A 56,722-nucleotide genomic window follows, 5' to 3' on the forward strand; every position below is an offset into this window, starting at 1 on the left:
CCGACACGCTGGGCCGCATCTATTACAAGGTCACGGGACTGCAGGGCGAAACCGTCGCCGGCTACGACGACCTGCCGCCGGTGCCGAAGCAGGTGCCGCGCTCGGACCTGTACCCGGCCCTGGTGCGCTTCTACCACGCCGACTACAACGGCGAGCCGGTGCGCTTCGCCGCCCTGCTGCAGCCGGTGTTCGGCGATGCGATACGCGGCATCGCCCTGATCCAGGTCGGCGAGACGCTCGACGCGCGCCATGCGCTGTCGCGCCGTATCCTGCTCAGCACCCTGCTGCGCCAGGCCCTGCTGGTGCTGGCGGTGGCGACCCTGGTGTGGTTCGCCGTGCGCTTGGTGCTGCGCCCGCTGATGCGCCTGAAGAACGAGGTCGAGACGCGCGCCCTGTCCGACCTGTCCGACGTCGACCAGGCGCTGGTGCACAAGGAAGTGCGGCCGCTGGTGGCGGCGATGAACTCCACCATGGCACGCATGCAGGGCCTGATCGCCAGCCAGCGGCGCTTCATCGCCGACGCCTCGCACCAGCTGCGCACCCCGCTCACGGTGCTCAAGACCCAGGCCGAGCTGGCCCTGCGCGAAGACGACCCGGCCGCCATGCGGGCGATCGTGCGCTCGATCGCCGGCACCACCGACTCCGCCATCCACCTGGCCAACCGCCTGCTGACGCTGGCGCGCATCGAGCATGGCGGCGGCAACGCCGCGGCCTTGAAAGCGCCGGTAGCGCTGGCGGCGGTGGCGCGACAGGTCGGGCTGGAGCTGGCCCTGCCGGCGGTGCAGAAAGGGATCGACCTGGCGCTGGAGGCCGATGACGGCGATACCACCGTCGACGGGCAGGAACTGCTGCTGCACGAACTGGTGGCGAACCTGGCCGACAACGCGATCCGCTATACCCCGGCGGGCGGCAGCGTGCAGCTGCGCGTCGGGCGGCAAGGGGACGGCGTGCTGCTGGAAGTGTCCGACAGCGGCCCCGGCCTCGCGCAGGAGGAATACGACAAGGTCTTCATGCCCTTCTACCGCGCCCAGGCGACGCTCGACGCCAATCCCGGCGGGACCGGGCTCGGGCTGGCCATCGTGCGCGACATCGCGGCCATCCACGGCGCCAGCCTGGCGCTGGGCCAGGCCGACGGCGGCCGCGGTTTGAAGGTCAGCGTGCTGTTTCCGCCGCCTGCCCTCCAACTTCCCGTCCTTGACAGCGCGCTGAAAGCAAACTGAAAGCCGGGGCCGCATATCCTTGTCGCAAACAAGAGCATAAAACGACGACAACGATTGGAGACCCTCATGAACCAGCCTCGCCCCTCGCCTGCCGTCCCGGCAGCGCCTTCCCCGCACCGCCCCGACATCGCTAGCCCGCTGGCCTGAGCTGCAGCGCCAGCCCATGCCTGCGTAAATCGCGGCCGCCCAGGCCTGCGTTTGCCACACCAATCGCCGTAACGCCGTCCTGCACCTACCGGCAGGCCGGCACCCGCAAGGAGAATGACAATGTTAACCACCCTGGCCTATTCGATGATCGTCGTGTTCATGTTCCTGATCATGACCAAGCGCCTGTCCGCCCTGGTCGCCCTGATCGTCGTACCCATCGCCTTCGGCCTGATCGGCGGCTTCGGCGCGGAACTCGGGCCGATGATGCTCACCGGCGTCAAGAACCTGGCGCCCACCGGCGTCATGCTGATGTTCGCCATCCTCTACTTCGGCATCATGATCGACGCCGGCCTGTTCGACCCCGTGATCCGCAGGATCGTCAAGCTGGTCGACGGCGACCCTGTAAAAATCGTGGTCGGCACGGCGGCGCTGGCGATGCTGGTCTCGCTCGACGGCGACGGCGCCACCACCTACATGATCTGCGTCGCGGCCATGCTGCCGCTCTACCAGCGCCTCGGCATGAACCGCCTGATCCTGGCCTGCGTCATCATGCTGGCGGGCGGCGTCTTCAACGTCCTGCCCTGGGGCGGCCCGACTGCGCGCGCCGCCAGCGCCCTGGGCGTGGACGTCAGCGAGATCTTCGTGCCGATGATCGTGCCCATGATCGCCGCAGCCGCCTGGGTGCTGTTCGTCGCCTATATGCTCGGCAAGAAGGAGCGTGCCCGTCTGGGCATGGTGCGCATGCCCGCTGCGGCGAGCACCCGCAAGCCGATGAACACTGGCGTCCTGCAGCCCGCCTATGCCGGCGTCCCGGCCGCCCTGGAAAAGGACGACGCCACCGGCGGACCGTGGATCGCCCAGGTGACCGCAGGCCAGCACGGCCATGCCGCCGCGGCCGTACAAGGCATGCCGTCCGGCCAGGCCGCCAGGTCCACCATCGGCCCCGAACCGGACGTGACCGCGTCCGATCCCGCCACCGCACGTCCGAAGCGGATCTGGATCAACTTCCTGCTGACCGTGGTCCTGATGGGATTGCTGGTGAAGGGCGCGCTGCCCCTGCCGGTGCTGTTCATGATCTTCTTCGCCATCGCCCTGATGATTAATTATCCGAGCCTGGAAGAGCAAAAGGAACGCATCGCCAGCCATGCGCCGAACGTGCTGCCGGTGGTGTCCCTGATCTTCGCCGCCGGTATCTTCGTCGGCATCCTGCAGGGCACGAAGATGGTCGACGCGATCGCCGCCAGCGTCATCGCGGCCGTTCCGGAATGGATGGGTCCCTACATGGCGGTCGTCACGGGCCTGCTCAGCATCCCGTTCACCTTCTTCATCTCGAACGACGCCTTCTACTTCGGCATCGTGCCGATCCTCGCCAAGGCGGCGGCCGTGTACGGCATCAGCGCCGCGGAAATCGGCCGCGCCTCGATCATCGGCCAGCCGGTTCACCTGCTCAGCCCACTGGTGGCGTCCACCTACCTGCTGGTCGGGATGTCGAAGGTCGAATTCGGCGACCACCAGCGCTACACATTGATCTGGTCGATCACGGCCTCGCTGGTGATGCTGGTGGGCGCGGTGCTGTTCGGCGTGATTCCGCTGGTGGGGCGCGGCTGACGGAGGCGCATGGCGTAGCAAAAAACGCAGGATAAAAAAAAGACCAGGCCGAGGCCTGGTCTTTTTACGACTGAACGACTACGTCGCGCGTTCGATTACCAGAACGTGTAGCTGGCAGCCGCGCCGATGCGGCGGAACTGCGAGCTGAAGCCGTCGCGCCACTGGATCGGTGCGTCCTGTTCGAAGATGTTATCGATGAACAGGTTCAGCTTGACGTTCCTGATGCCGGTGTAGGCCAGGCTGTAGTTGGTGACGATATTGTGGTCGACACGCTCGCAGTCGGCCATGTTTTCGGCAGCAACCTTCTGGGTCACGCAGTAGGTCGGCGACGACAGGCTGTTGTTGGTGTAGCCGCTGGCGTAGCTCACGCGCACGCCGTGGTCGAAGTCGCCCTTCTTGACGAAGGCGCCGACGACGGCCTGCATGCGCGAACCGAAGTCATAGGTGCCGACGACGTTCGGCTCGTAGGCATTGTCGGCCACGCTGAAGCTCTGGTACTTCAGCACGTAGGTGCCGTCGAGTTTCAGGCGGACGTCGGTGCCCAGCACCTTGAAGCGGCCCGACGCATCGAAGTCGAGGCCCGAGACGCGGGTCTTGCCGCTGTTGACGTACGGGTTGTACACCAGGCCCAGCTTGCCCACGCCACCGTAGTTCAGGGTGGTGCCCGGGGCGTACTTGCGTACCAGTGCCAGGAACTCGTTGTCGTTGGCGGTGTTGTCGACACGGACCAGCTGGCCGGCCGGCAGGCTGGCTTCGCCGCGCAGGATGTCGGTCACGGCACGCGAACCGATTTCGTTGTCGCGCTCGATGAAGTAGTAATCGAGTGCCATCGACCAGTTCTTGACCGGCTGGAACACGACACCGCTCGTGAACGAACGCGAGGTTTCCGGCTCCAGGTCCGGGTTCGAGGACACGAAGCTCGGCAGGTTGGCCAGGCATTCGGCGCTGCGGAAGCTGTTGGCCTGCGCCTTGTCGGCGGTGGTGGCGCCGGCTGCGCCCTGCACCAGCGCGTTGAGCGCGTTGGCGGTCGGGCAGCGGCGTGGATCGACGACGCTGGTCGCGACCGAGCTGCGGCCCAGGCCGTTACCCGACTCGACGATGTTCGGTGCGCGGAAGCCGCCCGATGCCGTGGCGCGCAGCAGCAGGCTGTCGGTCACGGTGTAGCGCAGGCCCAGCTTCGGCGACAGGTGGGCGTCGGCGCCGTCGGTCTTGTCGGCACGGACTGCGGCCGACAGCTCGATACGCTTGGTCACGGGCACGGTCGCCTCGGTGAACACGGCGTACTGGTTGACGCGGTCGTCGACCTGCAGGCCGAACACGCCGACCAGCTCGCCGCGCAGCACGTTGTCCGAGCTCTTCATCCAGTAGCCGTTGCTGCGGATGTCGGTGCCGACGGCGACGTTCAGCGGACCGGCAGGCAGTTGCATGACGGTGCCCGAGAGGGTCGCGTCGAAGAACTTCACGTCCGCTTCGCCTTCGGTGGTACGGACCGGGAACATCGCTTCGAGCAGCGCCGGATCGTTCTGCTGGCCGAACTTGTAGGTACGGTTGACGATCGCGTCGGTATAGCCCTTGGCGCTGACCGAGCGGGTGGCCTTGGTGGCCGACGACTTCATCCAGCCGGCGGCCGATTTCCAGTCGTAGCCGCCGATGGTGCCGTTCAGGGCCAGCATGACGCGCGACTGGTCCGATTCGGTGCGGTTGAAGTTGAAGCCGTTACCGGTGTCCATCATGCGCGCGCGGTACTCGACCGGCACGGTGTACGGGTTGTTCGGGTGGCCCACCGGCAGTTTCGGATACGAGAACGGGCCGACCATCTTGCTGCCCAGGACGTTGTACCAGATGCTCGACGAGCTGGTCGCGCTGCCGTTGCTGACGTTGAACGGAGCGACGATGTAGTCGGAGGTCGCGCCGGCCGTGGTGATTTCGAACGTGGCGTCGATGTCCTTGCCGATGCGGAAGTGGGTGTTGCTGGCGATGGCGTGACGCTTGTTGTCGGTGGTCAGGCCGGTGTACGGCAGCACGTCCCATTTGCACAGCTTGTCGGCAGGATCGATATCGCCGGCCGGGCAGCCTGGCGCGGCGACGATGTTCGTGCTGCTCAGGAAGTAGTTACCGGTTGGCGAGAACGAGCTCTTCGCGTCCCAGGTCGAGCGGCCCGGGGTCTTGCGGTGCCATTCCGGATAGTGGCGGCGCAGGTCGCCGGTGCTGTAGCCGTCGCGCTTGTAGGCTTCGGCGGTCAGGTAGGTGTTGAAGCCCTGCTGGTCGATGTCGCCGAAACCGACGATCGCCGACACGTTGCGGTTGCGGTTTTCCTTGAAGTGCTGCGCTTCCTGGTAGTGGGTGCGGATCTTCGCGCCCTGGAAATCCTTGCGCAGGATGATGTTGACCACACCGGCGACGGCGTCGGAACCGTAGATTGCCGAAGCGCCGTCCTTCAGCACTTCGATGCGCTCGATCGCGTCGCTGGCGATGGCGTCGAGGTTGGTGAAGTTTTCCTGGGCGCCGTCGGCCAGGCCGTAAGGGGCGATGCGGCGGCCGTTGACCAGCACCAGGGTCGAGACCTTGCCCAGGCCGCGCATGCTGACGCCCGAGGCGCCGGTGGCGAAGCTGCCCGAGCTGCTGGTCGCCGAGCTCAGGTTGGTGTCGATCGAAGCGGTCGAAGTCAGGATGCCGAGGGCGGTGGTCTGGCCGGTGCGCTCGATGTCGTCGCGCGTCAGCACCTGGACCGAGCCTGCTGCTTCCGCTTCGGTGCGCTTGATGCTGCTGCCGGTAACCTCCACGCGGGCCATCGGCGTGACCGGCTCGCTGGCCTGCTGTGCTGCCGCCAGGCTTGGGAAGGCCAGTGCCAGCGCGAGGGCGATGGCGTTCTTTTCAAAAGTACTTTTGTGCTTCAAAACGACTCCGGATAGTAAGTGTATTTTTTATTAACACGCTTCGCCGCCTGCAGTTCTACCCATGCAAAGGAGACAAATACGTATAAATACTCTTACACAACATTGCCGTGTATCAAAGTCAACAGCACAAATTTAGTGGTTTTTTGTTAGTTTCTGTTACATTCGTCGTCAATACGATACATAACGTTACAAGATTTCACCATCCATGGTTGAAGCTCAGTCGCATACATTCCTATGAACGTAGTTTGTTTTCTGCCGATACAGGCTGTTTTTTGATGTGGAATTCTGTGAGTTTTTGCGAGCGCCTTGTTCATACGAAGGCCAGACAGAGTGCTGCAAAAATATTCTTGCTACCGTCTGCCGTTTGAATAGGAAATTTGAATAGGCGACCGCCGCGTGTTCCGCGTTATAACGGACGATGGCAAGGGAGCGCCGAGCCGGGAAGCTGGGCGTCAAGCCGCCATGCGCGCAGCTGCAAGGCCGCGCACGGCGCACAAGGTCGGCAAAGAAGCCCGGGCGGATGCCGGGCTGAACCGTTCAGGCCGGCGTAGCGTCCTGGGCCAGCGCCCGGTCCACCAGCTCGATCCAGTGCGTCACCGGCGTGTCGGTGCCCGACTGCAAATGGGTCACGCAGCCGATGTTCGCGGAGACGATCTCGGCCGCCCCGGTGGCTTCCAGGCTGGCCAGCTTGCGGTCGCGCAGTTCGTGGGCGATCTCCGGGTGCAGCACCGAATAGGTGCCGGCCGAGCCGCAGCACAGGTGGCTGTCGGCGCACAGCGCCACGTCCACGCCGGCGGCGCGCAGCACGCCTTCGACCTTGCCGCGGATCTGCTGGCCGTGCTGCAGCGTGCACGGCGGGTGAAAGGCGACCCGCTTCATGATCTTGCCGCGCAGGCGGGCGGCGAGCGGCTCCTCGAATTCGGGCATGATCTCCGACAGGTCGCGCGTCAGCATCGCAATGCGCCCGGCCTTGGCCGCATACGCGGGGTCGTGCGCCAGGTGGTGGCCGTATTCCTTCACCGTCACGCCGCAGCCGGAGGCGTTCATCACGATGGCCTCGACCTCTTCCCGCTCCACGTAAGGCCACCAGGCGTCGATGTTGCGGCGCATGTCGGCCAGGCCGCCGTCCTGGTCGTTCAGGTGATAGCGCACGGCGCCGCAGCAGCCGGCTTTCGGCGCGCAGATCAGTTGCACGCCGAAGGCGTCAAGTACGCGGGCGGTGGCGGCATTGATGTTGGGCGCCATCGCCGGCTGCACGCAGCCTTCGAGCACCAGCATCTTGCGCGCATGGGTGCGCGTAGGCCAGCGGCCGGGGTCGCGCGCCGGCTGCAGCTTGTCCTGCAATCCCTTCGACAGCAGCGGACGCAGCGCGGTCCCGGCCCGGAACGCCGGCTTGAACAGCGCCCCGCGCGGCAGGAATTCCTTCAGGGTCGTGCGCTTGATGCGGTCGGCCGCCGGGCGCGGCACCCGCTCTTCGACGACGCGGCGCCCGATGTCGACCAGGCGGCCGTACTTCACGCCCGAGGGGCAGGTCGATTCGCAGTTGCGGCAGGTGAGGCAGCGGTCCAGGTGCAGCTGGGTCTTGCGGGTCGGCTCGACGCCTTCGAGCACCTGCTTGATCAGGTAGATGCGCCCGCGCGGGCCGTCGAGCTCGTCGCCGAGCAATTGGTAGGTTGGGCAGGTGGCGGTGCAGAAGCCGCAGTGCACGCAGGCGCGCAGGATCGCTTCGGCCTCATCGCCGTCCGGCGTGCCCCTGATGAAATCGGCCAGATTGGTTTGCATGGTTCAGGCCATCCTTCCGCGATTGAAAATGCCGGACGGGTCGAAAGCCGTCCGCAGGCGTTCATTGATGCGCGCCACCGCAGGCGCCAGCGGCTGGAACACCCCGGCCGCCTTGTCGCCGCCGCGGAACAGCGTGGCATGCCCGCCGGCGGCAGCTACCGTGCGGCGGATGCCGTCGGCCGCCGCACTGTCCGCGCGCAGCCAGCGCTGGGCTCCGCCCCACTCGATCAGCTGCCCGCCGCCGAGCACGATGGCGCCGGTGGTCGAGGGAACCGACAGGCGCCACAAGGGTGCATCGCCTTCGAAAAAGGCGTGATGCTGCTCGCGCAGGGTGGCCCAGAAGGCGTCGGCGTCCTCGACCACCTGCCCGCCCAGCGAGTTCACGGCGGCGTCCACCGCCGCCTGCGCGCCCGACAGGCGCAGCGCCAGCACGCCCTCGCACCAGCAGCTGCCCGAGACCGGCAGCGGCTGGCCGCCCCACTCGTTCAGCTTGCGGATCGCCTCGATCTCGCTCATCTCGAAACGCAGGGTGGTCTCGGCGAAGGCCCGCGGCAGCACCTTGACCGAGATCTCCAGCATCAGCCCGAGGGTGCCGAGCGAGCCGGCCAGCAGGCGGGAGACATCGTAGCCGGCCACGTTCTTCATGACCTGGCCGCCGAAGGAGAGCACCTCGCCCTTCCCGTCCATCAGCTTGGCGCCCAGCACGAAGTCGCGCACGGCGCCGCTGTTGGCGCGGCGCGGGCCGGAGAGTCCTGCGGCAACCGCTCCGCCGAACGTGGCGCCATCGCCAAAATGCGGCGGCTCGAAGGCCAGCATCTGGCGGCGCTCGGCCAGCACGGCCTCGATTTCGGCAAGCGGCGTGCCGCAGCGCGCGGTGATCACGAGTTCGGTCGGCTCGTAGTCGACGATGCCGGCATGGCCGCGCGTGTCGAGGATCTCGCCCTCGAGCGGCCCGCCGTACCAGTCCTTGGTGCCGCCGCCGCGGATGCGCAGCGCGCTCTTGCTGGCGGCGGCCGCGCGTACGGTCTCCCTGAATTGTTCGATCATGTTGTCAGAATCTCGGAATGTCCGGGAACGGCACCGCTCCCTGGTGTACGTGCAGCTTGCCGAATTCGGCGCAGCGGTGCGGGGTCGGGATCGCCTTGTCGGGATTGAGCAGCATCGGCGCGTCGAATGCACGCTTGACCGCGAAGAAGGCATCGAGCTCGGGCCGGCCGAACTGCACGCACATGGAATTGATCTTCTCCATGCCGACGCCGTGCTCGCCGGTGATGGTGCCGCCCACTTCCACGCACAGCGCCAGGATGGCGGCACCAAAAGCTTCGGCGCGCTCGAATTCGCCCGGCTGGTTGGCGTCGAACAGGATCAGCGGATGCAGGTTGCCGTCGCCCGCATGGAAGACGTTGGCGCAGCGCAGCCCGTAGGTCGTTTCCATCTGCTCGATCCCGGTCAACACCTTGGCCAGGTGCTTGCGCGGGATGGTGCCGTCCATGCAGTAGTAATCGGGCGAGATGCGGCCCGCCGCCGGGAAGGCGTTCTTGCGGCCCGACCAGAAGCGCATGCGCTCGGCCTCGCTTTGCGAGACGGCGATCGCGCTCGCCCCGGCCGCCTGCAGCACCGCCGTCATGCGCTCGATTTCCTCTGCCACCTCGAGCGGCGTGCCGTCGGCCTCGCACAGTAGGATGGCCGCCGCGTCGGTGTCGTAGCCGGCGCGCACGAACGGTTCGACCATGCGCGAGGAGGTGCGGTCCATCATTTCCAGGCCGGCCGGGATGATGCCGGCGGCGATCACGCTGGCCACTGCGTTGCCGCCGGTGATCACGTCGCCGAAGCTGGCCATGATGACCTGGGCGGCCGCCGGTTTCGGCACCAGTTTCACGGTGACCTCGGTGACGATGCCGAGCATGCCCTCGGAGCCGATGAAGACGGCGAGCAGGTCCAGGCCCGGGGCGTCCAGCGCCTCGCTGCCCAGTTCGATGATCTCGCCCTCGATGGTGGCCACGCGCACGCGCAGCACGTTGTGCACGGTGAGCCCGTACTTGAGGCAGTGCACGCCGCCCGAATTCTCGGCCACGTTGCCGCCGATGGTGCAGGCGATCTGGGACGAGGGATCGGGCGCGTAGTACAGGCCGTACTGGGCCGCCGCTTCCGAGATGGCGAGGTTGCGCACGCCGGGCTGGACGACGGCGGTACGCGAATAGGCATCCATGCGCACAATGCGGTTCAGGCGCGCCGTGGACAGCACGACCCCGTCGTGGATCGGCAGCGCCCCGCCCGACAGGCCGGTGCCGGCGCCGCGCGGCACGATCGGCACCTGCAACTCGCGGCAGACGTCGAGGACGGCCAATACCTGCTCCTCGTTGGTCGGCAGGGCGACGATCATCGGCAGCTGGCGGTAGGCGGCCAGGCCGTCGCATTCGTAGGGCCGGGTGTCTTCGGGATCGTGCAGGACGGCGCCATGCGGCAGCCGGGCGCTCAGGGCGGCTGCGACCTGTTGCCTGCGCGCTATTGGCGCACTGAGAGGAGCACTGAGGGAGGCTTGGAGGGGGGCGGACATGGATTCGATTGTAGCCACAATCACATCGTTTTGTCGTATCCTCGGGCTATCTTTTTTAGGGGCTGGACATAATCATGGGTAATCGACTTTCCAAAATCGCCACACGCACCGGAGACGACGGCAGCACCGGCCTGGGCGACGGCAGCCGCACCGGGAAGGACAGCGCACGCATCCATGCCCTGGGCGAAGTCGACGAGCTGAATTCCTTCGTCGGCCTGCTGCTCTGCGAAGACATGCCGGCGGAGCTGCGCGAGGAACTGGTCACGATCCAGCACGACCTGTTCGACCTCGGCGGCGAGCTGTGCATTCCGGGCTACCAGATGATCAAGGACGAGCACGTTGCGCGCCTGGACGGCCTGCTGGAAAAATACAATGCCGACCTGCCGATCCTGAAGGAGTTCATCCTGCCGGCCGGCTCGCGCGCGGCCTCGACCGCCCACGTCTGCCGCACCGTCTGCCGCCGCGCCGAGCGCGCCATCGTCGCGCTCTCGAAAACGGACACGATCAACCCGCAGCCGCGCCAGTACGTGAACCGCCTGTCGGACCTGATGTTCGTGCTCGCGCGCGTGCTCAACCGCCATGCGGGCGGCAGCGACGTGCTGTGGAACCACGCCCGCCAGCGCGGCTGAGGCGGTTGAATGCCGGGTAGCACTCTGTTCGACGTCCGTTTCTATACCGCCGGCCGCAACTGGCCCTCGAACCCCTACCGCTTCCGCGGCAAAGGCACGCTCGCATTCGAGCCGGACTTCGTGTTCGTGCGCGGCTGCGAGCAGCGCTCGTTCCGCCTGCCCAAACGCGAGGAACACCGCATCCGCATGGCCGACATCGTCAACGCCTGGTCGAACGGGCAGGACGTCTGGTTCGACGTGCTGGGCGTGAAAGGCGACGTGACGGTGGGTTTCAGCGTTGCCGACGCCGACACGGCCAAACGCATCGTCGCCCTGCTGCCGGCGCGCCAAACCGAAGCCTTCGTGAGGGAGCACGAGGAGAACGAGGTCTTCCACGACCGCATCGACTACTGGAGCCCCTCGACCCCGGTGATCTGGGGCCTGCTGGCGGCCAACATCGGCATCTTCGCCCTGATGTGGTACGCGCGCCAGCACTACCAGGCCTCGCTGGCCGGGCCGCTGCGCGAATTCTTCGCGCTGCATCCGAACGTCTCGGCCATGCTGCACGCACAGCAGCTGGTGGACTGGGGATCGAACCTCGGCCGGCGCACGCTGGGCGGCGAATGGTGGCGCCTGGTCAGCTCGATGTTCCTGCACGGGAGCATCTGGCACCTGGGCTTCAACATGCTGGCCCTGTGGCAGGTCGGCCGCCTGACCGAGCGCATCTTCGGCAGCGCGCGTTTCATCGGCCTCTACCTGCTCGCCGGCGTCTCCGGCAGCATCGCCAGCGTGCTGTGGAACCCGAACGTGAACAGCGTCGGCGCCTCGGGCGCCATCTTCGGCATCATCGGCGGCCTGCTCGCCTTCCTCGGCCGCCCCAACAGCGGCGTGCCGCCGACGGTCGTGTCCGAGCTGCGTGCTTCGCTCGTCCCCTTCCTGCTGTTCAGCCTGTGGATGGGGTTCATTTATCCGCACACCGACAACGCGGCCCATATCGGCGGACTGCTAGGCGGCTGGCTGGCGGGGCATTTGCTGGCGCGCTCGATTCATGTGCCAGGGCAGAAGCCGGCGTGAAGCAGCCTCCCCTGCTGCGGCAAGCCACCCGCGACGACATCCCCGCCATGTCGCGCATCCGTCTGTCCGTCCTCGAGAACGTCCTGTCCGATCCTGCCCGCGTCACGCTGCAAATGTACGAGGATTTCCTCGACAAGTCGGGCCGTGGCTGGGTTGCCGAAGAACAGGGCGAGATCCTCGCCTTCTGCTACGCGGACAAGGAGAACGGGTCGATCTGGGCGCTGTTCGTGCGCCCGGGACAGGAAGGACGCGGCCTCGGCGCGGCGCTGCTGCGCATCGCCGTCGACTGGCTGTTCGGGCTCGGCCACGCGCGGATCCACCTGAGCACCGGCGCCGGCACGCGGGCCGACCGCTTCTATGCGGCGCAGGGCTGGGTGCGCGAGCCGGCCGGCGCCAACGAGGTCGCTTACTCGCTGTGCAAATCCTGAGCTGCAAGGCAGCCGCGCAGTATGGCTGTGCTGGCGTTCCCGCAAGGGGTGCGGCAGGTTACACTGAGGGGCGAACCCAACCCAACCGCGTATAAGGACCGACCTTGAGCGACTTCATCGGAATCTATGACGGCGCCCTCACGCCGCAACAATGCGACGCCATCGTCGCCCGCTTCAATGCCAGCGACAAGGTCGTGCGCGGACGCACCGGCGGCGGCGTCGACACCAACAAGAAGGACAGCTGGGACCTCTCCATCGGCGCCCATCCAGAATGGCACGACGTCGGCAACCTGATGCTGGGCGCGGTCGCGCAGCACCTCGCCGGCTACATCGACCAGTACCGCGCGCTGGTGCTGGGCGCGCTGGCGCCGACGGTCGCGCACCCGAAGACCGGCCAGCCGACCGCGCTGTCGCTCGATAATTTCGACGAATGCGGCAGGCCGCACCTGAAGGCGCTGATGCAGTCGATGTACCGCTGCGGGTCGATCAACCTGCAGAAGTACCTGCAGGGTTCCGGCGGCTATCACCACTGGCATTCCGAGGTCTATCCGCAAAACGCCAGCTGCGAGACCCTGCACCGCGTGCTGCTGTTCCAGTTTTACCTGAACGACGTGGCGGACGGCGGCGAGACCGAGTTCCTGTACCAGGGCCGCAAGATCGAGGCGCGCAAGGGCCGCCTGATCATTGCGCCGTCGGGCTTCACGCACACCCATAAAGGGCATGTGCCGGCCAGCGGGGACAAATATATAGCGACCTCGTGGGTACTGTTCAGGCGGGCGGAGGAGTTGTTCGGGAAGGCAGGCGGGTAAGCGTCGCCCCGCTCAATCCGGCCGCGTCGACAGGGCCACGACCGCCACACCGGCAGCGACGATCAGTGCATCCTCGATCAGTCCGCTGCGGGTCTGGCCGATGCGCGCCATGGCCCGCTTGCGGCCGGCCAGCGTTAGGTAGGCGAGCGGGACGGCGGTGGCAACCGCGACCGCCGCTCCGGCCTGTTCCCGACCGCGCGGCGCCAGCGCGGCGCCGGCGATGCCGGCACTCATCACGCGCGCCAGCAGGCCCAGGAATACCGTGCGGTCGGGCGCGCTCTTCATCTTGTCGCCGGCCAGTTCCCCAGCCCCCATCGCCAGCGCACCGAACTTGAACAGAGGACGATCGAGGAGCATGAGCTCCCCCGGCGTACGGCGGCCTGCAAGGCGCGCGGTCGCGATCGTGGCCATGGGTGTCATCGAACGCGCGCTGGCAACGGCGCCGATCAGGGCTGAGGGCAACAGGCTGGGAGTTCTCATCGTGGTGCATCCTTGTGTCGTGAAGTGTCAGCAGGCGCCCGTGCAAGCCGCACGGGTCGCCGGCCTGTCTGCGAACGGTCCGGAACGGACTCCGGTTTCGCCGACGTCCGCTCGACTATAGCCGCCCTGCCGGCAGGGTGTCGCCACCCTGCCCGGCCCGCCTCCTGCTTGCGCCTGCAAGGGCATCCCGCATGCGGACCGTCCGGCCAGGCCTGCCTGGATGCCCTCTCGACACCCCAGTGGACGAGAACTAATAGTGCCGATCGCCCAACAATCTTTCCTCTCAGATTTAACATTCTGTCGAAATTCTTTACATCATTGTTAAATACTGATGAGCTGGCATTTCGCAAGTACCTGAAAACAAAAGAGAAATTTTTGCTGGCACGTTAATCGCTTAGAGAGTGTTACTTTTCCCGCTGTTTCTGATTAAAGGTTACTCAAATGAAATTCCTGAACAAACTTGCCTGTGCTGCCGCTGTCGCAATGTCCTTCGCTGGTGCGGCCAACGCCGCCACCATCCTGACCGACTGGCGTTTCAACCCGAACGGCGGCGGTTTCGATAACGCCCAGGTCATCGGCGAATACCTGGACATCAACGGCAACTCGTTCATCCAGCTGACCCCGACCGGCGAGCGCAGCTTCAGCTTCGTCGAGCACGCAGTGTTCAACATCCTGCAGGCCGACAGCAACGGCCAGTCCTTCAACGACCGTTTCGAAGGCGGCAACATCAGCGCGGTCTTCGAAGGCTTCGGTAACGGCACCCGCGGCACCGGCTCGACGGCCGGCTCGTTCACCTTCGAAGGCGGCACCATCCGCATCTTCCAGAACCCGACCGACGGCCAGTACGGCGGCACCGAAGGCATCTACGGCGCCAACCTGGGCACCGAAATCGCCACCTTCGACGTCCTCGCCGGCGGCGGCGGCCAGGTCGATGCCAGCGGCAGCCCGATCGCCAACGGCCAGGTGAGCGTGTTCGCCCGCGCTACCGACATGGAGCCAGGCTACTTCTTCCGCAGCAACGGCCAGGACCTGTCGATGGAATCGATCCTCGCGTTCGCGTTCACCAACGCTAACCCGATCGTCAACCCGAACAGCGCTGCAACGCCTAACCTGGTGTCGGAAGTGGCCTGCCAGTACGCCGGCTTCACCGGCGCCGGCTGCAACGGCGGCACCTACGCCAACGCACCAGGCCAGTACTTCTTCATCTCGAACAATGGCCAGTTCAAGCTGGCTGAAGTTCCAGAGCCAGGCTCGCTGGCCCTGTTCGGCATCGCCCTGCTGGGCGCCGGCTTCGCCAGCCGCAAGCGCATTGCCAAGAAAGCCTAAGCATTGTTGGATACCGGCTGCCGGAAACGGCGGCCTGGAGGAATGCCAGTCAGTTGATCTGACTGGCATTTTTTATTGGCCCTTCCCATGCGCCTGCCCTTTCATCGGGCCGGCTGCCGGCCGGTCGTCCTGTGGTGCGGCCTGTCGCACGCTTCGCCGGGCATGCCCGAGCGCGGCTACAATGCCAGCCTGCCCACTCGCTCCAGAGGTCCGCATGCGTTTTCTTCCATCCTGGCTCGCTCCCGCCGCCTTCGCCACTACTCTATCGCTGCTGTCGGGTTGCGCCGCCGTCGACCACATCGCCTCCACTCGCCTGATCGAGCGCCATGTCGCGCAGGACTACAGCGGCGTCGTCGCAGTGCGCGCGGATGCCCGTTCGAGCCTGGTGACCCGCGGCTACGGCCTGGCCCTGCGCGAGCAGCCGCAGGCGAATACGCAGGACACCCGCTTCATGATCGGCTCGGTCACGAAATGGATCAGCGCCGTCACCGTGCTGCGCCTGTCCGACATGGGCAAGCTCGACCTGGATGCGCCGATCGCGCGCCACCTGCCGGAACTGCCGCCGGAAAACGGTGCGGTGACCCTGCGCCAGCTGCTGTCGAACCGCAGCGGCATCCCGAACGGCGTGTCGCAAGCGCTGCGCAAGGATCCGTCCATCGGCAACCTGGAGATCGGGCCGGTCGCGGCAGCGCTGCGCTTCGGCGCCGGCGCACTCACTGCCCCACCGGGCGAGAAATGGGATTACTCGGCCACCAACTGGCTGCTGGTGGCCGCCGTCGTGGAACGGGCCAACAAGCAGGCGTTCACTGAAACGGTGGAGGAACTTGTGTTCGCCCCGGCAGGCGTGCGCGACACGAGTTTCGCGGAGACCGGTTACGAGGACGCGGTCGGGATGGCGGTGGCCTACGCCAGCTCGGGCGCACGCAAGACACCGCCCGCCCCGCCGATGGCGGCTGCCAGCGGCACCCTGTACAGCACGGCGCGCGACCTGGTCGCCATCGCCGACGCCGTGTATTTCACTCAGTTATTGTCGGACAGGGCACGCAAGGAGCTCATGGCGATCCAGGTCGCCTCCGAGGACTATGCGCTCGGTGGCCGGGTCAGGACGATCGCGACGAAACAGGGCCCCCGCACCCTCGCCTGGGAGTCCGGCGTCAGTGGCGGGTACAAGACCTTGCTGGCCTACGACCCGCGCGACGGCCGGGCCGTCGTCCTGCTGAACAATACCGACATGCAGCAGTCGGATCAGGCGAAGATGGCGATTGCCTTGTTCGACGCGATGTAGGCGCCTGTCAGCGGGCAGGAATGTGGCGGCGCTGCACGCGGATTCGGTGCCCGTCCATGGTCGCAGTCAATCGGCAAGTACCCGCCATCACACTGCTGGCAGCGACCGCAATAACGCGATATTCGAAGAGTAAACGAGCCAGCCGAGTACGCCGCAGTTGACGGCGACCGTCAGCCAGAACGCGATACGAAAGGATTCCTTCTTCGACTTGTGCCGAAGCAGGTGTTGCGCCACCAGGGCGCCGGGCCAGCCCCCGAGCAGGGCAAGGACGTGCAGGGTACTTTCTTTTGTCCTCCATTGACCATTTCGCGCTGCCGACTTGTCGATCTTGTAGGCAATGAAGGTCAACACGCTCAAGAACATGTACGCGCCAAACACGGAAGGCGGTACTTTGTCAGCCGACACAGCGATGGCCAGGAGTATCAGGAAGCCGATTGCCATGCTTGGCCGGCTCTTGCGCGGTTGGGCGGCCGCCTGGCGCGTTCCTCCGGCGCGAACGAAAGCAACCTTCTCGGCGCGTGCCTGTCCTTTTTCGTTGATGGTCAGTTCGTACGTCACCATGTCGTCTGCCAGCGGACGGCTGCCACGATCGGAAAACGATTTAATGTGAACGAAAACCGCCGGCCCGCCGCCGTTAGGCTTGATAAACCCGAACCCTTGCTCATCCTTCCAGGACGTGATTTTTCCTTGGTACCGCGGGGTGCTGTGGGCTCTCATCTGACGGTCGATATCTTGTAGACGAGGAAAGTGTAGCTTGAAGGTTTCCTGGGCGCAATTACCGCTTGCTGGCTAGCCTGTGCTCAAGCTGCTGCGACTACCATTGACGACTAATCGCCCCGCCCGTAAGTCGCGCGTATTGTCGCTCGCTCTGCTGCCAATTGTGCGGACAGCCGGGCGGGTTTCGCTACTTTGTAGCAAATCAAACCGAAGACAGGACCGAGACCGACTGCATATCCTCCAATGATCATCATCGCTTCTTCCCATTTATTTACTGGAAAGCTTACGCAAAACAGCATCATGGGCAGAGCAGCGGTAGTTATTCCAATTGACCACAATGGAATCCTGGAAAATACGCCAAGCAAATAACTGGCGAAAATGATTGCTATGACCGTTACCACTAAAAGCAGCGGACTAAAAGAATCCATTTTCAGCTTCCTGTTTGCCCATTACCGAAGGGCTGACAATGGGCACGAGCCCTGTTATCCCCATGCCTGGCGACGCACCGCCAACTCAGGCCTGGCGGTCGCTGCGCATGCTGCGCGAGCGCTCCTGCAGCCAGGCCACGATGCCAGGCACCAGCGACAGGACGATGATGCCGAGGATGACCGCGGTCAGATTGTCGTTGACCCACTTGATGTTGCCGAAGATGTAACCGGCCACCGTCAGGGACACCACCCACAAGGTGCCGCCTGCCACGTTGTACGACAGGAAGGTCCGATAGCGCATGCTGCCCAGCGCAGCGACGAAGGGCGCCAGGGTGCGGACGATGGGAACGTAGCGCGCCAGCACGATGGTCTTGGGGCCGTGGCGCTCGAAGAAGCGCTCGGTATGGGCGATGTGCTCGGGCTTGATGAAACGAAGCCGGTAGCCACGTTTTACACGATCGCGGAACATGGTGCCGATCGCAAAGTTGACGATATCGCCCACCACTGCCGCGACGATCAGCAGCGGGATCAGCACCGGCAGCGACAGCAGGCCTTTGGCCGCCAGTGCGCCGGTGACGAACAGCAGCGAGTCGCCGGGCAGGAAGGGCATCACGACCACGCCCGTCTCGACGAAGATCACTGCGAACAGCAGCACGTAGACCAGGACGTGGTATTCGGCCGCCAATACGGTCAAATGGCGATCGAGGTGGAGGAACCACTCGAGCAGGGTAGTCAGCATATCGTTTGTCTTTGCATTGTGTGGTGGCCATGCACGTCGAACCTGCATGGGCCGGGTAGGAAAGCAGCCGGTTCGGCGGCGGCATGCGCGACAATCCGTCCAGACAGGGTTGCGTCGGACGACGGCGCCGGCATGGCCCGCGCATAGTCGAGCCGCACGCATTGTAATGCGTAGCGTGCCTTTGTTGCAGATCCGGACGATCCCGGCAACCCGTAAGGCCGGCGTGCAGCCACGCTACCGGCACGCATGCGTGCCGGTAGCCTCAGCGCAAAGGTCAGGTGCGACGGCCCTTCAGTTGTGAATATATTTCGCGAACACGTCGCTGAAATCGCGCTTCTTGTGGGTGTCGAGCATGGCCGTGTTCAGGGCGTCCAGCAACTCCAGGTATTGGCTGACGAGACTGCCCGCGCCGGGCGCGATATTCAGTTTGTGCACCGAAGCCGTGGCGTCGAGCGTACGCAGCGCATTGTCGCGGCAGACCGCATCGCGCTGCTGCTGCTTGCCGATCGAGATCAGGGCCTTGTAGATGTCCTTGAGCTGTTCGATGAAGGCCTTCTTGATGTCGATCGAGAACAGCACGTTGTCCAGCTTGAACTTGAGTTCGACGTCCATGTCCAGCGTACCGGCGGTCTCGATGCTGACGCTGGAGACCTCGTGCGATGCATAGTCGTAGCGCTTGATCGTGCGTTTCGAGGACACGGCCGAATCGCCGTCGACATGGATCAGCGCCAGGTTCGTGAAGCAGTACTCGTCCTTCTTGCTCTTGATGAGGAAGAAAATCTGTTCGCCGTCTTCGCTGAACAGGTAATCGTCCGCATCGACCTTGCTGTAATCCGCAGGCCCGACGATGACGCCGATATCGCTGATGCCCAGTGCTTCTGCCGCCAGTTTCTTGAACATGATCGCCCTCGCGTTATAAAAGCTTCAAATTACCATCAATGGATGACGACGGATGGCTTCCTGTCGTTCGCATCCCGGATTTTTTCAAGCGGTGTCCCGGCTCCGGTCCGCTCAGGGGGCTGGCGCTTTCGGCGGCGGCACCGGATTGAATTCCTGCGACCAAACCACCGCCGCGATCTTCCAGCCGTTCTCGGTACGCACCATCTGCCAGCTTTCCTTGCCCCAGTTTTCCCTGTACGTGCCGAACATGAAGCTGTAGTCGAACCAAACCTGGGCCACCTCGCCGTCGGTGTCGATGCGCACATTGGAGAAGGTCTCCTCCAGGCGTTCCTTTTCCTTCGCGATGGAATCGATGAACTTGCGTGGGCTGCTGCTGAAACTCTTCTTTGGGCGCGGCAGCTTGGGGTCGGGACGGTTGGCGTAGATCCGTTCGATGCTGGCGTCGGTGGTGACGCCGGACCAGGTGATGTCCTCTTTGAGGAACAGTTTGAGGAAGGTGTCCTGGTCCTTGTCGATGATCGCCTTGCGGAAGGTCTCGATCACGCGTTCGATCTCCTGTTTGCCGGTGGCGTCCTGGGCAAAGGCCATGTGCGGAGCAAACAGCAGCAGGGAAAGGGACAGGCAGGTGGCGAAGCGGTTCATCATGTCTCCCGAAAGGAAAACATGAGTATAGGAAATTGAAAGACGAACAGATTCACCAAATGTAACGCTTCGATCGACGGGAACACGGGTTTGGAAATAAAAAAGCGGCGCATCGAGCGCCGCTTCTTCATCCCGGGCACGAGGCTCAGGTGTTGTTCACCACCAGCCGCGGTTCGCCCGCGGCGCCGAAGCGGGCGCGGATCGAGGCGGCGATGCCCTTGGCGTCGAGGCCGACGGAGGCCAGCAGTGCGGCGGGGTCGCCCTGGTCGATGAACTTGTCGGGCAGGCCCAGGATCAGCAGCGGCTTGACGATGCCGGCGGCGGCCATCGCTTCGGCCACGGCGGCGCCGGCGCCGCCCATGGTCGCGCCCTCTTCCACCGTCACGAAGACCTCGTGGTCGGCTGCGAGCTGCTTGACCAGTTCGACGTCGAGCGGCTTCACGAAGCGCATGTTGGCGACCGTCGCGTTCAGTTCAAGAGCCGCGCCCATGCTCGGCGCCACCATGGAGCCGAAGGCCAGGATCGCGATCTTTTCGCCCTGGCGCTTGATCTCGCCCTTGCCGATCTCGAGCGAGGTGAGTTCAGGCTGGATCGCCGCGCCGATGCCGGCGCCGCGCGGGTAGCGCACGGCGGCCGGACCCGGGTAGTGGTAAGCCGTCGTCAGCATCTGCCGGCACTCGTTCTCGTCCGATGGCGCCATGACGACCATGTTCGGGATGCAGCGCAGGTAAGGCAGGTCGTAGTTACCGGCGTGGGTGGCGCCATCGGCGCCCACCAGGCCGGCCCTGTCGAGTGCGAAGGTCACGTCCAGGTTTTGCAGCGCCACGTCGTGGATCAGCTGGTCGTAGCCGCGCTGCAGGAAGGTCGAGTAGATCGCGACGACCGGTTTCAGGCCTTCGGTCGCAAGGCCTGCGCCGAAGGTCACCGAGTGCTGCTCGGCGATGCCGACGTCGAAATAGCGCTCCGGGTACTGCTGGTGGAAGCGCACCATGCCCGAGCCCTCGCGCATGGCCGGCGTGATGCCGACCAGGCGGCCATCGACGGCCGCCATGTCGCACAGCCAGTTGCCGAAGACTTCGGTGTAGGTCATCTTGGCCGGCGCGGTCGACGGGATGATGCCCTCGGTCGGGTTGAATTTACCCGTGCCGTGGTACAGGATCGGCTCGGCCTCCGCCAGCTTGTAGCCCTGCCCTTTTTTCGTCACGACGTGCAGGAATTGCGGGCCCTTGAGCTTCTTGATGTTTTCCAGCGTCGGGATCAGCGAGTCGAGGTCGTGGCCGTCGATCGGGCCGATGTAGTTGAAGCCGAATTCCTCGAACATCGTGGCAGGGACCACCATGCCCTTCGCGTGTTCTTCGAGGCGGCTGGCCAGCTCGCGCAGCGGGCCCGGCAGCACGGTCTTGCCGACGCTCTTGGCGGCGGCGTAGAACTGGCCGGACATGAGGCGCGCGAGGTAGCGGTTGAGGGCGCCCACCGGCGGCGAGATCGACATGTCGTTGTCGTTCAGGACTACCAGCAGGTTGCAGTCTTCCTCGACGCCGGCGTTGTTCAGGGCCTCGAAGGCCATGCCGGCCGTCATCGAGCCGTCGCCGATCACGGCGATCGCGTGGCGGTGCTCGCCCTTGATCTTGGCGGCGGCGGCCATGCCGAGCGCGGCCGAGATCGAGGTCGACGAGTGGGCGGTGCCGAAGGTGTCGTATTCGCTTTCGTCGCGCTTCGGGAAGCCCGACAGGCCGTGCAACTGGCGCAGCGACCCCATGCGCTCGCGGCGACCGGTGAGGATCTTGTGTGAATAGGTCTGGTGCCCCACGTCCCAGACAATGCGGTCGTGCGGGGTTTCGAACACGTAGTGCAGCGCGATGGTCAGTTCCACCGTGCCCAGGTTGGACGACAGGTGGCCGCCGGTCTTCGAGACCGACTCCAGCAGGAACTGGCGCAATTCGTTGGCCAGGGGCGTCAGCTGGGTGCGCGAGAGCAGGCGCAGGTCCGACGGGTCGTTGATGGTTTCTAGCAGTTTCATTTATGCCTTCCGCTGCACGATCAGGTCCGCGAGTTCGCGCAGCCGCAGTGCTTGTTCTCCAAATGGCGCCAGCGCGTCATGCGCATCGCGCCGCAATTGCTCGGCGAGCGCCGTCGCCTGTTCCATGCCGAGGATCGATACATAGGTCGGCTTGTTGTCGGCCGCGTCCTTGCCGGCGGTCTTGCCGAGCGTGGCCGAATCGGCCGTGGCGTCGAGGATGTCGTCGATGACCTGGAAAGCGAGACCGATCGCCTTCGAATAGGCATCCAGGGCTTCGCGCTCCGGCGCGTCGAGGTCCTTGCCGCACAGGGCGCCCAGCAGCACCGAAGCGCGCAGCAGCGCGCCCGTTTTGAGCTGGTGCATCTGTTCGAGCTGTTCGCGCGTCAGCGACAGGCCGACGCTGTCGAGGTCGATCGCCTGGCCGCCGCACATGCCGCTCGAGCCGGCGGCGCGCGCCAGCAGCTGCAGCATGGCGACCTGGCGCGCCGGCGGCAACGACGTGTTCGAGGCCAGCAGCTCGAAGGCCTGGGCCTGCAGCGCGTCGCCCACCAGCAGGGCGGTCGCTTCGTCATAGGCCACGTGCACGGTCGGCTTGCCGCGGCGCAGCGCGTCGTCGTCCATGCAGGGCATGTCGTCGTGCACCAGCGAATACACGTGGATCATTTCCAGCGCACAGGCGGCACGGCTCAGGGCGGCCGGGCCGGCATCGAACAGCGCGCCGCTGGCGTAGACCAGCAGCGGACGCACGCGCTTGCCGCCGCCGAGCGTCGTGTAGCGCATCGCCTCGTGCAGCTTGTGCGGCACCGCGTCGGCAGGCGGCAGGAAGGTCGACAACGCCTCTTCCACTTCGGCCTGCACGCCCGCCATCCACTGGGCGAACGGAACGCTTGTCATCGATCGCCCTCGCCCACGCCCTCGGCGCTGAACGGTTTGAGCATGTCGCCTTCCAGGATCCTGACCTGCGACTCGACCCGGTCGAGCTGGGCTGCGCAATACTTCACCAGCTCGGAACCGCGTGCATAGGCGGCCACCGACGCTTCCAGCGGCAGCTGGCCGCCTTCCATCTGGGTGACGAGCTGGGCCAGTTCGGCCATTGCCTCTTCGAACGAGGCCGGCGGCGTGGTCGCTCCAGCGTTGATATTGTTTGCCATAGTGTCTTGTTGTGTTGGGCCGGCGAAGCTGCCCCTGTGCGCAACCGGTGCGCCATGGGGGAGTCCAATCGCGTATTTTAAAACAATCCTAACCCTTGGGGTGGCCGGCGCACCTGTCGAGATGCCTGCAATGCAATTCGCATGGTAGCGCAATCGCCACAATTTCGATGAAAACGATGCCCTTTCGGCAATCTCTTTGCCACTGCGGGCCCCAAAGTCGTGAGGGCCCACGACTGTCGAGCTCGTTCCACGCTATAATCTAAGGTTCTGTCCGAAACACCGTATCTCTGCAGCCAGAATACTGGTCTTTGGATTCTTATTCTCTTCTTTGGCAATGTGCTTTTATAAGGGGGGTTGGGATGTCCGATCTGGCTACCCACGCCAAGCTGGCGCGCTCGTGCGCTCAGCTTCCGGTAAATGTTTACTTTGATGAAGCGCTGTTGCAGCGTGAACTCCAGCACCTGTTCAAGAACGGCCCGCGCTACGTCGGCCACGAACTGATGGTGCCGGAAACGGGCGATTTCGCGACGCTGCCTTCGGAAAACGAAGGCCGCATGCTGGTGCGCAACGCCAACGGCATCGAGGTGCTGTCCAACGTCTGCCGCCACCGCCAGGCGCTGATGTTCAATGGCCGCGGCAACGCGAACACGATCGTGTGCCCGCTGCACCGCTGGACCTACGACCTCAAGGGCGAGCTGATCGGCGCGCCGCATTTCGCGGAAACGCCCTGCCTGAACCTGTCCAAGACCTCGCTGCAAAGCTGGAACGGCCTGCTGTTCGAGCAGAACGGCTACAAGGTCATGGACACCCTGCGCGGGATGTCGGTCGACAAGGACCTCGACTTCTCCGGCTACCTGTTCGACCACGTCGAAATCCACGACGTCGACTACAACTGGAAAACCTTCATCGAGGTCTACCTGGAGGACTACCACGTCGAGCCCTTCCACCCGGGCCTGGGCAATTTCGTGTCCTGCGAAGACCTGAAATGGGAATTCGGCCGCGAGTTCAGCGTGCAGACCGTCGGCGTGAACCGCGGCCTGCAGAAGGCCGGCTCGCCGACCTATAAAAAGTGGCAGGAAGCCGTCCTGAAGTTCAACGGCGGCAAGGAGCCGAAACAGGGCGCCATCTGGCTGACGCTGTACCCGAACGTCATGGTCGAGTGGTATCCGAACGTGCTGGTCGTGTCGACCCTGTGGCCGCTCGGCCCGCAGAAAACGCGCAACGTGGTCGAGTTCTACTACCCGGAAGAGATCGCCCTGTTCGAGCGCGAGCTGGTCGAAGCCGAGCGCGCCGCCTACATGGAGACCTGCATCGAGGACGACGAGATCGCCCAGCGCATGGACGCCGGCCGCAAGATCCTGTTCGAGCGCGGCGTCAACGAAGTCGGCCCCTACCAGTCGCCGATGGAAGACGGGATGCAGCACTTCCACGAGTGGTACCGCAGCAAGATAGAGCTATAAGCCCGAGTTGTCACCATAGGAACCTGATGCCTTCACTCTGGATGCTGTTTGCCAGCTTCGCGTTCGCCGCCATGGGCGCCGGCGTGAAGCTGGCGTCCGAGTTCTACACCACTTCCGAACTCCTGTTCTACCGCGGCCTGATCGGCTCCGTCGTCCTGCTGGCCATCGTGCGCCACCAGGGCGGCAGCTTCCGCACCACCTTCCCGAAAGAGCACCTGTTCCGCAGCCTGGTGGGCGTGATCTCGCTCTGGCTGTGGTTCTTCGCCATCGGCAAGCTGCCGCTGGCCACCGCCATGACCCTGAACTACATGGCGCCGATCTGGATCGCGGCCGGGCTGTTCATCGCTGGCTGGTGGTCGAAGACAAACACGGTCGAGTGGCCGCTGATCCTGGCCGTGGGCGCCAGCTTCTTCGGCGTCACCCTGGTGCTGCAGCCGGCCTTCGAAACCAACCAGTGGCTCGGCGGCCTGGCCGGCGTCTGCTCCTCGGTGATTTCGGCGATGGCCTACATGCAGGTGCGCAAACTTGGCCAGATGGGCGAGCCGGAATACCGCGTCGTGTTCTATTTCTCGCTGACGACCACGATCGCCGGCCTGGCCGGGGTGCTGTCGGGCGACGGCCAGGCGACCGGGCTGCCCTTCCATTCCCACACGCAGGGCGGGCTCCTGCTCCTGCTCGGGATCGGCTGCGCCGCCCTGATGGCGCAGATGGCCATGACGCGCGCCTACCGCGTCGGCAAGGTGCTGGTGGTGGCGAACCTGCAGTACACCGGCATCGTGTTTTCCAGCCTGTGGGGCCTGATGCTGTGGGGCGACCGCTTCGACTGGCATGTGTGGCTGGGCATCGCCGTCATCCTCGCTTCGGGCATCGCCGCGACGTTCTACAATACGCGCAGCACGCCGAAAGGCCCTGCCATCAAGAAGACCGACCCGATCGCCAGCGAACTGTGAGGAGCCCATGTACACGACCCTGATTTCCGCCCAAGACCTTGCCGCGCACATCGCGCATTTCGACACGCCGGACTGGGTTGTCGTCGACTGCCGCCACGACCTCGTCAACCTCGCCTTCGGCCGCGAAGCCTATGCCGCGGGCCACCTGCCGGGCGCCGTGTTCGCGGACATGGAAACCGCCCTGTCGGGCCCCAAGCGCGGCGACGACGGCGTGTTTCGCGGACGCCATCCGCTGCCGGCCAAGGAAGCGCTGGCCGAGACCCTGCGGGGCTGGGGCATCAACGACGGCACCCAGGTTGTGGCCTACGACGCCCACGGCGGCATGTACGCCGCGCGCCTGTGGTGGCTGCTGCGCTGGCTCGGGCACGAAGCCTCGGCGGTGCTCGACGGCGGCCTGCCGGCCTGGCAGGCGCTCGGGCACCCGGTGGTGACCGAGGTCGCAGCAAAACCGCGCGGCAGCATCGAAGCGCGTGCGCCTTTCGTGCCGACGGTGACGGTGGCCGAGGTGCTGGAGAATCTCGAAACGGCCAAACGCACGGTGGTCGATGCGCGCGCGGCCGACCGCTTCCGCGGCGAGAACGAGACCATCGATCCGGTCGGCGGGCACATCCCGGGCGCGAAAAACCGCTTCTTCAAGGACAACCTGCAGGCCGACGGCCGCTTCAAGGCGCCCGAGCAGCTGCGCGAAGAGTTCGAGGGGATCATCGGCGCGCCGCAGGACGCGATCATGCAGTGCGGCTCGGGCGTCACCGCCTGCCACAACCTGCTGGCATTGGAGGTGGCCGGCATGCCGGGCGCTGCCCTGTATCCCGGGTCGTGGAGCGAGTGGAGCAGCGACCCAGGGCGGCCGGTCGCCACCGGCTCCGCCACGAAGGACTGATCGATGGAACGCAATACGCGACAGCGCAAGGCCATCCACCAAACCATCTCCGATGCGGGCCGGCCGCTTGCGCCCCAGGAGATCCTCGAGCACGCGCAAGGCGTGGTGCCGGGTATCGGCATGGCCACCATCTACCGCAACATCAAGGCCCTGCTCGAGGCCGGCGAGATCACGGCCGTGTCGCTGCCGGGCGGCGGCGACCGCTACGAACTGTCCGGCCATGGCCACCACCACCATTTCCACTGCCGCAGCTGCGACCGCGTGTACGAAGTGCACGCCTGCCCGGGCGACATGCAAAAGCTCACGCCGGAAGGCTTCGTGCTCGAATCGCACGAGCTGACCCTCTATGGCGTGTGCAGCCACTGCCGCTGACGCGGCCCCGGCTTCACTTGCAGGGCTGCCCCTGCGGCGCCGCGCACTGCCGGCAGTAGCGGTGGTTGCGCAGGTGGGCGGCCAGCAGCAGCACGCTGCTGGCGACAGCCAGCACGGTCTCGAACCCTTCCCCGAAACGCGGCCCGACCACCAGTACCGCCAGCAGGAAGGCGCCCAGGCCGGCCACACCCAGCAGCAAGGCCGCCGGATCGCGGTGGGCCAGGTAACCGGGCACCAGCGCGAGCAGGACCGGCACGGTCACGCCCAGCAGCAGCGCCTCGTGCAGGCCGTGGTGGTGTCCGCCTTTCAGTCCCAGCAGCGGGAACGCGAGCAGCAGCAATGGCATGGCCAGGCAGTGCACCAGGCACAGCATGGAGGCGGCCATGCCGGCGTAGTCGGCGAAGCGGATCAGCTTTTTCATGGTCAGAAGACGAAGCGCACGCCGGCCGTCAGGTTACGCCCCTGCAGCGGCGCCGCTTCCTTGATGAACGAGGTGTGGCTGAAGGCCAGTTCGTCGGTCAGGTTGTTGATGCGCGCGTAGAGCTGGGCCGGCACGCCGCCGATGCGGGTCGTGTAGTGGGTGCCCAGGTTGAGCATGGTGTAGCCGCCGGTCGGTTCTTCGAAGGCGGCCACCCTGTCCTGGGTGCCGACGCGCGAGAGCTCGACCATGCCATGCCAGGACTGCCAGTCCGCGTTCAGGCGCACGCCGATCCGGTGCGCCGGGATGCGCGGGATGTTCCGGTCGCCGCCGCCATCGAAGCGGGCCCGCACCAGGTCGCCGAACAGGGTCGCATCGAACACCGGCGAGAAGCTGTGGCGCAGCTCTCCCTCCAGTCCCGTGAAGACCGCGTCGCGCTGGGCATACTCGACCAGCTGGAAGCCTTCGTGGTCGTCGAGGGTGTGGGCATGGATGTAATTGCCGACGCGGTTGCGGAAAGCGCTCAGCGAGAAAGTGGTGGCGCCGGCGAACTTGCGCAGCGTGAGGTCGACGTTGTTCGAGGTCTCCTTTTGCAGGTCCTCGTTGCCGATCTCGTAGGTGCTGGTGGCCAGGTGCACGCCGTCGGCGTACAGTTCCTCGGCGGTCGGCAGGCGGTGGCTGCGCGCCAGCGAGGCCCGCAGCGAGTAATCGGGCGCGAACTTCCAGACCGCGCCGGCGGCGACCGATGTGCCGCGCGCCTTCGTGTCGCCGCGGCCTGGCGCGTCGACCTCGATCCGCTGCCGCTCGTGGCGCAGGCCCGCTTCGAAACGCCAGTCGCCCAGGCGGTATTCCTCGGTAGCGAACAGCGCGTCCTTTTTCGTGACCGTCGGCGGCACGTAGCCTTCTTCGCCCTCGGTGCGGAAGTCGCGCTGCGTGGTCTGCACGCCGACGACGCCGCGCAGGCCGCCGACCGGCACGTGCTCGAGTTCGACGCGTGCATCGTGGGCCTTGTTGAAGAAGCTGGTGGCCACCACGCCCTCTTCCAGTTCGTCGTGGCGATAGTCGGTGAACGAGGCGCGCAGGCGGGCCTTGCTGAAGCCGGCCAGCGGGTTGCGGTATTCGCCGCGCAGGTCCCAGCGGTCGCTGTCGAGCTTTACGACAGGGACTTCTTCGGCGCCGTGCTCGTGTTCGTGATCGTGGCCCTCGTGTTCGCCGTGCCCCTCGTGCCCCTCGTGCTCATCGTGCTCATCGTGGCCGCCGCAGTGCAGGTGGTCGCCATGCGGATGGCAGCTGCCGAATTCATGGTTGTGCCCCGGGATGCCGTATTCGTTGCGTTCCTTGGTGTACGCCGCGCCGAGGTAGCCGCGCGCGCCGATCCACGACAGGCCGACGCTGCCCGATTCGGTCTTCCTGAAGCTGCCGGCGACCTTGCCGCCTTCGCTCCAGCCGTCGCCCACGCGATAGGCGCCGGCGTCGCGCTTGACGCCTTCGGCGTGGACGGCCACGCTGCCGGCGCCGCCGGTGACTTCGAAGGCGCCGGTCTTCTCGCGCGCCGCCGAGTTGCCGCGCAGTTCGGCGCTGCCTTCGACCGGCGCGGCCGGCATCGCGCTCGGGATCTTGCGGTCGAGGATGTTGACGACGCCGCCCACCGCCCCGCCGCCATAGGCCAGCGCCGAGGGGCCGCGCAGCACCTCGATGCGCTCGGCCAGGAGCGGCTCGAAGCCGACCGCGTGGTCCGGGCTGATGGTCGAGGCGTCCTGGATCTCGGCGCCGTCCGACAGGATCTTGACGCGCGGCCCGTCCATGCCGCGGATGACCGGGCGGCTGGCGCCGGCGCCGAAGTGGCTCGAGGTGATGCCCGGCTGGTTGGCCAGGGTCTCGCCCAGGGTCGACTCGCGGGCACGCACCAGGGCGCCGCCGGAGAGCGAGGTGACAGGCGTGATCATGTCGTCGCCCAGCAGGCCCAGCGCACTGGCCGACACCACCACGGTCGGGATACTGTCGGGATCGGCCTGCAGCCTGGCGCCGGCCGATTGGGCATGGGCGCCGGGCGAAACGCCGAAAGCGAACAGGATGGCCAGTGCAAGCGGGGTGCGGCGGCAGGTCAGGGAGGGCATGAACGACTTCCTTTCGATGAGTGAGCGTGCACGCGGCGGGCACACGCCCCCGCGCTTTCTCGATAATGATAAGTCATTCTCATTAAAAGCTCAACCGAGGGCGTGCGCCCTGCCGGCGTCATGCAATCAGGCAACGCGGCGAAACAAGCCCGGATAGTGCAGGACGAGGCCGTCCTCGCCGACATGCAGCTCGGCCTGGAAGGCGCTGTCGACGCTCTCGAAGCGGACGAGCCGAGGGCCGAGCCGGGTGTAGGCCTGCCGGGCCGGCACCACCGTCAGCTCGGGTACCTGGATCCAGGCAACGTCGATTTCCCGACGTTGGTGGAGCGCCGCACCAAGGCGGCGGATGGGCAAGGTGTTGGTGAAGCAGCTGGCGGTGAGGTCGACGTCGATGCAGCCGTCGAGCGCGGCGATGGCTACGCCGTCGCGCTCCTGCCAGCGGCCCAAGCCGTCGGCGTACAGCTCCAGGCGGGCGCCGCCCGCCACCTCGACGAGGACCTGCCTGGTGCGCCAGGCCTTGTCGCAGCGGATGGCATAGAAGGCGCCATAGTCGGCGCCGGACTCCGTGCCGGCGACGACGCCCTGCGCAACGATGGCGTCCCCCTCCTCGCGCAGCACCATGTGTTCGATCCCGATCCCGGTCTCGGGCATCCAGCGGCAGGTCTTCATGGCGGCTCCTCGCGTCGGCGCGGCCGGGCACGGCTTGCCGCGAGGGCAAGCGCTGCCGGCCAGGAAAGCGGGATGATACGCCCGGCCGCCTTAGCGCGCCGTCAGGAACAGCACGATCACGACACCCAGCGCGATCAGCAGCACCTGGGGGATCGACTCCTTCACCGTTGCTCTCCTCTGCATCTGCGGCATGAGGTCGCTCACGGCGATGTAGATGAAGCCCGAGGAGGCGAACACCAGCACGTAGGGAATCAGGCCGCTGGCCTGGTCGAGGGTGTAGTAGCCGAGCAGGCCGCCCGCCACCGACAGCAGGCTGCACAGCAGGTTGAAGACGTAGGCGCGCAGGCGCGAGAAGCCGGCGTTGAGCAGCACGATGAAGTCGCCGATCTCGGTCGGGATCTCGTGGGCGACGATGGCCAGCGCGGTGACGATGCCCAGCTCCGGGTTGGCCAGGAAGGCGGCCGCGATCAGGATGCCGTCGACGAAGTTGTGCATGCCGTCGCCGACCAGGATCATCCAGCCCGACTTGCCGGCCTCGCGCGCGTCGTGGCCATGTCCGTGGTGGTGGCCGTCGCCCTCGTGGTGGTGCGAGTGGCGCAGCAGGGCCGCTTTTTCGAGCAGGAAGAAGGTCAGCAGGCCGGCCAGCAGCGTGGCGAACAGTTGATGGGTGTCGGCGCCGGACTCGAAGGCTTCGGGCAGCGCGTGCAGCAGCGTGGTCGAGAGCATGATGCCGACCGACAGGCTGACCAGCCGCTCCACCATTTTGGAGAGCAGCGTGAACGAAAATACCGCCGCGGCCGAGATGCTGACGACGCCGGCGATCAGGGTCGCCAGCAGGATGGAGATGAGAATCGGGTCGATGTGAAGCCTCTTGTTCTGTTCTTGTGCGGCGCGCCCGGCATCGCGCTTGTTTGCAATGCGCTGCGCTGCGCGGCAAGCCGGGCATTGTACAGTGCCCGGCTCATGCGCGTCTCACTTCAAGAGATCACACTACGCCGTGGGTCCGGAACCAGTCGAGGGCGCGCTTCCAGCCGTCTTTCGCGTCAAGCTCGTTGAAGCTCGGGCGGTAGTCGGCGTGGAAAGCGTGTCCCGAGTTCGGGTACACCACGAAGTCGGACTTGCTGTTGCCCTTCGCGAGCGCCGCCCGCATGCGCTCCACCGATTCGAGCGGGATGCCGGTGTCCTTCGCGCCGTACAGGCCCAGCACCGGCACCTTCAGGTTCTGCGCGACGTCGACCGGGTGCTTGGGCGAATTGGCGCTCGCCTCGCCCACCAGGCGCCCGTACCAGGCCACGCCTGCCTTGACCTTCGGGTTGTGCGCCGCGTACAGCCAGGTGATGCGACCGCCCCAGCAGAAACCGGTGATGCCGAGCTTGTCGGTGTCGCCGCCGCGCTGCCTGGCCCAAGTGACGACCGTGTCGAGGTCGAGCATGACTTGCGCGTCCGGGGTCTGCGAGACGATGTTCTTCATCAGGTCGGCGATGTTGGCGACCTTGGTCGCGTCGCCGGCGCGCACGAACAGGTCGGGCGCCAGCGCCATGTAGCCCTGCTTGGCGAAGCGGCGCGCCACGTCCTTGATGTGCTCGTGCACGCCGAAGATTTCGGAGATCACGAGGATCACCGGGGGATTCGTCTTGCCCTCGGGCTGGGCGCGGTACACCGGCACGTCCTGGCCGTTGATGACGATGATGTGGTCGCCTGCGGACAAACCCGCGGTATCGGTCTTGACCATCGTTTGCGCCACGACCGGCAGGGCCGCTGCCGCGAAACCCGAGCCGACGGCCGCCTTCAGGAACACGCGGCGGTCGACGCCCTCTTCGATGCTGCGGGCGGCAAGCAGGCTGTCGCCATCCTGTACGAGATCCTTCATGTGCATCCCCTCCGGTCGTTGGTTGTCAGGCTGACTATCTTACCGCGACATGGGGGCTTGCGCATGAGCACACAATGCGAAAGGCGCCAGATTGGGGCAGCCTGTGCGCATCAGTTAATTCATGGAATTATTTGCCTGGCCTCGTTGCTACAGACGGGCGCCGATCATCATCTGCACCTTATGCGCGAGCGCGCTGATCTCGAACGGCTTCGTCATCACTTCCATTCCAGGATCGAGCTGGCCATTCCCGACGGCCGCGGTATTTGCATACCCGGTCACGAACAGCACCTTGAGCGTCGGACGGCGCATGCGGGCGGCGTCGGCGACCTGCCGGCCATTCAATCCTCCGGGGAGGCCGACATCGGTAACCAACAGGTCGATATGCACATCCGAGTCGAGTATTTGCAGGCCGGCAGGTCCGTCATGCGCCGTCAGCACACGATAGCCGGCATCGGCCAGGATTTCCTCGACGATGTCGCGCAGCGCGTGCTCGTCTTCGATGAGGAGCACCGTCTCGCCCTGTCCCGACTTGATGGTGAGCGCATCCTCGGGCTGTTCTTCCTGCATGGCGCCGGCATACCTCGGCAGGTACAGGGACATGGTGGTGCCGCGTCCCACCTCGGACTGCACGCGCACCTGGCCCTCCGACTGGCGCACGAAGCCGTAGACCATCGACAGGCCCAGGCCCGTGCCCTCGCCCAGGGGTTTGGTGGTGTAGAAGGGATCGAAGATGCGGCTCATCACCTCGGGAGGCATGCCGCTGCCCGTATCGGTGACCGAGAGCAGGACGTACTGGCCTGGCGGGATGTCGCGTTCGCCGGTGCGCTCGTCGACCGAGGTATTCGTGGTCGCGAGCTGCAAGGTGCCGCCGTCCGGCATCATCGCGTCGCGGGCGTTGATGCACAGGTTGAGGAGCGTGTTCTCCAGCTGCGACGGATCGACTTTCGTCAGCCAGAGGTCTTTTTCGCTCAGCACGTCGACCACGACCGTGGGACCGGCCGAGCGGCGGATCAGCTCTTCCATGCCGGCGATGAGGCGGTTGACGTCGGTGGGTTTGGGGTCGAGCGTCTGCCGGCGCGAGAAGGCCAGCAGCCGCTGGGTCAGCGAGGCGGCGCGCCGGACCGACGATTCGCCGATCTCGATATAGCGGTCCAGCGCGCCGTACTGGCCGCGCTGCAGCTTGAGTTTCAGCACTTGCAGGCTGCTGCTGATGGACGCCAGCAGGTTGTTGAAGTCATGCGCCAGGCCGCCCGTCAGCTGGCCGACGGCCTCCATCTTCTGCGCCTGGCGCAGCGCTTCCTGCGCCAGGGCGAGTTCGGCTTCGTGCGCCTTGTTGGCGCTGAGGTCGCGCCCGACGGCGACGAAATTCTCGCCCTCCGCCTCCGGCGCCACGGTCCACTCGATATGCTTCCAGCCGCCCTCCCGGGTGGCGATGCGGTTCTGGAACCGGGTCGGCTGGTGGCTCTCGGCCATCCGCGTGATGGCGGCCAGCGTGCCGGGCATGTCGTCGGGGTGCATGAAGCTGGCATAAGGACGCGTCAGCAGTTCGCCCTCGCTCCAGCCCAGGACACTGGTCCACGCCGGGCTGACGGCGGACATGGTCCCTTCATAATTGGCCCGGGCCAGCATGTCCTGCGAAAGATCCCAGAGGCGGTCTCGCTCCGCGGTGCGCGTGACCAGTTCCGCTGCATGCTTTTTCTCTGTCGTGATGTCGCGGCCGATCGCATAGATCATGTCGCCGGCCGGCGCCGCCACCCAGGAAATCCAGCGGATAGAACCGTCCTTGTGCCGGTAGCGGTTTTCGATCGCAAGCCGGCCGCCGGCCGCCGCCTTTCGGTAGGCGCTGACCGCTGCAGCATGGTCCTCGGAAATAACGAACGCGTTCACGTGTCGTTCGACGAGTTCTTCCGGCACGTAGCCGAGCAGTTCCTCCCAGGCAGGATTGACGCGCCTGATTACCCCCTCGAAGTCGATGACGAGCATCAGGTCGGGCGAGATATTCCACATGTGGTCGCGCTCGGCCGTGCGCGCGGCGACCTGGCTCTCCAGCGTCTGGTTGAGCTCCCACAGCCTGGTTTCCGCAGTCTTGCGGGCGGTGATGTCCTTGAAAATGATCGCGACCTGGCGCCTGGCGGCCGGCTCGATGCGGAAGCATGCCGCCTCGAGGTGGCGGTCGGTGGCTTCGAGTTTGCGTTCGAAGCGGACCGGCTCGCCCGTCTGGAGCACGTTGCGGAAGATCGCCACCCAGGCATCGGCCTCGCTTTCCGTCAGCGCTTCGCGCGCCGTCTTGCCGACGATGTGGGAGATGCCGGCATGACGCATGTACGCCGGATTGGCTTCCAGGTGCACATAGTCCGATAGCGGGCCGCGCGGGCCGTCGATGAACTCGACGACACAAAAACCTTCGTCGATCGTGTCGAACAAGGTTCGATAGTGCGCTTCGCTATCGCTCAGCTTGTGCTCGTTCTCCGAGGCGGTGACGGGTTGAAATTCGGACATGCGGAACTCGGAATGGGTAGGCTCGGACGATAGCACACTTGGGTGAAAGCATCTTCCAGGCCTGGCCCCGGCTGTCCCTCAAGCCAGCACGATCCTGTCTCGCCCGGTTTCCTTGGCGTGATACAGCGCCCTGTCCGCCCGCCCGATGACCTCGTCACAGGGCTCGCCTGGATGGCGCGTGGCCAGGCCGGCCGAGAAGCTGATGCGCACGCCCTCGAGTCCCGGCACGGCCATGGCGTGCACGCGCTCGGCCATGCGCTCGAGCACGGCGCGCGCATCCAAGGCGGCCGTATCAGGCAGCAGCAGCAGGAATTCCTCGCCGCCCCAGCGCGCCAGCACGTCGCGGGTGCGCAGCGATGCGCGTGCCGCGGCGGCGAAGGCGCGCAGCACGGCGTCGCCGCCGGCGTGGCCGTAGCGGTCGTTGACCTGCTTGAAGAAGTCGATGTCGATCAGGGCGATGCAGGTGTCGTCGGCAAAGGCCTGGCGGCGCTCCTCGGCCTCGAGCACGCCGTTCATGTGGCGGCGGTTGACCAGCGAGGTCAGTTCGTCGACGGTGGCCAGCAACCGGATCGTCTCGAGCGCTTCCGACAACTCTCCCTTCTGGTATTTCAGGCGCGTGCGCAGCTTGCTCATTTCGCCGCTCAGGAGCGCGGTCGACATCAGGGCGCCGGCGAGGTAGCCGAAGGTGATCGCTTCGGTCGCCGGCGGGAAGCGCACCGGGTCCACCGACTGCATCCACCACATGGTCGCGCCCATGCCGAGCACGGCGCTGGCGGACAGCATCAGGGTCTGGCGCGGGCGCAGGGCGAACATGCAGAACACGATGATGACGACCGTCATCGACAGCATGGCCGCGCGCAGCGGCCCGGAGATGGCGTAGCCCCAAATGGCGCAGGTCAGCGAAAAAACGGCCTGGGCGACCGCGAGCTGGTCGGGCGCGAGTTTCAGGCGGGCGTTGGCCCGGATCAGCAGGTAGAAGGCGCTGGCGCCGCAGGCGCCGAACATGGCCAGGCCGTGCGCAGCGGCAGCATTGCTCAGGCCCTGGCCGACCTGTGCCATCAGCAGGCCGATGCAGACGACGTAGAGCACGCAGGTTGCTGCCCAATACTGGAGCATCCGGTGCAGGCCGGGCTCTTCGCTGATCAGGAAGACGGCGAGGCGGCGCAGTACGCTCATGGCCGCTCTCCCCCGGGGAGGATCCGGCTGGCTTGCCTGCGATGCAGGGGCGTGGCTCGATCAATCTGATGCGTCATCGGGTTCGGATACGGATGCGGGAATGCATGGCACAGAAGTGCACAACCGTTCAGACTTTACCGAATACGCATATCAAAGTCGAGATATTTACATCAGGAAAGAAACAGGAAAGCGCTGATAGTTTCTATACAACAACACAGTCGGGCGCCGCTCGCTGGCGCCCGGCTGTCCGTCTCACGCTGGGCCGATTACGGCGTCAGCGTGAAGTTCACGCCGGCCTGGTTGCCGGTGGCGATGCTGACCGCGTCGACGCTCTTGGCCGCGTAGCCGTTGGCCGAGGCGTCGACCCGGTAGGTGCCGCCGGTCACATTGGCGGCCGCCGCGAAGACCAGCGGACGCGCCGTGGTGTAGGCCACGAACTGCGGCGCGGCGACCGGCAGGTTGGCAATCGTGTAGGCGCCGGTGGCCAGGTCCGCGCCCTGGTACTTGATGGTCACCGTCGGGCCGGCCGCAAAGCTCTGCTTGGCCGCGACGTAGGCCACCTCGGTGCTGCTCGGCGGGGTCATGGTGACGGTGCCGCCGATGCTGCCCATGGCGCTGGCGGCCAGCGTCAGCGGCGCGGCCGTGGTCGAGAGCGAGGTGGTGCTGGTGGTCGAGGCGACCGGCACGGCGCCGATCACGGCGGCGGCGCTGTTGTCGGCCGTGATCACGACGTCGTAGTTGCCCGGGGCCAGGCGCGACAGCAGGAACTCGCCGGTGGTGGCGTTCGGCGTGGTGGCGCTGACGATCGTGCCGTTCTGCTGGGCCGATACGGTCACGTTGTTGACCAGCAGTGCCGGGCTGATGACGCCGGAAATGCCGTTGATGGCGCTCGGTAGCATCTTGACCACCGGCTTGAGCGCGTAGGCGCCCTTGCCGCGGGTGACGACCGACTTGCAGGCGTCGAAGTCGATGACGACGTCGGCGCGGGCGCCGGCTTCCACCGTGAACGAACCGTTCAGCTTGATGCCGCTTTGCACCGCGCTCGGCGTTTCCAGCGGCTGCTCGGTCTTGCTGCCGGTTGCCAGCACGGTGTTGGCGGTGCCGCTCGCGTTCCCGTCGAGCACCAGGCGCAGCTGGTTGTACTGGCCGGCCTCGAGCGAGGTCTGGCCCAGGGTTTCGAGCACGCCATTGGTCAGGTTCAGCAGGTTGATCTTCTTCGGGGTGGCCAGCGTGATGTCGGTCCAGCCGGCATCCGTGTCGCTCGCGGCGGCGCTCTTGTTGACGCGCACCTTGGTGACGGTGACGTTGACGGCGTCGAAGCCGCAGGCCGGGGCGTCGGTCATGGCGACGTTCAGGGTGCCCATCGTGGCGACCGGCGCCGGTGCGGCCGGTGCCGAGTCTCCGCCTCCGCCGCCACAGGCGGTCAGCGTGGAGACTGCGATCAGGCCGCCAAGGATGAGGCAGGAACGAAGCGGAGTAAATTGCATGGAAATCCTTTCAATGGTTGCTCGCCAGACAGGCGTTGAAAGGACTCTAGCATTCCTCAAGGCAACTTTTGTGTGAAATCGCGCACTTTGAAACGTTTCATTACAACTGAAACATTTAACTGTTGGCTTAACACAACTTTACATCTTGAACGGCCCAGGCGCCATCCGGAACCTACTCCGCCGCGCTGACCGAACCCAGCCCGGACACCGACTTGTTGACCGAGCGCGGCTTGCCGAAATAGCTGAGGCTGCCCATGCCCTGCACCGCCACGTCGAGCCTGTCGCTGGCATACACCTTGACGTCGCCCACGCCCTGGAAGCGCACGTCGGCGTCCCTGGCGATCAGGGCTTTGGTATCGACCTCGCCCACGCCTTCGGCCCGCATCCTGAAGGTGTTCACTTTGCCGTTGACCTCCATGCGGCCGGCGCCGCGGTAGTTCACGTCGAGCCGCTCGCCGCGTACGTTGTTGAGCTTGATTTCGCCCGCGCCTTCGACACTGAACGCGCGCAGCTGGCCCACCTTGACGACGACCAGGCGGTCTTCGCCGCTGATGGTATTGAAGCTCTTGTCGCGCATGCGCAGGCGCAGTTCGCCGTCGACGACTTCGCTGACGACGTTATCGACGAAACGGTCGCTGCCGCGCACCAGCACCGACTGCCGGGCCGCGCCGGCGTCGACCGTCACGCTGATCGGACCCTGCACGTTGATCGCGGTGAAGGGCGCGGCGGCGCGGACCTGGTCGGCGGCATGGGTGGCGGTGGCGGCGAAAGCCAGGCTAAGGGCGAGTACGAGACGGCGCATGATGGTGTCCTCTGGATGAAAGTGAGGCCATCGTAAATTGGGGCGCCGCACCGGGTGTGGTTTTTGCGACGGACTGCAGAATTGGCTGCCCGTGCTGCGCGGGCAGCCAAGGTTGTCACGCCGTTTGCGTGCGCAGGTACTCGGCAATCGCCTCCCCGACCTGGGTCGTGTTGGCGTCGCCGCCCATGTCCGGCGTGCGCGGCCCTTGGGTGAGGCAGGTTTCCATGGCGTGCACGATGGCGTCGTGGGCTGCGGTGTAGCGCGCGTCGCCCTGCCCCAGGAAGTCGAGCATCATCGCGCCCGACCAGATCATGGCGATCGGGTTGGCGATGTTCTTGCCGTAGATGTCGGGCGCCGAACCGTGGACCGGCTCGAACAGCGAGGGGAAGGTCCGCTCCGGGTTGAGGTTGGCCGAAGGCGCGATGCCGATGGTGCCGGCGCAGGCCGGGCCGAGGTCGGACAGGATGTCGCCGAACAGGTTCGAGGCGACCACCACGTCGAAGCGCTCGGGCGAGAGCACGAAGCGGGCGGCGAGGATGTCGACGTGGTACTTGTCCCATTTGACGTCGCCGTACTGCTCGCCCATGGCGGCCACGCGCTCGTCCCAGTAGGGCATCGAGATGGCGATGCCGTTCGATTTGGTGGCGGCGGTCAGGTGCTTTTTCGGGCGGCGCTGGGCCAGCTCGAAAGCGTATTTCAGGATGCGGTCGGTGCCGTGGCGGGTGAAGACGGCTTCCTGCAGCACCAGTTCGCGCTCGGTGCCCTCGAACATGCGCCCGCCGACCGAGGAGTATTCGCCTTCCGTGTTTTCGCGCACCACGTAAAAATCGATGTCGCCCGGCTGCTTGTTCGCCAGCGGGCACGGCACGCCGGGCATCAGGCGCACCGGGCGCAGGTTCACGTACTGGTCGAATTCGCGGCGGAACTTCAGCAGCGAACCCCACAGCGAGATGTGGTCGGGCACCGTATCGGGCCAGCCGACCGCGCCGAAATAAATCGCCTCGAAGCCGTCGAGCTGCGCTTTCCAGTCGTCCGGTATCATCTTGCCGTGTTTCGCGTAGTAGTCGCAGTCGGCCCATTCGAAGGTGGTGAATTCGAGCTTGATGCCGAAGCGGGTGGCGGCGGCGTCGAGGGCGCGCAGGCCTTCGGGCATGACTTCCTTGCCGATGCCGTCGCCGGCGATCACGGCGATCTTATGGGTCTTCATGGGTGTCTCCTCCAGGGTGCTCAGGGTATGAATACGCTCAGGATAAACGAATACAGGACGTTTATAATCAGCTAATTCGTGATACCAAAGGCCACGCTACGTGAACAATCCCATCGAAAACGACGACCTGCGGGTGTTCGTCACCGTGGTGCGCAAGAGCAGCTTCGCGGCCGCAGCCGAAGAGCTCGGCATGTCGCCGGCCTATGTCAGCAAGCGCATCGGTGTATTGGAAGGCATCCTGGGCGTGCGCCTGTTCCAGCGCACCACGCGCCGCGTCGTCATCACCGAGGACGGCGAGCAGGTGTATGCGCGCGCCCAAACCATCCTCGACAGCCTGGCCGACCTGGTCGACGAAGTCTCCGGGCGGCGCCAGGACCCGGCCGGCCAGCTGCGCATCTGCAGCAGCTTTGGCTTCGGACGCAACCTGGTGGCGCCCGCGATCGCCAGGCTGGTCGCCGCCTACCCCGGTCTGCAGGTGCGCTTCGAGGTTTTCGACCGCCTGGTCGACCCGGTTGCCGAAGGCTTCGATCTCGACGTGCGCGTGGGCGACGAGATCGCCCCGCACCTGATCGCCCGCAAGCTGATGGCCAACACGCGCATCCTGTGCGCCGCCCCCGCCTACCTCGCGCGCCACGGGGCCCCGAAAACCCTGCAGGACCTCGCCGGCCACCAGTGCCTGCCCATCAAGGAACGCGACCACCCCTTCGGCGTCTGGCGCCTGCGCGGCAGGAATGGCGAAGAAACCGTGAAGGTGTCGGGGCCGCTCTCGACCAACCACGGGGAGATCGCGCTGCGCTGGGCCTGCGACGCCGCCGGCATCGTGCTGCGCTCGCGCTGGGACGCCCAGCCCCTGCTCGACGCCGGCACCCTGGTGCAGGTGCTGCCCGAGTACACGCAGGAGGCGAACGTGTGGGCCGTCTATCCGCAGCGCCTGGCCGGCTCGGCGAAGCTACGCGTGTGCGTGGAATTTTTGGAGCAGCACCTGGCGCTGCCGCGCGACGGCGACATGTAGTACGCCTGGCAAAACCGGTCGGCATACCGCCAACAGACGAGCGAGCAAGCAAGCAAGCGAAAGGGGCGCCCGATGAGCTTCCTGTCAAGCTGTGGTTTATCCGAAACAGCCTGCATGTGGAACGCAGAATCAGACCGCTGCCCGTGCCTTCACGCAATCTACGCTATGCTTACCTGTTCGACAGTTCGGACACAAGGCATGATGCGTATTTTCTTCTTGGTATCTGCGGGCGTCACCAAACCCCCGCACGGCAATCCTGCCGACCCCAACCGCAACTGGAAGCGAATGGAGCGCACCTGATGTTCCATCTGATGTTCAGTTTGCCCTGCGTGGTCGTGCTGGTGCGCTGGCTATTGCCGCTGCCGTTATCTGGGCGCACAAAGCTGGCTGGCGCCGTCGTGTTGGCGCTGGCCTCGCAATATCACCTGTGGTCGCGCTTTTCTTCCGGCAGCGTGTTTTCGCCGGAATTTTCAAAATCTCTCATCATCCTGTTCAACTGGGCCTTTGGCGCCATGTTGCTGCTGGCTGTGTTCCAACTGTTGCTCGATGTCGGCGCACTGATGTTCGCACTGATCCAGCGTCGTCGCGTGCTGATCGCTGCGCGCCTGCGCGGCGCGATCGGCGTCACAGCCATGCTGCTGGCCGCGCTCGGCGTCATGCAGGCGATCAAGCCGCCGCCGTTGAAGGACATACAGATTACAGTGAAGGACTTGCCGCGCGAATTCGACGGCTATCGGGTGTTGCATCTGACCGACCTCCACATCAGTCGCCTGTTCGACGCAGCATGGACGCGCAAGGTCGTCGATGATGCGAATGCGCTCCGGCCGGACCTGGTGGTCATCACCGGTGACCTCATCGATGGCAATGTCGCGCAGCGCGAGGCCGACGTAGCCGCGCTGCGTGACTTGCGCGCTCCGGACGGAATCTGGGTCATCCCCGGTAATCACGAGTACTTTTTTGGCCACCGCGCATGGATGGCGTATTTTGCGGGGCTTAACATGAGGCCTCTGGACAATAGCCATACCATCATCCGTCGAGGTAGCGGGCAATTGGTGCTCGCCGGCGTGAACGACGTGACTGCTTCTCGCACCGGCGCTCCTGCGCCCGACCTTGATGCGGCGCTCCGCGGTGCGCCGGCCGGCGTGCCAGTCGTGCTGCTCGATCACCAGCCCAGGAATGCCCGCTTTTCAGCCAGCCGTGGCGTCGCGCTGCAATTGTCCGGCCATACGCATGGCGGCATGATCATCGGCCTCGATCGCGTGGTGGCACGGGCGAACAATGGCTTCGTTTCAGGCCGCTACGACGTCGACGGCATGACGCTGTACCTGAACAATGGCACGGCACTTTGGCCGGGCTTCGCGCTTCGGCTTGGCGTGCCTGCCGAGCTGACGCGCATCACGCTGCGGCGTCAGACGCCTTGATCTCGCGCTCCAACAGCGATACAGGCGGTTATGAGGCTCCAAGGGGCAGCACTAGCCGGCCGCGACGAGCGCAGCGTCTGCAATGGGAGTTTTGCTCTACACTTCCTACCGCCCCTTTGGAACAACAGCGCCGGCGCATACTTCGCGGCGCGTGGGCGACGGGTGCGCACACGATCGTGACGTACATGCCCGGCGCGCGGCCAATTTGAAGGTTCGGTGCTGTCGAAGCAGCCGTGCTGAAGGCATCTGCATGCCGACCTGGCGCACGTTGGCATACCTTTCGACTCAACAACCTGGCATCAATCCCCGATGGAGATCTGGAAACATGAATTTGAGCATGCTCGGCCTTGCCACTACTTTCTCGCTCACTCTGCTCGCGTTCGCCGCCGCCCCGGCGGCCGCAAACGCGCAAGCCAGTGCAACCACGACTGGCGGTCTGCCGTTCGAGGTGAAGCCAGTCGGCACATTCAAGAGCCCATGGGCCATGGCATTCCTGCCCGACGGCAACGTGCTGGTGACGCAAAAGGAGGGGACGATGATCCTGTTCGATCCCGCAACCGGGACCAAGCGGACGGTATCCGGCACACCCGCCGTCAGCAGCAAGGGTCAGGGCGCGCTCATGGACATCGTGCCCGCTCCCGATTTCGCGGCCAGCAAGCTGCTCTACTTCAGCTACTCCGAAGCAGGTCCCGGTGCTGACACCCGGGTCGCGCTCGCCACTGCGACACTGGATCAGGCAGGCGGCGCGCTCAAGGGTACAAAGGTCATTTTCCGCGCCCAGGACGCTTCGACTGGTGGGCACTATTCGGGCCGTATTGGCTTCTCGCCCGATGGCAAGTATCTCTTCTTCACCAGTGGCGACCGCCAGCTTTTCGATCCGGCGCAGGAGCCCAGGTCGACGCTCGGCAAGGTGCTGCGCCTGAACCTCGACGGCACGCCCGCCGCCGGCAACCCGCTCGCGGCCAGGGGCTTCCATGCAGCCGTCTGGTCGTATGGCCACCGCAATCTGCTGGGTATAGCCTTCGACAGGCAGGGGCGCCTGTGGGAAATGGAGATGGGACCGCGTCATGGCGACGAGATCAACCTGATCAAGCCAGGCCTCAACTATGGCTGGCCGAGAGCATCGAACGGCAGCCACTATGACGGCCGGGACATCCCCAACCACGCACCTGGCGACGGCTTCGAACCCCCGAAAGTGTCCTGGAATCCGGCCATTTCACCAGGCGGCCTCGCCTACTACGATGCGGACCTGTTCCCGAAGTGGAAAAATTCCCTCTTCATCACCGGCCTCTCGGGCAAGTCGCTAGACCGCATCGCTCTCGACGGCGAGAACGCGAGCATGGTGGACCATTGGGACATGGGCGAACGCATCCGCGCCGTTCGCACCGGGCCGGATGGCGCGCTATGGCTGCTCGAGGACGGTCCGCGAGGCCGGCTGCTGATGCTGACACCGAAGAGGTAGGCCAGCGGGAACTGCGTGGCGCGGGCATGCCCGCTTTTGGCCGGAAGCGGACCTAGTGTAGCGTCCGCTTACGACCCAGAGCAGACACTCAACTGTCGAGTTTGCGTGCCTTGTCGTGAGCTTGCTCATCTGGATTCAGCGGCACAAAAGGTCCTTGCAGACGGCGCTTCAAATAACGCTCGCCATCCGGGGAATCAAAAGCCTTCCACAACTTAATGACGACATAGGCAATGAAAACTACAGTGATCGTCAGACCGATTGCGCGTACGTCCATTGCTTTCTCCTCAGATGTGTTTCTCAGAGCAAAAATGGCTACTAAAACGAGCATAGCATGTTGTCGCACTCACAAACTGCGGACCTTTAAGAACTTCCGCTCTTGGCCGGCAGCAGCCGTTACCAAACGCCCGCCATGCCCAAAAAAATAGTGCGAACGTACCGGTTCACGGTGCTCAAGACAGAAGTGGCCGGACAAGTGTATCTGCCCAGCCACCGCAACGACCAATCCTTCTGCTGATTTACTTCTTGACCTCAACAGCCGCCAACTGCCTATTCTGCTCATCCAGCCAGATTTTCAACGGCGCAAAATAATCCAGCAAGGCCGAACCGTCGATCTTGTCCTCGCCCGTGGCCGCCTTCAGCGCCTCCTGCCATGGCTTGCTGGCCCCCATTTCCAGCAGGGTCTGCAACTTGGCGCCCGCCTTCTGGCTGCCATAGATCGAGCATTGGTGCAGTGGTCCCTTGTAGCCGGCCTCCGCGCACAGCGAACGGTGCAGCTGGAACTGCAGCAGGTGGGCCAGGAAGTAGCGTGCATACGGCACGTCAGCCGCCACGTGGTACTTGGCGCCGGCATCGAAACCACCCGGGGCCATCGGCGCCGGACGGCTCACGCCCATGTACTGCTCGCGCAACTGCCACCAGGTCTTGTCGTAGTCCTCCGGCTTGACCTTGCCTGCATACACATCCCAGCGCCATTTATCGACCGAGTAGGCAAACGGCAGGAAGGCCACCTTGGACAGGGCCACCTGCAGCAATTCGCCGATGTCGGCATTCGGCTCGGGCGCCTTGTCCATGAAGCCGAGCTGCTGATAGTAGCTTGGCGTCATCGACAGCGCGACCGTGTCGCCGATGGCTTCGTGGAAGCCGTCGTTGGCGCCGTTCTGGAACAGGATCGGCTGCTTCTTGTAAGCCAGCTGGTAATAGGTGTGGCCCAGCTCGTGGTGGATGACCTTGAAGTCTTCGGCCGTCGGCCGGATGCACATCTTGATGCGCACGTCGTCCATGCGATCCAGGCTCCAGGCCGATGCGTGGCAGACCACCTCGCGGTCGGCCGGCTTGGTCAGCAGCGAGCGCGTCCAGAAGGTTGCCGGCAGCTTCGGCATGCCGAGCGAGGTGTAGAAACGTTCCGCGTACTGGGTCATTTCCTTGGCTGAAGTCTTGCGCTCGACCAGTACCTTGGTGAGGTCGAAGCTGCTGGCGCCGGTTGCCGGCTTGAGCAGCGGATAGATGTGCTGCCAGTCCTGGCTCCACATATTACCGAACAGATGGGCCGGCACCGGACCGGTGGCCGGCACCACGGCCGCGCCGTACTGTTGGCGCAGCTTCAGGCGAGTGTAGGTGTGCAGCGATTCGTATAGCGGTCTGACCTGCTGCCACATGCGCTCCATCTCGGCGGCGAACTGCTCCGGCTTCATGTCGTACTGCGAGCGCCACAGAGCGCCGGTGTCGGCGAATCCCATTTCGCGCGCGCCCTTGTTGGACAAGACGACATAGTCGACATAGGTCTGCTTGTAGCTTGGGGCCTGCTGGTGCCAGCCGCTCCAGGCGTCCTTGAGCTTGGCCGGATCGCGGCTGGTGGCCAGGATCCTTTCCAGCTCGCCCAGCGCCAGGCAGGCGCCCTGCTCCCCGTTCGGGCAGTACTTGGCCTTGCCGTAGGCGCCGGACAAGGCGGCCTGCTTGCCCGCGTAGTCGGCGCGCTCCTTCGGGTCGGACAGCATCAAGGTCAGCTGCAACAGCTTGAGCTTGCGCGCCGCGTCTTCCTTGAGCTTGAGGCCGTTGTAGCGGCGTGCGGCCAGGGCCGCTTCGCCCTGCGAGTTCAAGGCCTTTTCCCCGAAGTGGGCCGCAATCGCCTCGGTGTCGTCGGTGATGAAATTGGCGCCAATCCATTGGGCGCGAACGATGTCGTCGTATTCGCTGGCGAAGCGGGTTTCGGTGGCCGAAATGAACTTCTCGGCCTCGGCGACGGTCGGTTTCGCATTCGGCGCGGCCAGCGCGTTGGCGGCGGCGGCGATGGCGGTGAGCGCGAACATTGCGGCGAGGCGGGATGGGCGGGGCATTGTCAAGCTTGTCTCCTTTGTTGGATGGGCCGGCTTTGTTGTACAAGGTTGCCAACAGTATAGCCAAGCGCCGCTCTTGCAAAGAAGTTTCGGCCGATTCGGGCCTTTGTGAACGATGCTCTAGGTGCAGCTCTGCAAGCGCTCTAGCGAGGGGCTGTTTCTAGCCGATCGCGAACCTAATGTGACGTCTGTTTTCGACCTATTGCGGACGTATGGTAGCGGCCGCTATCGACCCGGAGCCGACATTTTGAAATCATTCAAGCTCCTCGAATGCCACCTTACTAAACTCAGCCGCAGCAGATACGATATATCCGAGGACTTCTGCGCCTAGGCCATGTCTTCCGTTTGTGCAGAAATAGAAACCGTATGCCTCGGCCTTCGCGAATGCACTGGGCAAACCAGAACCTCCTGCATCCCTATATTCGTAGCCTCCAGCGACAGGCGAGGCAGAGTTCCGACCAGCCTTTTGCAATATCGTGTCGGACACATCGGGTGGAAGAGAAACAGTGATCTTGTATTCGTAACCCATCATTTGCACATGTGTTGATGACGAACGCTAGCTCGTTAGCAGCACGCCCGCTTTTGGCCGATAGCGGTCATTGGCCAAGTGTGAGGTATTGTTTCCACGACGGCAAGTAAAAGGTTTTATCAAGCCTTCTTAGATACCGAATGCCTTCAGGCCCGCATCGACCAGTACTTCCAGCGGATTCTGCCGCCGCCGTCCGGGTCGCGCGTTGCGCGGCACTTCCTCGTACAGGTAATACGCGCCGGCGCCGTCGAAGCTGTCGTGGAACAGCGGCTGGGCGCCCATCAGGTACGGCAGGAAGGGTTCGGCGCGCACCGTGCCATACAGGGCGTGGGCGCTGAAGCCCAGGGTGGCGTCCTGGCTGATCGTCCGGCCGCTCGTGGCGCTCTCGAGCCGCACCCCACGGCATCCCTTCACGACCAGGGTCGCCGGCCCTTCGAAGGCCAGGTAACGCAGTTGCAGCGTCAGCCAGGCGTGCAGCGTCCCGAGGCGCCAGTGGCTGCGGATCGCCGGCGGCTGCCCCGTCCGGTGGATCACGCCGACCAGTCCGCGCGGCTGGAGCACGACGGCCTCCCCGGCGCCGATCTCCAGCAAGGCCACTTCATCGAGCGCGTCGGCGACCGGGGACACCACGATCTCCGCTTCGCGCGCAGTGCGCAGGCGCTTGAGCATCCACAGGCGGGCGGCGATGCTGGTGAACCCGTGGCGCCAGTCGAACAGCAGTTTCGTGGTGACGGTGAGGCCCGCGGGCTGGCTCTGGCAGTATTCAGGGCGGATCAGCATCTCATGACCGGGCGCCAGCAGCACGCGCTGCGACACGGCGGAGATGCGCGCGCCGTCGCGGCCCGGCGGCAGCTTCGACAGCGGCGGACGGTGTGCCTCCCTGATCACGATCGGCGGCCGGCGCGCGGCCTGCGGCGCCAGCACGAAATAGAAAACGCTGCGGAGGGCCGCCGGAACCAGCCACCAAGCGAGCAGCACGGCCAGCGCCGCGGGCAGCACCGGACGCACGGCCAGGTAGGCCTGCCAGACCGCGTTCTGCGCCGCCAGGTTTTCGGCACGCAGCAGCCCTTCGCGCAGCGGCGTGGCGGCGGCGGCAAGGCGCTGCGCGTCGACCTGGAATGCGGCCGGCGCCACGGGCGTTGCGAGCCGCCTGATGAGCGCCTGCTGCGCCAGGAAGTCCCGCAGCGTCCTGGCGGCTGCGGCCCTGAGTAGGGTGATGTCTCGATCGAGCTTCTGCGCTTGCCGGTGTTCGTCAGTGAAGAAAAGCTTCACGCGGGTTTCTGCAGTCTTTCCAAGTTCTATCCGTTGCGTCTCCACGCGCCGCAAGGCCGCATACGCGTTCAAGGAGGTCAGCCGCAGCTGCTCGAGCTTCGCCAGTGCCGCCTGGCGGTCGCCCAGGACGACAAGATGGGCGCGCAGGGCGAGCAGGTAAGCGCGCTCCTGGCGCCGCAGTTCGAGTTCGACGCTGCGCACGGCTGCTTCCCGCAAGCGCGCTGCCATCGCATCGGCGCCCGCGAATACGTCCGGCAGCCGCGGTCCCTGCGCCTGTTCCCGTTGCAGGCGGCCGATCTCCCGGTCGAGGGCAAGGATTTCCGCATCGAGCCGGCGCACGGGCGCGCCCGACAGCTGCCTGATTTTCCGGGCCGTCTCGTCGGCCAGTGCCGCCTGGCGCGCGGCGACCTCCCCGTGCGCAGCCCGGAGTGCCGGGAGCTCGTCGACGATGGCCTGGATGCGCCGCCATTCGCCCTGGATCCAGTTTCCTGAAGCGAGGACGAGCACGATGGCGGTGAACAGGAAGAGATTACGTCGCAGGAAATGAAACAGGGCGGAGAGCAGATGGGCCAAGCGGAAAGCACCGAACGTTAAGCATCATAAAGGGTGGGCTGCCTCGTGCAGGCATGCGCTGCACGGGCCGCATGCGGACGGACGGCGTTGTCAGTGCTCCTCGACAGCAGTGCCTGCCGTTGTACCAGAGTTTGCGCCATTGCGCCGCCGGCCCGGTGTCGACAGGACGCGCAGGATGGTCTCGGGCGCCACGCCGTGTCGCTGGAGATAGATCCACGCGACCAGGGAACCGTTCTCGCCATCCAGCGTGATCCCGCGGTCGATGATGTTCTCGAGTATGCCGTTGCGCCGTTCCACTTTCGCCATGCAGAGACCTGGGTTGTATTGACAAAGCATCAAGTCTACAGGCGGTGGCGCTTAGAAATTGTCTTCAATCGTAACGGTGTGGCGGGCAAGCCGCAGAAGCTGACTGGCGCAGCTGCGCCTGGCGGCCGCAGCTGCCGCAAGCAGTTCGGCCTGCCCCAGGCATCGCAGTAGGCATCCGGCCAGCGCAGGTGCCGGCTGCGTCAACCGCCGCTCGAATCGAGCGGACGCGGGGAAGTCTCGAGCGCGTCGCGCGCGTCGCGCGAACCGACGGACTTGAGCATGCGGTCGGTCGACACGCGTTTTGGCAGGCGGCTGCCGGTCATCTGATGCTCGTCTTGTCCGACGGCGTTGCTCGCCGCCATGCCTGCCGGCGCCGCGCCGGCCAGTTCGGCCTCCGTCTTCCGTTCCGGCATGGCGCAGCCCGCCAATACCAGGGTCATCCCGACTGCCAGTGCTGCTGCTACCGTTTTCATGCCCAGCTCCTTTGAAGGTCAGCGTCGTCTACACGCAGGCAAGCGGACCCTGCCCGCGCAAAATCGTAGCATCTTGTCCACATCAGCGGCACGGCCTGCTTGAAAAATAATTGCTGTATGAGTGCAGGAGCGCACGCGCACGCAGGCCTCGCGACGCATGAAAAGAGTGAACGCGCCGCCAATTTCATTGCTGCTGCGAAAATTGCATGGCAACATGGCCTCTTTCAATTCCGCTCGCGCACAATGGATACGTCCGTCTGGGTCCTCCTCCTTGTCATTGGCTTCATCGTCCTGACGGTCTACAAGGGCTACCGGCAAAACGCCCGCGAGGACGACCTGGGAGCGCGCCTGCGCGCAATGCCGGACTTCTCGCCGACGCAAATGATCATGGGCTGCGACGCGCAATCGGGCCTGGCGGTGGACGAAGGCCGGCACAAGGTCTGCCTGATCACGCGCACCGCCGCCGGCTACGCGCCGCGCGTCCTGCCGGCGAGCGACCTGCTGTCGGCCGAACTGTTCGAGGACGGGAATTCGGTGACCCGGACGATGCGCATGTCGCAGATCGGCGGGGCGGTGGCCGGTCACGCGCTGTACGGCGACGTCGGGGCCATCATCGGCGGCCTGTCCGGCAAGACGGAGACCTCGGGCACGATCACGCGGGTCGACCTGCGCCTGGTCGTGAACGACACCGCGTCGCCCGTGCATGATGTCGCCTTCATGGAGAAAGAGGACGAGAAGGACGGCAGCGCGCACAGGCAGGCGATGGGCCAGGCGCGCCACTGGCACGGCATCCTCGACATCCTCGTCAAGCGCGCGGACGCCGAAGCCCGCTCGCGCCAGCCTGCACCTGCCCCTGCGCCGCACACAGGCTCCGTGGCCGACGAACTGGGCAAGCTGGCCCAGCTGCGTACGGCCGGCGTCCTCACCGACGAGGAATTCGCGCGCCAGAAGGAAAAGCTGCTCGCAAACAGCTAGGAACGACGCTCTCTTACTTGACCCGGTACAGCGCGCAGAGCTTGTTGCCGTCCGGGTCGCGCACATAGGCCAGGTGCATCGCGCCCATGCCGCCCTCGCGCAGTCCCGGCGGGTCCTCGATCGAGGTGCCGCCGTGCGCCAGCGCCGTGTCATGGAACTGTTTTACCTGCTCGGGCGAATTGCAGCGGAAACCGATCGTGCCGCCGTTGGCGCAGGTGGCGGCTTCGCCGTTGATCGGCTCGGTGATGCCGAGGGTGCCGCCGTCGTGCCGGTAAAACATCCGGTTCTGGCCGGTGGGCGCCTTGGTCACAAAAGGCTCGCCGGCCCCGAGTACGCCGAGGACGGCATCATAAAAGCGCTTCGAGCGTTCGATGTCGTTCGAACCGAGTACGACGTGACTGAACATGGGCTGTCTCCTGGTTGGTCGGGATGCCGAGTGTACGAGAGCCTTCACTGCCGGGCAAGAAAAATGGCCTGCGCCCGGCCAGTCCTCCTAGGCGGCCCCGCGCCGCCGCTCGCGCATCTGCCCGGCCGTGGCCGCCAGGATGCGGTCGAGCGCCGCGATGTCGATCGGTTTCACGAAGTGGTGGTCGAAACCGGCGGCGAAGGCGCGGTCCTGGTCGTGCATCTGCCCGTAGCCGGTCAGCGCGACCAGGACCGCATGGGCCGTGCCGGGCGACGCGCGGAGGCGGCGCGCCAGCTCGTAGCCGTCCAGGTCGGGCAGGCCGATGTCGAGGATGTAGAGTGGCAGCGGCGCCCGGCGGCTGTGCTCGATGGCGCCATGCGCATCGGCCATCACCGTGACCCCGTGCCCTTTCGCTTCCAGCAGGGCGGCCAGGGTGCGCGCCGCGTCGAGGTTGTCGTCGACGATCATCAGCTCCAGGGGCTCGGCGCGGATGCCGGCGCCGTCCCGTGCCGGCTCCTGCGCCACCTCCTGGGCTGCCCCCTGCCCCTCTTCCTGCACCGCCTGCCCGGCCAGCAGCGGCAGCGTGATGGTGAAGCGGGTTCCCTTCCCCGCGCCCTCGCTGTGCCCCTCGACTTCTCCCCCATGCAGCGCGACGATGCTGCGCACCAGCGCCAGCCCCAGCCCGAGGCCGCCCTGCGAACGGTCGGCGGTGCGCCGCGCCTGTTTGAACAGGTCGAACACGTGGGGCATCAGGGCCGGGTCGATGCCGATGCCGTTGTCGGTCACGCTCAGCACCAGCTGGCGCTCCCTGGTATCGACGGTGAGCGCGATCCTGCCGCCCGAAGGCGTGTATTTGGCGGCATTGTGCAGCAGGTTGGACAGGACCTGGACCAGGCGCTTCCTGTCGCCCAGCACGACCGCGTCCGGCGTACGCACGTCGACCAGCAGCTGGTGCCGGTTCGACGCGACCAGGGGTTCGGCCTGCTCGACGGCGCTCTGGACGACCGAGCCGATATCGACCCGCTGCCGTTCGATCGCCACCAGCCCGCGGGTGACGCGCGAGACGTCCAGCAGGTCGTGGATCAGGGACTTCATGTGGTCCACCTGGCGCACGATGATCTCGCTCGTGCGCTTGACGATCGCTTCGGTCCCTCCCGAGAGCTTGAGCATGTGGGCCGCGGCCATGATCGGGGCTAGCGGATTGCGCAGCTCATGGGCCAGCATGGCGAGGAATTCGTCTTTCGCCTGGTTCTGGTTCTCCGCCGCCCGCCGCGCCTCGCGCTCGCTGAGCAGGAGCTGCTCGCGTTCCCGCTCGAGCTGCTGCCTGGCCTGGTTCTCCGCCTCGAGCTTGACGCCGGCGTCGTGCATGGCCCGCTGCAGCAGGTCGGCTTCGATCACGCCGGACGGCACGACGACCGGGATCTTCCCGACTTCCAGCGATTTCGCCGCGGCCAGCGTCAGGTCGAACGAGCCGGTGAGCCGGCGCGCGAACAGGAGCACGCCCAGGACCGCCCCGACCAGGCCGATCGCCAGCGCCAGTGCCGCGATGAGGGTCGCCGTGCGTGCCGGGCTGTTGATCTCTTCCTCGGGCGCCGCGATCGATACCGTCCAGCTGGCCCGGGTTGCACGGGTAAACGTGCTGTAGGCCCAGAACCCGTCGCGCGTCAGGTTCTTGATCCGGCCATGGGCCTTGGCCAACGCAGCCTTGTAGAGCCCGGGCCGCACTGGCATGCCGACAAACTCCTTCTCGCGCAGGTTGCGCGCGATCGTGATGCCGTCGTCGCCGAACACGCCTACCACCCAGGTTGGCGGCAAGTCGCGGCGGTGCAGCAGCTGCGTGATGTGGCTGACGTGGAAGGTGTGGGACAGCAGGAACTGGCGTCCGCTGGCGCTTTTCACGGGCAGGTTCACCGAGACCACCTTCCACTTGCCGGCACGGCCCTCGCGCAGATTCGTCACGCTGGGCTTTTGCAGCGCGATCGCGGCAGGCACCCAGGCATTCGGCCCTTCGGTGAAGATGGCGCCCAGCAGATGGTGGGTGTGCATCAGCATGGTTCCATCGGCGCCATACACGACGGCCCAGGAATCGGCGGAGGTGATTGTCTTGCGCATGAGCGCGTACAGGGACGCAAAATCCTCCTGCGCCATGTGCTCGGTCTGGCCGATCACGCGCAGCGCTCCTTCCGCTTTGACGAGCTCCTTGTCGATCGACAGGGCGATGGAGCGCGCCTTCTCCTCTACCGCATCCAGGCGCGCTTCCTTTTCCTTTTCCAGCAGCAGATACAGTCCCCACGCGGACAGCGCGAACAGCGGGACCAGGACCGACAGGACGATGGCAGCAAGATAGGTACGCGTCTTCATTCTTCTTCTTGTGATGTCCGGATGGACTCAGGGGATATGCTCGGCGCCGGCCGGCGGCACGACCCAGCGGTGCATGCGCTGCTCGTAGACGGACACTGTCGGCGCAGGGAAATCCGGTTCGGCAAAGGCGCCGACGGGAATGCTGATATACGCCTCGAGCCCCTCGGCCTCATACCAGACCGTGGCGCCGCAGTGCGGGCAGAAGTGGAAGCTGGCGTGCGAGCCTTCGTCGCCCGCCAGGACGTAGCGCGTCGACTGCCCTGCGAGCGTCACCTGTTCGCGCGGGAACCTCGCCTGCTGGGCGAAGGGACTCCCGGTACGGCGCTGGCAGTTCAGGCAGTGGCAGATGGAGACGCGCACCGGGTCGCCGGTGACGCGGGCCCGCAGTTGGCCGCAGCTGCAGGCGGCAAGTCGTGTGATCAAGCGTCCTCCCCTGACATGGTGCGGCTGGCCCGACGCGCTTAGTGCGCTTCCTCCCAGTTGCTGCCGACGCCGGTCTCGGCCACCAGCGGCACCTTCAGTTCGGCCACGCCCGCCATCAGTTCCGGCAGCTTGCCCTTCACCAGTTCCAGCTCGGCTTCCGGCACTTCCAGCACCAGTTCGTCGTGCACCTGCATCACCATGCGCGTGCCCAGTTTTTCCGCTTCCAGCCAGTCCTGCACGGCGATCATCGCCAGCTTGATCAGGTCGGCCGCCGTGCCCTGCATCGGCGCGTTGATGGCGGCCCGTTCGGCGCCGGCGCGGCGCGGGCCGTTCGGCGAGTTGATCTCGGGGAGCCACAGGCGGCGCCCGAACACGGTTTCGACATAGCCGCGCGCCTTGGCGGCGGCGCGGGTTTCGTCCATGTACTGCTTCACGCCCGAGAAGCGCGCGAAATAGCGTTCGATGTAGCTCGCCGCCGCCGCGCGCTCGATGCCGAGGCGGGCCGCCAGACCAAACGCGCTCATGCCGTAGATCAGGCCGAAGTTGATCGCCTTGGCATAGCTGCGCTGCTGGTTTTCCACCTCGTCGAGGGCGACGCCGAAGACTTCGGCGGCGGTGGCGCGGTGGATGTCCTCGCCCTCCGCGAAGGCGCGCAGCATCGCTTCGTCGCCCGAGATGTGCGCCATGATGCGCAGCTCGATCTGCGAGTAGTCGGCCGAGACGATCCGGTTGCCCGGCGCCGCAATGAAGGCTTCGCGGATGCGGCGGCCTTCGCTTGTCCTGACCGGGATGTTCTGCAGGTTCGGATCGTTCGAGGCGAGGCGGCCGGTGATCGCCACGGCCTGCGCGTAGTTGGTATGCACGCGGCCCGTGTTCGGGTTGACCATGGTCGGCAGCTTGTCGGTGTAGGTCGACTTCAGCTTGGCCAGGCCGCGGTGCTCGAGCAGCACCTTCGGCAGCGGGTAGTCCTCGGCCAGCTTTTGCAGCACCTCCTCGTCGGTCGAGGGCGCGCCGGTGGCGGTCTTCTTGATGATCGGCAGTTGCAGCTTGCCGAAGAAGATCTCGCCGATCTGTTTAGGAGAACCGAGGTTGAACGGGCCGCCGGCCAGTTCATAGGCCTGGGTTTCCAGTTCCATCAGGCGCGCGCCGATTTCGCGCGATTGTGCGCCCAGTTTTTCGGCGTCGATCAGGACGCCGTTGCGTTCGATCTTTTGCAGCACGATCTGGGTCGGCAGCTCGATCTTTTCGTAGATGTAGGTCAGGCCTTTATCCGCCGTGACGTGCGGCAGCATGGTCTGGTGCAGGCGCAGGGTGATGTCGGAATCCTCGGCCGCGTATTCGGTCGCGCGGTTCAGTTCCACCTGGTCGAAGCAGATCATGTTGGCGCCCTTGCCGCACACGTCGACAAACGGAATCGTCGTGTAGCCGAGGTGGCGCATCGCCATCGTGTCCATGTCGTGCGGCTTGTGCGACTCGAACACGTAGGACTGCAGCAGCGTGTCATGGACGATCCCGCGCAGGGTCACGCCATGGTTGTTAAAGATGTGCATGTCGTACTTCAGGTTCTGGCCGAGCTTGGGCTTGTTCGGGTTTTCCAGCCAGGGGCGCATGCGCTCGAGTACCTCTTCGCGCGGGAGCTGCTCGGGCACGCCGGCGTAGCGGTGCGCCACCGGGATGTAGGCGCCCTTGCCCGCTTCGGTCGACAACGAGATGCCGACCATCTGCGCCGTCATCGGGTCGAGCGAGGTGGTTTCGGTGTCGACCGAAGTCAGCTCGGCGGCGTCCGCCAGGGCCAGCCATCTGTCGAGCTGCTCCCAGGTGGTGACCAGTTCGTATTCGCCCTTGATGATCGGCATGCCCGGCAGGGTTTCCTGGGCGCCTTCCGGGGAATTGAGCGCAGGTGCGCCGACGCCGGGGCCGGCCGACAGTTCGCGCAGCATGGTCTTGAAGCCATAGCGCTGGAAGAAGTCGCGCAGCGCGTCCTTGTCTTCCGGGCGGCCGATCAGGGTTTCCTCGATCGACACCACGTGATTTACCAGGTCGCAGTCGGTCTTCACGGTGATCAGTTGACGCCCTTGCGGCAGCCATTCGAGGGCCGAGCGCAGGTTTTCGCCGACCGCGCCGCCGATGGAATGGGCGTTCTCGATCACGCCGTCCAGCGAGCCGTGCAGGCTGAGCCATTTCAGGGCCGTCTTCGGGCCGCACTTGCTCACGCCCGGCACGTTGTCGACCGTGTCCCCGATCAGGGTCAGGTAGTCGATGATGCGGTTCGGCGGCACGCCGAACTTGGCCAGCACGCCGGCTTCGTCGAGCTTTTCGTTGCTCATCGTATTGATGAGCATGACCTTGTCGTTGACCAGTTGCGCCAGGTCCTTGTCGCCGGTCGAGACGATGGTGTTCATGCCCTTGGCGGCGGCCTGGACGGCCAGCGTGCCGATCACGTCGTCCGCTTCCACGCCTTCGACCATCAGGATCGGCCAGCCCATGTGGCGCACGACCTCGTGGATCGGCTCGATCTGCTTTTTCAGGTCTTCCGGCATCGAGGCGCGCGTGGCCTTGTAGTCGGCATACATGTCGTCGCGGAAAGTCTTGCCCTTGGCATCGAACACGCAGGCGATGTAGGCCGCGGGATAGTCGGCGCGCAGGCGGCGTAGCATGTTGACCATGCCGTGCATCGCCCCGGTCGGGTGGCCGTCGGGGCCGCGCAGGTCGGGCAAGGCGTGGAAGGCGCGGTACAGGTAGCTGGAACCGTCAACGAGCAGCAGGGTATTTTGCATGGGAATGTGTATAGAGCCGGCTTGCGCCAAGGTAGCTGTCATTATCGCAGAATCCGGCATGGCGAAAGCGCAACGCCGGCGTTGCGGTACAGCCTGGTATATGGGGTCATCGGTACACTTTTCACAGGGAACGGTGTCTGTTTGTTACAATGGTCCAAACGATCAAGGTGACCATCATGCTGCGCACATTTCCCCGCCTGACCTCTTCCCTCCTCTTGTTTGCGTCGCTTGCCGCTGCGGGAACTGCGGGCGCGCAGACGGCCGCCCCGGCGCAGCCACCCGCGCAGCCGACCGGCCAGCCGCCGGCCACGGAACCGATCGAGGCAGGCAGCGACGAGCCCGCTACCCGGATCGAACCGCGCCGCGGCACGCAAATCCGCGAAAAGCGCAACAACGGCCAGGTCACCGAGATCGAAGTGCAAAGCGGCAAGAGCCGCTACATGATGCGCCCGAACCAGCCGGCCGGCAACGCGCAGGCGGGCGACGCCCAGAGCAGCGCCTTCCGCGCGCCGCAATGGCAGGTGATGGAATTCGACCTGAATGCCAAGAGGAAAGCGGCTGCGGAAGCGCAGGCCGCCGCGGCGGCAGCCGCTGCAGCCCCGGCAGGCGCGGGCGCGGCCAAGCCGGCTGCGCCGGCCACCGGCGCGCCGGCCGGCACCGTACCGCCGGCAACGACCGAGATGCTGCGCCCGGCCGAGGTGCCGCCACCGCCGCCTCTGCCGGCCACCCGCTGAACAGACAGACAACCGACATGACCTGCTGGTTCCGGCAGTCCGGACCGGCAGCTTCCCAGTTTTTCGCCGACCCACCAATTCGTTGCTCGCATAATGGCAGTTTTCACCGCGGTCACGCTCGATGACCTCACCCAGTGGATGGATCAGTTTCCCCTCGGCCACCCACTGGCACTCAAAGGCATTGCCTCGGGTATCGAGAACAGTAATTTCTTCCTGACCACCGAGCGCGGCGAGTTTGTGCTGACGATCTTCGAAAACCTCGATTTCGAGCAGTTGCCCTTCTACCTGCAACTGATGCGCCACCTGGCCGAGCGCGGCATCCCGGTGCCGGCTCCAGTCGCCAATGCAGATGGCGCACTGGTGGCCAGCCTGCAGGGCAAGCCGGCAGCCATCGTCAGCAAGCTCGACGGCAGCTCGCAGATGGACCCGCAGCCGGCGCATTGTGCCGAGGTCGGCGCCATGCTGGCGCGCATGCACCTGGCGGCGAACGACTTCCCGCTGGTGCAGCCGAACCTGCGCGGCCTGGACTGGTGGCAGGCGACGGCGCCGCGCGTGCTGCCTTACCTGACGCCGGAAAATGCCCGCCTGCTGCAGGACGAGGTCGCCTGCCAGGCCGCCTTTGCCGCGACCGACACCTATGCGCGGCTGGCGCGCGGCCCCGTGCATGCCGACCTGTTCCGCAATAACGTCATGTTCGTCGGCGAGCGCCTGACCGGCTGCTTCGACTTTTATTTCGCCGGCGTCGACACCTGGCTGTACGACCTGGCCGTGACCGTCAACGACTGGTGCATCGACCTGGACACGGGCGAGCTCGACCTGCCGCGCGTGCAGGCCCTGCTGGCCGCCTATGCGGCAGTGCGACCGTTCACCAAGGACGAGATCGCGTCCTGGCAGCCGATGCTGCGCGCCGCCGCGTTGCGCTTCTGGCTGTCGCGCCTGT

General features: G+C 65.5%; 50 protein-coding genes (2 of these 50 only partly in view). 18 read left to right on the top strand and 32 right to left on the bottom strand.

Translation table 11 applies throughout. From position 1 onward, the window contains the following. Together ACWCIA_RS14965 and ACWCIA_RS14970 are read left to right on the top strand one after the other, a co-directional pair. Positions 1-1,220 carry the 3' portion of a sensor histidine kinase gene (locus tag ACWCIA_RS14965; protein WP_454164517.1) on the top strand. 247 nt of this gene lie to the left of the window's left edge, so only the last 1,220 of its 1,467 coding nucleotides appear in the window; the start codon falls outside the window, past its left edge; it ends in the stop codon at positions 1,218-1,220. 267 nt (positions 1,221-1,487) lie between these two features. Beyond that, complete coding sequence (locus tag ACWCIA_RS14970) at positions 1,488-2,975, top strand: CitMHS family transporter (protein WP_454164519.1); 1,488 nt, start codon at positions 1,488-1,490, stop codon at positions 2,973-2,975. A 95-nt stretch (positions 2,976-3,070) separates the two neighbouring features. On the opposite strand, the gene ACWCIA_RS14975 is transcribed toward ACWCIA_RS14970, so the two are convergent. The 4 genes from ACWCIA_RS14975 to ACWCIA_RS14990 all read right to left on the bottom strand — a co-directional run bounded on the left by ACWCIA_RS14975 (position 3,071) and on the right by ACWCIA_RS14990 (position 10,211). Further along, positions 3,071-5,872: a TonB-dependent receptor plug domain-containing protein gene (locus ACWCIA_RS14975; protein WP_454164521.1), complete on the bottom strand. Its 2,802-nt coding sequence runs from the start codon at positions 5,870-5,872 to the stop codon at positions 3,071-3,073. A gap of 537 nt (positions 5,873-6,409) precedes the next feature. Continuing rightward, positions 6,410-7,654, bottom strand: coding sequence for a glycolate oxidase subunit GlcF (gene glcF, locus ACWCIA_RS14980; RefSeq protein ID WP_454164522.1), 1,245 nt, complete (start codon positions 7,652-7,654; stop codon positions 6,410-6,412). Between the two features lie 3 nt (positions 7,655-7,657). Next, positions 7,658-8,701, bottom strand: coding sequence for a glycolate oxidase subunit GlcE (gene glcE, locus ACWCIA_RS14985; RefSeq protein WP_454164524.1), 1,044 nt, complete (start codon positions 8,699-8,701; stop codon positions 7,658-7,660). A 4-nt stretch (positions 8,702-8,705) separates the two neighbouring features. Further along, complete coding sequence (locus ACWCIA_RS14990; protein ID WP_454164526.1) at positions 8,706-10,211, bottom strand: FAD-linked oxidase C-terminal domain-containing protein; 1,506 nt, start codon at positions 10,209-10,211, stop codon at positions 8,706-8,708. A gap of 74 nt (positions 10,212-10,285) precedes the next feature. On the opposite strand from ACWCIA_RS14990, the gene ACWCIA_RS14995 reads away from it, so the two are divergent. The 4 genes from ACWCIA_RS14995 to ACWCIA_RS15010 all read left to right on the top strand — a co-directional run bounded on the left by ACWCIA_RS14995 (position 10,286) and on the right by ACWCIA_RS15010 (position 13,130). Beyond that, positions 10,286-10,840: a cob(I)yrinic acid a,c-diamide adenosyltransferase gene (locus tag ACWCIA_RS14995; RefSeq protein WP_454164527.1), complete on the top strand. Its 555-nt coding sequence runs from the start codon at positions 10,286-10,288 to the stop codon at positions 10,838-10,840. 9 nt (positions 10,841-10,849) lie between these two features. Then, positions 10,850-11,893: a rhomboid family intramembrane serine protease gene (locus ACWCIA_RS15000; protein WP_454164529.1), complete on the top strand. Its 1,044-nt coding sequence runs from the start codon at positions 10,850-10,852 to the stop codon at positions 11,891-11,893. Beyond that, on the top strand, positions 11,890-12,321 hold the full coding sequence (locus tag ACWCIA_RS15005) for an N-acetyltransferase family protein (RefSeq protein WP_454164531.1): 432 nt from the start codon (positions 11,890-11,892) through the stop codon (positions 12,319-12,321). Before ACWCIA_RS15000 ends, ACWCIA_RS15005 begins: the two co-directional genes overlap by 4 nt. 104 nt (positions 12,322-12,425) lie before the next feature. Then, positions 12,426-13,130 carry a 2OG-Fe(II) oxygenase gene (locus ACWCIA_RS15010; RefSeq protein WP_454164533.1) on the top strand — a complete coding sequence of 235 codons (705 nt, stop codon included), beginning with the start codon at positions 12,426-12,428 and terminating at the stop codon, positions 13,128-13,130. Positions 13,131-13,142: 12 nt separating this feature from the next. Here ACWCIA_RS15010 and ACWCIA_RS15015 read toward each other — a convergent pair whose 3' ends face one another. Continuing rightward, positions 13,143-13,610: a hypothetical protein gene (locus ACWCIA_RS15015; RefSeq protein ID WP_454164535.1), complete on the bottom strand. Its 468-nt coding sequence runs from the start codon at positions 13,608-13,610 to the stop codon at positions 13,143-13,145. Positions 13,611-14,051: 441 nt separating this feature from the next. On the opposite strand from ACWCIA_RS15015, the gene pepA reads away from it, so the two are divergent. Together pepA and ACWCIA_RS15025 are read left to right on the top strand one after the other, a co-directional pair. Then, the gene (pepA, locus tag ACWCIA_RS15020) at positions 14,052-14,936 is read left to right on the top strand and encodes a flocculation-associated PEP-CTERM protein PepA (protein ID WP_454164537.1); all 885 of its coding nucleotides are present in this window, start codon (positions 14,052-14,054) and stop codon (positions 14,934-14,936) included. A 214-nt stretch (positions 14,937-15,150) separates the two neighbouring features. After that, on the top strand, positions 15,151-16,221 hold the full coding sequence (locus ACWCIA_RS15025) for a serine hydrolase domain-containing protein (protein WP_454164539.1): 1,071 nt from the start codon (positions 15,151-15,153) through the stop codon (positions 16,219-16,221). An 87-nt stretch (positions 16,222-16,308) separates the two neighbouring features. Here the strand turns inward: ACWCIA_RS15025 and ACWCIA_RS15030 are convergent, their stop codons facing one another. The 8 genes from ACWCIA_RS15030 to ACWCIA_RS15065 all read right to left on the bottom strand — a co-directional run bounded on the left by ACWCIA_RS15030 (position 16,309) and on the right by ACWCIA_RS15065 (position 22,818). Then, positions 16,309-16,938 carry a DUF1294 domain-containing protein gene (locus ACWCIA_RS15030; protein WP_454164540.1) on the bottom strand — a complete coding sequence of 210 codons (630 nt, stop codon included), beginning with the start codon at positions 16,936-16,938 and terminating at the stop codon, positions 16,309-16,311. A 110-nt stretch (positions 16,939-17,048) separates the two neighbouring features. Beyond that, on the bottom strand, positions 17,049-17,366 hold the full coding sequence (locus ACWCIA_RS15035; RefSeq protein WP_454164542.1) for a hypothetical protein: 318 nt from the start codon (positions 17,364-17,366) through the stop codon (positions 17,049-17,051). 85 nt (positions 17,367-17,451) lie between these two features. Then, positions 17,452-18,105 (bottom strand): VTT domain-containing protein, encoded by a 654-nt coding sequence (locus ACWCIA_RS15040; protein ID WP_454164544.1) that lies wholly within the window; start codon positions 18,103-18,105, stop codon positions 17,452-17,454. A 291-nt stretch (positions 18,106-18,396) separates the two neighbouring features. Continuing rightward, complete coding sequence (locus ACWCIA_RS15045; protein ID WP_454164546.1) at positions 18,397-19,005, bottom strand: PH domain-containing protein; 609 nt, start codon at positions 19,003-19,005, stop codon at positions 18,397-18,399. Positions 19,006-19,116: 111 nt separating this feature from the next. Continuing rightward, positions 19,117-19,647, bottom strand: coding sequence for a YybH family protein (locus ACWCIA_RS15050; protein WP_454164548.1), 531 nt, complete (start codon positions 19,645-19,647; stop codon positions 19,117-19,119). A 145-nt stretch (positions 19,648-19,792) separates the two neighbouring features. Further along, positions 19,793-21,667: a 1-deoxy-D-xylulose-5-phosphate synthase gene (gene dxs, locus ACWCIA_RS15055; RefSeq protein WP_454164550.1), complete on the bottom strand. Its 1,875-nt coding sequence runs from the start codon at positions 21,665-21,667 to the stop codon at positions 19,793-19,795. After that, positions 21,668-22,561 carry a polyprenyl synthetase family protein gene (locus ACWCIA_RS15060; protein WP_454164552.1) on the bottom strand — a complete coding sequence of 298 codons (894 nt, stop codon included), beginning with the start codon at positions 22,559-22,561 and terminating at the stop codon, positions 21,668-21,670. It lies immediately after the preceding gene. Further along, a complete protein-coding gene (locus ACWCIA_RS15065) occupies positions 22,558-22,818 on the bottom strand; it encodes an exodeoxyribonuclease VII small subunit (protein WP_454164554.1) in 261 nt (86 codons plus the stop codon). Before ACWCIA_RS15065 ends, ACWCIA_RS15060 begins: the two co-directional genes overlap by 4 nt. Positions 22,819-23,177: 359 nt before the next feature. Here ACWCIA_RS15065 and ACWCIA_RS15070 point away from each other — a divergent pair, with 359 nt between their 5' ends. The 4 genes from ACWCIA_RS15070 to ACWCIA_RS15085 are packed head-to-tail and all read left to right on the top strand — an operon-like array spanning position 23,178 to position 26,480. Beyond that, entirely contained in the window at positions 23,178-24,278 is a 1,101-nt protein-coding gene (locus ACWCIA_RS15070; protein WP_454164556.1) for an aromatic ring-hydroxylating oxygenase subunit alpha, read from the top strand. 26 nt (positions 24,279-24,304) lie between these two features. After that, complete coding sequence (locus tag ACWCIA_RS15075) at positions 24,305-25,228, top strand: DMT family transporter (protein WP_454164558.1); 924 nt, start codon at positions 24,305-24,307, stop codon at positions 25,226-25,228. A gap of 7 nt (positions 25,229-25,235) precedes the next feature. After that, positions 25,236-26,108 carry a sulfurtransferase gene (locus ACWCIA_RS15080; RefSeq protein WP_454164559.1) on the top strand — a complete coding sequence of 291 codons (873 nt, stop codon included), beginning with the start codon at positions 25,236-25,238 and terminating at the stop codon, positions 26,106-26,108. Positions 26,109-26,111: 3 nt separating this feature from the next. After that, the gene (locus ACWCIA_RS15085) at positions 26,112-26,480 is read left to right on the top strand and encodes a Fur family transcriptional regulator (protein ID WP_454164561.1); all 369 of its coding nucleotides are present in this window, start codon (positions 26,112-26,114) and stop codon (positions 26,478-26,480) included. Positions 26,481-26,493: 13 nt separating this feature from the next. Here ACWCIA_RS15085 and ACWCIA_RS15090 read toward each other — a convergent pair whose 3' ends face one another. The 10 genes from ACWCIA_RS15090 to ACWCIA_RS15135 all read right to left on the bottom strand — a co-directional run bounded on the left by ACWCIA_RS15090 (position 26,494) and on the right by ACWCIA_RS15135 (position 38,725). Then, complete coding sequence (locus ACWCIA_RS15090) at positions 26,494-26,901, bottom strand: MerC domain-containing protein (protein WP_454164563.1); 408 nt, start codon at positions 26,899-26,901, stop codon at positions 26,494-26,496. 2 nt (positions 26,902-26,903) lie between these two features. Next, positions 26,904-29,015 carry a TonB-dependent receptor domain-containing protein gene (locus ACWCIA_RS15095; RefSeq protein WP_454164565.1) on the bottom strand — a complete coding sequence of 704 codons (2,112 nt, stop codon included), beginning with the start codon at positions 29,013-29,015 and terminating at the stop codon, positions 26,904-26,906. Between the two features lie 126 nt (positions 29,016-29,141). Then, positions 29,142-29,684 (bottom strand): putative glycolipid-binding domain-containing protein, encoded by a 543-nt coding sequence (locus ACWCIA_RS15100; protein WP_454164567.1) that lies wholly within the window; start codon positions 29,682-29,684, stop codon positions 29,142-29,144. 90 nt (positions 29,685-29,774) lie between these two features. Beyond that, complete coding sequence (locus ACWCIA_RS15105; protein WP_454164569.1) at positions 29,775-30,446, bottom strand: ZIP family metal transporter; 672 nt, start codon at positions 30,444-30,446, stop codon at positions 29,775-29,777. A gap of 223 nt (positions 30,447-30,669) precedes the next feature. After that, entirely contained in the window at positions 30,670-31,554 is an 885-nt protein-coding gene (locus ACWCIA_RS15110; protein ID WP_454164571.1) for a dienelactone hydrolase family protein, read from the bottom strand. Between the two features lie 147 nt (positions 31,555-31,701). Beyond that, positions 31,702-34,053, bottom strand: coding sequence for a PAS domain S-box protein (locus tag ACWCIA_RS15115; protein ID WP_454164573.1), 2,352 nt, complete (start codon positions 34,051-34,053; stop codon positions 31,702-31,704). Positions 34,054-34,131: 78 nt separating this feature from the next. After that, positions 34,132-35,229, bottom strand: coding sequence for a diguanylate cyclase (locus ACWCIA_RS15120; RefSeq protein ID WP_454164575.1), 1,098 nt, complete (start codon positions 35,227-35,229; stop codon positions 34,132-34,134). 266 nt (positions 35,230-35,495) lie between these two features. Further along, complete coding sequence (locus tag ACWCIA_RS15125; RefSeq protein WP_454164577.1) at positions 35,496-36,716, bottom strand: DUF4382 domain-containing protein; 1,221 nt, start codon at positions 36,714-36,716, stop codon at positions 35,496-35,498. A 172-nt stretch (positions 36,717-36,888) separates the two neighbouring features. Further along, positions 36,889-37,518 (bottom strand): GIN domain-containing protein, encoded by a 630-nt coding sequence (locus tag ACWCIA_RS15130; RefSeq protein WP_454164579.1) that lies wholly within the window; start codon positions 37,516-37,518, stop codon positions 36,889-36,891. A 115-nt stretch (positions 37,519-37,633) separates the two neighbouring features. After that, positions 37,634-38,725 carry a tartrate dehydrogenase gene (locus ACWCIA_RS15135; RefSeq protein ID WP_454164581.1) on the bottom strand — a complete coding sequence of 364 codons (1,092 nt, stop codon included), beginning with the start codon at positions 38,723-38,725 and terminating at the stop codon, positions 37,634-37,636. A 100-nt stretch (positions 38,726-38,825) separates the two neighbouring features. Between ACWCIA_RS15135 and ACWCIA_RS15140 the strand changes: the two genes are divergently transcribed. From ACWCIA_RS15140 to ACWCIA_RS15150, 3 genes are all read left to right on the top strand, one after another. After that, a complete protein-coding gene (locus ACWCIA_RS15140; RefSeq protein WP_454164583.1) occupies positions 38,826-39,737 on the top strand; it encodes a LysR substrate-binding domain-containing protein in 912 nt (303 codons plus the stop codon). A gap of 299 nt (positions 39,738-40,036) precedes the next feature. Beyond that, complete coding sequence (locus ACWCIA_RS15145) at positions 40,037-41,158, top strand: metallophosphoesterase (protein ID WP_454164584.1); 1,122 nt, start codon at positions 40,037-40,039, stop codon at positions 41,156-41,158. Positions 41,159-41,483: 325 nt separating this feature from the next. Continuing rightward, positions 41,484-42,620 (top strand): PQQ-dependent sugar dehydrogenase, encoded by a 1,137-nt coding sequence (locus ACWCIA_RS15150; protein ID WP_454164586.1) that lies wholly within the window; start codon positions 41,484-41,486, stop codon positions 42,618-42,620. A gap of 88 nt (positions 42,621-42,708) precedes the next feature. Here the strand turns inward: ACWCIA_RS15150 and ACWCIA_RS15155 are convergent, their stop codons facing one another. The 5 genes from ACWCIA_RS15155 to ACWCIA_RS15175 all read right to left on the bottom strand — a co-directional run bounded on the left by ACWCIA_RS15155 (position 42,709) and on the right by ACWCIA_RS15175 (position 48,106). Continuing rightward, a complete protein-coding gene (locus ACWCIA_RS15155) occupies positions 42,709-42,894 on the bottom strand; it encodes a hypothetical protein (protein WP_454164587.1) in 186 nt (61 codons plus the stop codon). Positions 42,895-43,135: 241 nt separating this feature from the next. Further along, positions 43,136-44,953 carry a M2 family metallopeptidase gene (locus ACWCIA_RS15160; RefSeq protein ID WP_454164588.1) on the bottom strand — a complete coding sequence of 606 codons (1,818 nt, stop codon included), beginning with the start codon at positions 44,951-44,953 and terminating at the stop codon, positions 43,136-43,138. Between the two features lie 658 nt (positions 44,954-45,611). After that, the gene (locus tag ACWCIA_RS15165) at positions 45,612-47,327 is read right to left on the bottom strand and encodes a hypothetical protein (RefSeq protein ID WP_454164590.1); all 1,716 of its coding nucleotides are present in this window, start codon (positions 47,325-47,327) and stop codon (positions 45,612-45,614) included. A 90-nt stretch (positions 47,328-47,417) separates the two neighbouring features. Then, on the bottom strand, positions 47,418-47,633 hold the full coding sequence (locus tag ACWCIA_RS15170) for a hypothetical protein (protein WP_454164592.1): 216 nt from the start codon (positions 47,631-47,633) through the stop codon (positions 47,418-47,420). Positions 47,634-47,833: 200 nt separating this feature from the next. After that, positions 47,834-48,106, bottom strand: a complete 273-nt coding sequence (locus tag ACWCIA_RS15175; RefSeq protein WP_454164594.1) for a hypothetical protein — start codon at positions 48,104-48,106, stop codon at positions 47,834-47,836. A gap of 243 nt (positions 48,107-48,349) precedes the next feature. On the opposite strand from ACWCIA_RS15175, the gene ACWCIA_RS15180 reads away from it, so the two are divergent. Further along, on the top strand, positions 48,350-49,081 hold the full coding sequence (locus tag ACWCIA_RS15180) for an SHOCT domain-containing protein (RefSeq protein WP_454164596.1): 732 nt from the start codon (positions 48,350-48,352) through the stop codon (positions 49,079-49,081). A gap of 13 nt (positions 49,082-49,094) precedes the next feature. Here ACWCIA_RS15180 and ACWCIA_RS15185 read toward each other — a convergent pair whose 3' ends face one another. From ACWCIA_RS15185 to polA, 4 genes are all read right to left on the bottom strand, one after another. Continuing rightward, complete coding sequence (locus ACWCIA_RS15185; protein ID WP_454164598.1) at positions 49,095-49,487, bottom strand: VOC family protein; 393 nt, start codon at positions 49,485-49,487, stop codon at positions 49,095-49,097. 87 nt (positions 49,488-49,574) lie between these two features. Further along, positions 49,575-51,848, bottom strand: coding sequence for an ATP-binding protein (locus ACWCIA_RS15190; protein ID WP_454164600.1), 2,274 nt, complete (start codon positions 51,846-51,848; stop codon positions 49,575-49,577). 27 nt (positions 51,849-51,875) lie between these two features. Then, positions 51,876-52,271 (bottom strand): GFA family protein, encoded by a 396-nt coding sequence (locus tag ACWCIA_RS15195; protein ID WP_454164602.1) that lies wholly within the window; start codon positions 52,269-52,271, stop codon positions 51,876-51,878. 38 nt (positions 52,272-52,309) lie between these two features. Next, on the bottom strand, positions 52,310-55,048 hold the full coding sequence (gene polA, locus ACWCIA_RS15200; RefSeq protein WP_454164604.1) for a DNA polymerase I: 2,739 nt from the start codon (positions 55,046-55,048) through the stop codon (positions 52,310-52,312). A 176-nt stretch (positions 55,049-55,224) separates the two neighbouring features. On the opposite strand from polA, the gene ACWCIA_RS15205 reads away from it, so the two are divergent. Further along, entirely contained in the window at positions 55,225-55,782 is a 558-nt protein-coding gene (locus tag ACWCIA_RS15205) for a DUF2782 domain-containing protein (protein ID WP_454164606.1), read from the top strand. A gap of 93 nt (positions 55,783-55,875) precedes the next feature. Then, positions 55,876-56,722, top strand: the 5' portion of a protein-coding gene (locus ACWCIA_RS15210) for a homoserine kinase (RefSeq protein ID WP_454164608.1). Its footprint extends 119 nt past the window's final position; the window shows 847 of its 966 coding nt (coding positions 1-847); the start codon lies at positions 55,876-55,878; its stop codon lies beyond the right edge, outside the window.

It is taken from the genome of Massilia sp. SYSU DXS3249 (assembly GCF_053668055.1).

Bases quoted from the DNA above. Each gene is read 5' to 3' on its own strand.
- ACWCIA_RS15085 (WP_454164561.1), top strand. From the start codon at position 26,112: ATGGAACGCAATACGCGACAGCGCAAGGCCATCCACCAAACCATCTCC.
- ACWCIA_RS15040 (WP_454164544.1), bottom strand. From the start codon at position 18,105: ATGCTGACTACCCTGCTCGAGTGGTTCCTCCACCTCGATCGCCATTTG.
- ACWCIA_RS15130 (WP_454164579.1), bottom strand. From the start codon at position 37,518: ATGCGCCGTCTCGTACTCGCCCTTAGCCTGGCTTTCGCCGCCACCGCC.
- ACWCIA_RS15100 (WP_454164567.1), bottom strand. From the start codon at position 29,684: ATGAAGACCTGCCGCTGGATGCCCGAGACCGGGATCGGGATCGAACAC.
- ACWCIA_RS15155 (WP_454164587.1), bottom strand. From the start codon at position 42,894: ATGGACGTACGCGCAATCGGTCTGACGATCACTGTAGTTTTCATTGCC.
- ACWCIA_RS15065 (WP_454164554.1), bottom strand. From the start codon at position 22,818: ATGGCAAACAATATCAACGCTGGAGCGACCACGCCGCCGGCCTCGTTC.
- ACWCIA_RS14995 (WP_454164527.1), top strand. From the start codon at position 10,286: ATGGGTAATCGACTTTCCAAAATCGCCACACGCACCGGAGACGACGGC.
- ACWCIA_RS15120 (WP_454164575.1), bottom strand. From the start codon at position 35,229: ATGAGCGTACTGCGCCGCCTCGCCGTCTTCCTGATCAGCGAAGAGCCC.
- ACWCIA_RS15015 (WP_454164535.1), bottom strand. From the start codon at position 13,610: ATGAGAACTCCCAGCCTGTTGCCCTCAGCCCTGATCGGCGCCGTTGCC.
- ACWCIA_RS15060 (WP_454164552.1), bottom strand. From the start codon at position 22,561: ATGACAAGCGTTCCGTTCGCCCAGTGGATGGCGGGCGTGCAGGCCGAA.
- ACWCIA_RS15125 (WP_454164577.1), bottom strand. From the start codon at position 36,716: ATGCAATTTACTCCGCTTCGTTCCTGCCTCATCCTTGGCGGCCTGATC.
- ACWCIA_RS15080 (WP_454164559.1), top strand. From the start codon at position 25,236: ATGTACACGACCCTGATTTCCGCCCAAGACCTTGCCGCGCACATCGCG.
- ACWCIA_RS15025 (WP_454164539.1), top strand. From the start codon at position 15,151: ATGCGTTTTCTTCCATCCTGGCTCGCTCCCGCCGCCTTCGCCACTACT.
- ACWCIA_RS15075 (WP_454164558.1), top strand. From the start codon at position 24,305: ATGCCTTCACTCTGGATGCTGTTTGCCAGCTTCGCGTTCGCCGCCATG.
- pepA (WP_454164537.1), top strand. From the start codon at position 14,052: ATGAAATTCCTGAACAAACTTGCCTGTGCTGCCGCTGTCGCAATGTCC.
- ACWCIA_RS15110 (WP_454164571.1), bottom strand. From the start codon at position 31,554: ATGAAGGATCTCGTACAGGATGGCGACAGCCTGCTTGCCGCCCGCAGC.
- ACWCIA_RS15035 (WP_454164542.1), bottom strand. From the start codon at position 17,366: ATGGATTCTTTTAGTCCGCTGCTTTTAGTGGTAACGGTCATAGCAATC.
- ACWCIA_RS15185 (WP_454164598.1), bottom strand. From the start codon at position 49,487: ATGTTCAGTCACGTCGTACTCGGTTCGAACGACATCGAACGCTCGAAG.
- ACWCIA_RS15135 (WP_454164581.1), bottom strand. From the start codon at position 38,725: ATGAAGACCCATAAGATCGCCGTGATCGCCGGCGACGGCATCGGCAAG.
- ACWCIA_RS15090 (WP_454164563.1), bottom strand. From the start codon at position 26,901: ATGAAAAAGCTGATCCGCTTCGCCGACTACGCCGGCATGGCCGCCTCC.
- ACWCIA_RS15190 (WP_454164600.1), bottom strand. From the start codon at position 51,848: ATGAAGACGCGTACCTATCTTGCTGCCATCGTCCTGTCGGTCCTGGTC.
- ACWCIA_RS15180 (WP_454164596.1), top strand. From the start codon at position 48,350: ATGGATACGTCCGTCTGGGTCCTCCTCCTTGTCATTGGCTTCATCGTC.
- ACWCIA_RS15000 (WP_454164529.1), top strand. From the start codon at position 10,850: ATGCCGGGTAGCACTCTGTTCGACGTCCGTTTCTATACCGCCGGCCGC.
- ACWCIA_RS15045 (WP_454164546.1), bottom strand. From the start codon at position 19,005: ATGTTCAAGAAACTGGCGGCAGAAGCACTGGGCATCAGCGATATCGGC.
- ACWCIA_RS14990 (WP_454164526.1), bottom strand. From the start codon at position 10,211: ATGTCCGCCCCCCTCCAAGCCTCCCTCAGTGCTCCTCTCAGTGCGCCA.
- ACWCIA_RS15175 (WP_454164594.1), bottom strand. From the start codon at position 48,106: ATGAAAACGGTAGCAGCAGCACTGGCAGTCGGGATGACCCTGGTATTG.
- polA (WP_454164604.1), bottom strand. From the start codon at position 55,048: ATGCAAAATACCCTGCTGCTCGTTGACGGTTCCAGCTACCTGTACCGC.
- ACWCIA_RS15170 (WP_454164592.1), bottom strand. From the start codon at position 47,633: ATGGCGAAAGTGGAACGGCGCAACGGCATACTCGAGAACATCATCGAC.
- ACWCIA_RS14970 (WP_454164519.1), top strand. From the start codon at position 1,488: ATGTTAACCACCCTGGCCTATTCGATGATCGTCGTGTTCATGTTCCTG.
- ACWCIA_RS15115 (WP_454164573.1), bottom strand. From the start codon at position 34,053: ATGTCCGAATTTCAACCCGTCACCGCCTCGGAGAACGAGCACAAGCTG.
- ACWCIA_RS15105 (WP_454164569.1), bottom strand. From the start codon at position 30,446: ATGGTGGAGCGGCTGGTCAGCCTGTCGGTCGGCATCATGCTCTCGACC.
- glcF (WP_454164522.1), bottom strand. From the start codon at position 7,654: ATGCAAACCAATCTGGCCGATTTCATCAGGGGCACGCCGGACGGCGAT.
- ACWCIA_RS15150 (WP_454164586.1), top strand. From the start codon at position 41,484: ATGAATTTGAGCATGCTCGGCCTTGCCACTACTTTCTCGCTCACTCTG.
- dxs (WP_454164550.1), bottom strand. From the start codon at position 21,667: ATGAAACTGCTAGAAACCATCAACGACCCGTCGGACCTGCGCCTGCTC.
- ACWCIA_RS15145 (WP_454164584.1), top strand. From the start codon at position 40,037: ATGTTCCATCTGATGTTCAGTTTGCCCTGCGTGGTCGTGCTGGTGCGC.
- ACWCIA_RS15095 (WP_454164565.1), bottom strand. From the start codon at position 29,015: ATGCCCTCCCTGACCTGCCGCCGCACCCCGCTTGCACTGGCCATCCTG.
- ACWCIA_RS15030 (WP_454164540.1), bottom strand. From the start codon at position 16,938: ATGAGAGCCCACAGCACCCCGCGGTACCAAGGAAAAATCACGTCCTGG.
- ACWCIA_RS15205 (WP_454164606.1), top strand. From the start codon at position 55,225: ATGCTGCGCACATTTCCCCGCCTGACCTCTTCCCTCCTCTTGTTTGCG.
- ACWCIA_RS15070 (WP_454164556.1), top strand. From the start codon at position 23,178: ATGTCCGATCTGGCTACCCACGCCAAGCTGGCGCGCTCGTGCGCTCAG.
- ACWCIA_RS15160 (WP_454164588.1), bottom strand. From the start codon at position 44,953: ATGCCCCGCCCATCCCGCCTCGCCGCAATGTTCGCGCTCACCGCCATC.
- ACWCIA_RS15050 (WP_454164548.1), bottom strand. From the start codon at position 19,647: ATGAACCGCTTCGCCACCTGCCTGTCCCTTTCCCTGCTGCTGTTTGCT.
- glcE (WP_454164524.1), bottom strand. From the start codon at position 8,701: ATGATCGAACAATTCAGGGAGACCGTACGCGCGGCCGCCGCCAGCAAG.